Annotated in this window: 42 protein-coding genes and 3 pseudogenes (1 of these 45 running past the window's edge); 24 read left to right on the forward strand and 21 right to left on the reverse strand. The window is 72.7% G+C overall.

Going from position 1 to position 57671, the window contains the following annotated elements:
- Window positions 1-315 (reverse strand): annotated as a pseudogene (locus AB0J04_RS24530) (LLM class flavin-dependent oxidoreductase); the annotation flags it as partial.
- Between AB0J04_RS24530 and AB0J04_RS24535 the strand changes: the two are divergent.
- The 12 genes and pseudogenes from AB0J04_RS24535 to AB0J04_RS24590 all read left to right on the forward strand — a co-directional run.
- Window positions 308-484 (forward strand): annotated as a pseudogene (locus AB0J04_RS24535) (TetR family transcriptional regulator); the annotation flags it as partial. The pseudogenes AB0J04_RS24530 and AB0J04_RS24535 sit on opposite strands and share 8 nt — an antisense overlap.
- 95 nt (window positions 485-579) lie before the next feature.
- Window positions 580-1662, forward strand: a complete 1083-nt coding sequence (locus AB0J04_RS24540) for a LacI family DNA-binding transcriptional regulator (protein WP_363170688.1) — start codon at window positions 580-582, stop codon at window positions 1660-1662.
- 98 nt (window positions 1663-1760) lie between these two features.
- Window positions 1761-3077, forward strand: coding sequence for a sugar ABC transporter substrate-binding protein (locus AB0J04_RS24545; protein WP_363170689.1), 1317 nt, complete (start codon window positions 1761-1763; stop codon window positions 3075-3077).
- Window positions 3078-3095: 18 nt separating this feature from the next.
- Complete coding sequence (locus tag AB0J04_RS24550) at window positions 3096-4064, forward strand: sugar ABC transporter permease (RefSeq protein WP_363170724.1); 969 nt, start codon at window positions 3096-3098, stop codon at window positions 4062-4064.
- Entirely contained in the window at window positions 4061-4903 is an 843-nt protein-coding gene (locus tag AB0J04_RS24555) for a carbohydrate ABC transporter permease (protein WP_363170690.1), read from the forward strand. The genes AB0J04_RS24550 and AB0J04_RS24555 overlap by 4 nt, the downstream gene beginning before the upstream one ends.
- Window positions 4904-4950: 47 nt before the next feature.
- The gene (locus AB0J04_RS24560; protein ID WP_363170725.1) at window positions 4951-5931 is read left to right on the forward strand and encodes a hydroxyacid dehydrogenase; all 981 of its coding nucleotides are present in this window, start codon (window positions 4951-4953) and stop codon (window positions 5929-5931) included.
- A 46-nt stretch (window positions 5932-5977) separates the two neighbouring features.
- A complete protein-coding gene (locus AB0J04_RS24565) occupies window positions 5978-7933 on the forward strand; it encodes a DUF2264 domain-containing protein (RefSeq protein ID WP_363170691.1) in 1956 nt (651 codons plus the stop codon).
- On the forward strand, window positions 7930-8700 hold the full coding sequence (locus AB0J04_RS24570) for a TIM barrel protein (RefSeq protein ID WP_363170692.1): 771 nt from the start codon (window positions 7930-7932) through the stop codon (window positions 8698-8700). Before AB0J04_RS24565 ends, AB0J04_RS24570 begins: the two co-directional genes overlap by 4 nt.
- Window positions 8701-8797: 97 nt before the next feature.
- A complete protein-coding gene (locus tag AB0J04_RS24575) occupies window positions 8798-11167 on the forward strand; it encodes a Tat pathway signal sequence domain protein (protein ID WP_363170693.1) in 2370 nt (789 codons plus the stop codon).
- Between the two features lie 10 nt (window positions 11168-11177).
- Window positions 11178-11639, forward strand: a complete 462-nt coding sequence (locus AB0J04_RS24580; RefSeq protein ID WP_363170694.1) for a hypothetical protein — start codon at window positions 11178-11180, stop codon at window positions 11637-11639.
- 211 nt (window positions 11640-11850) lie between these two features.
- Complete coding sequence (locus tag AB0J04_RS24585) at window positions 11851-12651, forward strand: Tat pathway signal sequence domain protein (protein ID WP_363170695.1); 801 nt, start codon at window positions 11851-11853, stop codon at window positions 12649-12651.
- Window positions 12652-12747: 96 nt separating this feature from the next.
- Window positions 12748-13905, forward strand: coding sequence for an AI-2E family transporter (locus tag AB0J04_RS24590; protein ID WP_363170696.1), 1158 nt, complete (start codon window positions 12748-12750; stop codon window positions 13903-13905).
- An 82-nt stretch (window positions 13906-13987) separates the two neighbouring features.
- Here the strand turns inward: AB0J04_RS24590 and AB0J04_RS24595 are convergent, their stop codons facing one another.
- The 3 genes from AB0J04_RS24595 to AB0J04_RS24605 form a co-directional block, all read right to left on the reverse strand.
- Window positions 13988-14437 (reverse strand): hypothetical protein, encoded by a 450-nt coding sequence (locus AB0J04_RS24595; protein WP_363170697.1) that lies wholly within the window; start codon window positions 14435-14437, stop codon window positions 13988-13990.
- Between the two features lie 204 nt (window positions 14438-14641).
- Window positions 14642-16942, reverse strand: coding sequence for an N-acetylmuramoyl-L-alanine amidase (locus AB0J04_RS24600; RefSeq protein ID WP_363170726.1), 2301 nt, complete (start codon window positions 16940-16942; stop codon window positions 14642-14644).
- Between the two features lie 214 nt (window positions 16943-17156).
- Complete coding sequence (locus tag AB0J04_RS24605; protein WP_363170698.1) at window positions 17157-17999, reverse strand: class I SAM-dependent methyltransferase; 843 nt, start codon at window positions 17997-17999, stop codon at window positions 17157-17159.
- Between the two features lie 179 nt (window positions 18000-18178).
- On the opposite strand from AB0J04_RS24605, the gene AB0J04_RS24610 reads away from it, so the two are divergent.
- Window positions 18179-19090 carry an SGNH/GDSL hydrolase family protein gene (locus AB0J04_RS24610; protein ID WP_363170699.1) on the forward strand — a complete coding sequence of 304 codons (912 nt, stop codon included), beginning with the start codon at window positions 18179-18181 and terminating at the stop codon, window positions 19088-19090.
- A 10-nt stretch (window positions 19091-19100) separates the two neighbouring features.
- Here the strand turns inward: AB0J04_RS24610 and AB0J04_RS24615 are convergent, their stop codons facing one another.
- From AB0J04_RS24615 to AB0J04_RS24660, 10 genes are all read right to left on the reverse strand, one after another.
- On the reverse strand, window positions 19101-19958 hold the full coding sequence (locus AB0J04_RS24615; protein WP_363170700.1) for a DMT family transporter: 858 nt from the start codon (window positions 19956-19958) through the stop codon (window positions 19101-19103).
- A 63-nt stretch (window positions 19959-20021) separates the two neighbouring features.
- Entirely contained in the window at window positions 20022-21260 is a 1239-nt protein-coding gene (locus AB0J04_RS24620) for an SGNH/GDSL hydrolase family protein (RefSeq protein WP_363170701.1), read from the reverse strand.
- The gene (locus AB0J04_RS24625) at window positions 21257-23614 is read right to left on the reverse strand and encodes a glycoside hydrolase N-terminal domain-containing protein (RefSeq protein ID WP_363170702.1); all 2358 of its coding nucleotides are present in this window, start codon (window positions 23612-23614) and stop codon (window positions 21257-21259) included. The genes AB0J04_RS24620 and AB0J04_RS24625 overlap by 4 nt, the downstream gene beginning before the upstream one ends.
- Before the next feature lie 56 nt (window positions 23615-23670).
- Window positions 23671-25494 (reverse strand): carbohydrate-binding protein, encoded by a 1824-nt coding sequence (locus AB0J04_RS24630; protein WP_363170703.1) that lies wholly within the window; start codon window positions 25492-25494, stop codon window positions 23671-23673.
- Between the two features lie 49 nt (window positions 25495-25543).
- Complete coding sequence (locus tag AB0J04_RS24635; RefSeq protein WP_363170704.1) at window positions 25544-26725, reverse strand: ROK family transcriptional regulator; 1182 nt, start codon at window positions 26723-26725, stop codon at window positions 25544-25546.
- Window positions 26726-26821: 96 nt separating this feature from the next.
- Window positions 26822-27115 (reverse strand): hypothetical protein, encoded by a 294-nt coding sequence (locus AB0J04_RS24640; RefSeq protein ID WP_363170705.1) that lies wholly within the window; start codon window positions 27113-27115, stop codon window positions 26822-26824.
- A gap of 70 nt (window positions 27116-27185) precedes the next feature.
- Window positions 27186-27425 carry a hypothetical protein gene (locus AB0J04_RS24645; protein ID WP_363170706.1) on the reverse strand — a complete coding sequence of 80 codons (240 nt, stop codon included), beginning with the start codon at window positions 27423-27425 and terminating at the stop codon, window positions 27186-27188.
- Between the two features lie 165 nt (window positions 27426-27590).
- Window positions 27591-28256: an alpha/beta fold hydrolase gene (locus tag AB0J04_RS24650; protein ID WP_363170727.1), complete on the reverse strand. Its 666-nt coding sequence runs from the start codon at window positions 28254-28256 to the stop codon at window positions 27591-27593.
- A 56-nt stretch (window positions 28257-28312) separates the two neighbouring features.
- Window positions 28313-29068, reverse strand: coding sequence for an NUDIX domain-containing protein (locus AB0J04_RS24655; RefSeq protein WP_363170707.1), 756 nt, complete (start codon window positions 29066-29068; stop codon window positions 28313-28315).
- Entirely contained in the window at window positions 29065-30618 is a 1554-nt protein-coding gene (locus AB0J04_RS24660) for an alpha/beta hydrolase (RefSeq protein WP_363170708.1), read from the reverse strand. The genes AB0J04_RS24655 and AB0J04_RS24660 overlap by 4 nt, the downstream gene beginning before the upstream one ends.
- A gap of 204 nt (window positions 30619-30822) precedes the next feature.
- Here AB0J04_RS24660 and AB0J04_RS24665 point away from each other — a divergent pair, with 204 nt between their 5' ends.
- A complete protein-coding gene (locus tag AB0J04_RS24665; RefSeq protein WP_363170709.1) occupies window positions 30823-32955 on the forward strand; it encodes an FUSC family protein in 2133 nt (710 codons plus the stop codon).
- On the opposite strand, the gene gap is transcribed toward AB0J04_RS24665, so the two are convergent.
- Window positions 32949-33950 (reverse strand): type I glyceraldehyde-3-phosphate dehydrogenase, encoded by a 1002-nt coding sequence (gene gap, locus AB0J04_RS24670; protein WP_363170710.1) that lies wholly within the window; start codon window positions 33948-33950, stop codon window positions 32949-32951. The two genes, AB0J04_RS24665 and gap, sit on opposite strands and share 7 nt — an antisense overlap.
- A 110-nt stretch (window positions 33951-34060) precedes the next feature.
- Entirely contained in the window at window positions 34061-35017 is a 957-nt protein-coding gene (locus tag AB0J04_RS24675) for a helix-turn-helix domain-containing protein (protein WP_363170711.1), read from the reverse strand.
- 199 nt (window positions 35018-35216) lie between these two features.
- On the opposite strand from AB0J04_RS24675, the gene AB0J04_RS24680 reads away from it, so the two are divergent.
- Together AB0J04_RS24680 and AB0J04_RS24685 are read left to right on the forward strand one after the other, a co-directional pair.
- On the forward strand, window positions 35217-36386 hold the full coding sequence (locus AB0J04_RS24680; RefSeq protein ID WP_363170712.1) for a S1 family peptidase: 1170 nt from the start codon (window positions 35217-35219) through the stop codon (window positions 36384-36386).
- Window positions 36387-36507: 121 nt separating this feature from the next.
- On the forward strand, window positions 36508-37182 hold the full coding sequence (locus AB0J04_RS24685; protein WP_363170713.1) for a hypothetical protein: 675 nt from the start codon (window positions 36508-36510) through the stop codon (window positions 37180-37182).
- A 132-nt stretch (window positions 37183-37314) separates the two neighbouring features.
- Here the strand turns inward: AB0J04_RS24685 and AB0J04_RS24690 are convergent, their stop codons facing one another.
- The gene (locus tag AB0J04_RS24690; protein ID WP_363170714.1) at window positions 37315-38967 is read right to left on the reverse strand and encodes a sigma-70 family RNA polymerase sigma factor; all 1653 of its coding nucleotides are present in this window, start codon (window positions 38965-38967) and stop codon (window positions 37315-37317) included.
- Between the two features lie 227 nt (window positions 38968-39194).
- Here AB0J04_RS24690 and AB0J04_RS24695 point away from each other — a divergent pair, with 227 nt between their 5' ends.
- Window positions 39195-39833: a hypothetical protein gene (locus AB0J04_RS24695; protein WP_363170715.1), complete on the forward strand. Its 639-nt coding sequence runs from the start codon at window positions 39195-39197 to the stop codon at window positions 39831-39833.
- Between the two features lie 50 nt (window positions 39834-39883).
- Here the strand turns inward: AB0J04_RS24695 and AB0J04_RS24700 are convergent.
- Window positions 39884-40693: pseudogene (locus tag AB0J04_RS24700) on the reverse strand (alpha/beta hydrolase).
- Between the two features lie 208 nt (window positions 40694-40901).
- Here AB0J04_RS24700 and AB0J04_RS24705 point away from each other — a divergent pair.
- On the forward strand, window positions 40902-43991 hold the full coding sequence (locus AB0J04_RS24705; RefSeq protein WP_363170728.1) for a beta-N-acetylglucosaminidase domain-containing protein: 3090 nt from the start codon (window positions 40902-40904) through the stop codon (window positions 43989-43991).
- A gap of 7 nt (window positions 43992-43998) precedes the next feature.
- Here the strand turns inward: AB0J04_RS24705 and AB0J04_RS24710 are convergent, their stop codons facing one another.
- Window positions 43999-44805 (reverse strand): SIS domain-containing protein, encoded by an 807-nt coding sequence (locus AB0J04_RS24710; protein ID WP_363170716.1) that lies wholly within the window; start codon window positions 44803-44805, stop codon window positions 43999-44001.
- Window positions 44806-44975: 170 nt separating this feature from the next.
- Here AB0J04_RS24710 and AB0J04_RS24715 point away from each other — a divergent pair, with 170 nt between their 5' ends.
- The 6 genes from AB0J04_RS24715 to AB0J04_RS24740 all read left to right on the forward strand — a co-directional run bounded on the left by AB0J04_RS24715 (window position 44976) and on the right by AB0J04_RS24740 (window position 54609).
- Complete coding sequence (locus AB0J04_RS24715; RefSeq protein ID WP_363170717.1) at window positions 44976-45860, forward strand: MurR/RpiR family transcriptional regulator; 885 nt, start codon at window positions 44976-44978, stop codon at window positions 45858-45860.
- A 115-nt stretch (window positions 45861-45975) separates the two neighbouring features.
- Window positions 45976-50247, forward strand: coding sequence for an NEW3 domain-containing protein (locus AB0J04_RS24720; protein WP_363170718.1), 4272 nt, complete (start codon window positions 45976-45978; stop codon window positions 50245-50247).
- 322 nt (window positions 50248-50569) lie between these two features.
- Entirely contained in the window at window positions 50570-51190 is a 621-nt protein-coding gene (locus AB0J04_RS24725) for a peptidyl-prolyl cis-trans isomerase (RefSeq protein WP_363170729.1), read from the forward strand.
- Between the two features lie 148 nt (window positions 51191-51338).
- Window positions 51339-52712: an extracellular solute-binding protein gene (locus AB0J04_RS24730; RefSeq protein ID WP_363170719.1), complete on the forward strand. Its 1374-nt coding sequence runs from the start codon at window positions 51339-51341 to the stop codon at window positions 52710-52712.
- A 14-nt stretch (window positions 52713-52726) separates the two neighbouring features.
- On the forward strand, window positions 52727-53734 hold the full coding sequence (locus tag AB0J04_RS24735; RefSeq protein ID WP_363170730.1) for a sugar ABC transporter permease: 1008 nt from the start codon (window positions 52727-52729) through the stop codon (window positions 53732-53734).
- Window positions 53731-54609 (forward strand): carbohydrate ABC transporter permease, encoded by an 879-nt coding sequence (locus AB0J04_RS24740; RefSeq protein WP_363170720.1) that lies wholly within the window; start codon window positions 53731-53733, stop codon window positions 54607-54609. Before AB0J04_RS24735 ends, AB0J04_RS24740 begins: the two co-directional genes overlap by 4 nt.
- Here AB0J04_RS24740 and AB0J04_RS24745 read toward each other — a convergent pair.
- Both AB0J04_RS24745 and AB0J04_RS24750 read right to left on the reverse strand, forming a co-directional pair.
- Window positions 54599-56818 (reverse strand): glycoside hydrolase family 3 N-terminal domain-containing protein, encoded by a 2220-nt coding sequence (locus AB0J04_RS24745; RefSeq protein ID WP_363170721.1) that lies wholly within the window; start codon window positions 56816-56818, stop codon window positions 54599-54601. The genes AB0J04_RS24740 and AB0J04_RS24745 overlap by 11 nt on opposite strands.
- Window positions 56819-56823: 5 nt before the next feature.
- Window positions 56824-57671, reverse strand: the 3' portion of a protein-coding gene (locus AB0J04_RS24750; protein ID WP_363170722.1) for a BadF/BadG/BcrA/BcrD ATPase family protein. The gene runs 172 nt beyond the window's last position; the window shows 848 of its 1020 coding nt (coding positions 173-1020); its start codon lies beyond the right edge, outside the window; it ends in the stop codon at window positions 56824-56826.

Genomic DNA, 57671 nt, shown 5'->3' on the forward strand with positions numbered 1-57671 from the left:
CCGGGCGCGAGCCGACGCCGATGCCGAAGTCGAGGCGTCCGCCGGAGACGACGTCGACGGTGGCGGCGATCTTGGCCGGCATCGCCGGCGGCCGGAAGCGATTGCTGGTCACCATCACGCCGAGCCGCAGCCGTCGGGTGTGGGCGGCCAGGGCGGCGAGCAGTGTCCAGCCTTCGTAGGTCACGCCGTCGGGGTCGCCGCCGATCGGCATGAGGTGGTCGAACAGCCAGGCGTGCTCGATCTCCGCAGGGGCGTCGGCCTCGCGCAGACCCGCAGGAGGTCGTGGCAGTCGACCTGCGAGGGAGCGGTGTGCACCCAGCTCCTCGACGCCGCCGCCGCGGGCGAGATCCGCGCCGACCTCGACGCCTACCAACTGATGCGCGGGATCGGAAACCTCTGCATCGGCGCCGACAGCGACTACCGCTACGACGCACGCCGACTGGTCGCGTTCCTCGTCGCGGGCCTGCACACCGTGATCGATTGATCGCTATCATGGAACACATCGCGCGAAAGCGATCGTGCGAGCCGCCGGGTTGCCGTGCCGCCCCGGCGGACCACACGGACGGAAGCGGTGGGGACATGCGGGAGTCATCGCAGCAGCGGCAGGCCCGGATCGCGGAGATGGTGCGGGACCGCGGCATCGCGCGCATCACCGACCTCGCCGACGAACTCGGCGTCTCCGTCGTGACCATGCGGCGCGACGTCGAGGAACTGGCCCGGCGCGGCGAGGTGCGCCGCGGGCACGGGGTGGCGCGTTCACTGCGGCCGATGCCCGAGGAGACCGCCGCCGGGAGCGACGCGATCGCCATGGTCGTCCCGGAGAGCAACACCTATCTCACCGAGGCCGTGCAAGGCGCGCGGGAGGCCGCGGAGAAGGCCGGTCTGCGGCTGGCCCTGCACATCACCGCCGGGTACGGCGGGGCGGAGCGCGAAGCGGTGCGCCAGGCGCTGGACGCCGGGGCCCGCGGGCTGCTGCTGTCGCCGCACTGGCGTACGCGGGACGAGGCGGACGCGGACCAGTCGTGGCTGTCCGCCCTGGACGTCCCGGCCGTGCTGGTGGAGCGGCGCCCCGCCCGGACCAGCGCGAGCTACCCGCTGGACTGCGTGCGCACGGACCACGCGCACGGCGTGCACCTCGCCCTCGAGCACCTGACCGGCCTCGGGCACCGGCGGATCGTGCTGGCGGCGCGCGACGACAGCCCCACCGCGCGGACCATCCGCGCCGAGTTCGCCGAGCAGACCGCTGCCCGGGGACTGGCCGAAGGGTGCGGCACGATTCTCAGCTCGCCCACCGCGGGCCCCGACCCGCACGCCGCCGACCCGCGGGCGGTCGACCTGGCCGAGACGGTCGTCCGGAGCGGGGCCACCGCGGTGCTGATCCACAGCGACATGGACGCGCTGGTTCTGGTGCAGGGGCTCCAGGCGGCGGGGATCCGGGTCCCGGACCGGTGTTCGGTGGTCGCGTACAACGACGTGGTCGCCGACATGGGATCGGTCCCGCTGACCGCCGTCGCCCCGCCCAAGGCGGAGCTCGGCCGGACCGGAGTCGATCTGCTGCTGCGCCGGCTCGAGATGGCGCGCGGCGGGCTGCGCCCCGGCGCGACCCGGCACCTGGAGCTGCTGCCCGACCTGGTGGTCAGGGGATCCACCCAGCAGATTTGATTGTTTGACCGTTTCAGTTTCCTTTGTTCGATGTATTGACGTCTTTTTCATCAGACGATCAGGATGCCCGTATCCCCAGCCATCACGCGGGAGGGTCCATGCCTGGCCGACGACGCCCACGACGCCCACTCGTACTGACGATCCTCGCCCTGCTGCTCACCGCCTGCTCCACCCCCGGCGGCAGCGACACCGCCCAGGACGGCGGGCAGGTCCACCTCACCTTCTGGTCGGCGCTGCGCGGCACCCAGGAGGTCGTCGACGAGTACAACCGCAGCCAGGACAAGGTCAGGGTCGACTTCCAGCAGGTCCCCTCCGGCGCCCAGGGCGGCTATGCCAAGCTCAGCAACGCCGCCCGCGCCGGCAACGCCCCCGACGTCGCCACCATCGAGTACCCGCAGCTGCCCGGCTTCGCCATCGACGGCGTGCCGCGCGATCTCACCGGGCTGCTGCCCGACTCGGTGCGCCGCAAGATCCTCCCGCAGGCGCTGGACCTCACCACGCTCGACGGGCGCATCTACGCCGTGCCGGTGGACATCGAGCCGATGATGTTCTTCTACCGCAAGGACGTGTTCACGAAGTACGGCATCCCCGTCCCCAAGACCTGGGCGGAGTTCGAGAGTTCGGCCCGCAAGCTCAAGAAGGCCGAGCCCGGCTCGCGGATCGCGAGCTTCTTCACCAACGGCTCCCTGCACATGGCCGGGTTCGCCTGGCAGGCCGGCGCCCAGTGGTTCCGGACCGCCCAGGACACCTGGCGGATCTCCATGACCGACGCGCCGACCCGCAAGGTCGCCGCGTACTGGCAGCGCCTGGTGGACGAGGACCTGGTGCGCGTCGAGCCGGTGGACAGCCAGCAGTGGCGGGCGCATCTGCGCAGCGGGGAGACCGTCGGCTACACGGCGGGCGCCTGGGCGGCGGGCTCCCTGATGAACTCCACTCCCAGCGGAAAGGGCAAGTGGGCCATCGCGCCCCTCCCCCAGTGGGACCCGGACAAGCCGTCCCTGGGCACTCAGGGCGGCTCCACCTTCACCGTCACCAAGGACAGCCACCACCCGAAGGAGGCCCTGGACTTCATCACCTGGATGGTCACCAGCCCGGAAGCGCTGCGCGCGAAACTCTCCAGCGGCATCAGCAGCGCCTACCCGGCCGTGCCCGCCCTCGTTCCCGTCGCCCGCAAGGAGATGGACACCGCCTACTACGGCGGCCAGGACATCTTCGGCCTGTTCCAGCAGTCCGCCGGACTGATCTCGCCGCGCTGGCAGTGGGGGCCGCGGATGACCTCCACCATCACCTCCGTCGAGGACGGCTTCGCGAAGGCGGGCGCCGGCAGCGGCACCGTCGTCGGCGCGCTGCGCGAAGGACAGCGCAGAACACTGCCCGACCTCAAGAGCCTCGGCCTGTCGGTCACTACCCACTGAGGTGCACCCGTGAGCACAGTGATCTCTCCAGGGAAACCGCGCAAGCACACCGGGACGGCATCGCGGGCCGAGAGCCCGGCCCGCCCCCGCAAGGCCGGACGCCGGCAGCAGTTGTTCGCCTGCGTCACGCTCCTGGCCCCGTTCACGGCACTGCTCGTCGCCGTGTTCCTCGTGCCCGTCGGCTACGCCGTCGGCCTGAGCCTCTTCTCCGAGGACCACAAGGGCCTCGGCTTCGGCGGCGGCACGACCGTCTTCACCGGGCTGCGCAGCTATCTCGCGGTGCTGACCGACCCGAGCTTCCTGTCCGGGTTCGGGGTCATCGCCGTCTACTGCGTGATCTTCGTGCCGGTGATCGTGATCGGCGCTCTCGCACTGGCCCTGCTCCTCGACTCCGGGCTGATCCGGCTGCGGCGCACCGCGCAGACGCTGCTGTACCTGCCGCACGCCGTGCCCGGGATCATCGCCGCCGTCCTCTGGCTGTACCTCTACACCCCCGGCCTCAGCCCGGTCATCAGGCTCTTCGCCCGGGCCGACGTCACCGTCGACTTCCTGGGGCTGCACACCGTGCTCCCGTCGATCGTCAACATCGCCCTGTGGAGCGGCCTCGGCTACCACATGGTGATCTTCTACGCCGCTCTCCAGGCCCTGCCGAGCGAGGTGATCGAGGCGGCGCGGATCGACGGCGCCGGCGGCATCCGCACCGCGCTCCAGGTCAAGGTGCCCATCATCAAGGGGTCCGTCGTGATGGTGTGCATGTTCGCGCTGATCGGCGCGCTCCAGCTGTTCACCGAGCCCATGCTGATGAACCAGGCCACTCCGATGGTCAACTCCCGCTTCACGCCGAACATGTACATCTACGACGCGGCCTTCCGCCGCAACAACTACGGACTGGCCTCCGCGGCCTCCGTCATCCTCCTCGTCGTCACCTGCGCCCTGTCCTATGCCGTCACGCGCTGGGCGGGCCGCAGGGAACGGAGTCCGCGATGACCACCACCAGACTCACCAGCCGCACCGTGGCCAACACCGTCGTCCTCGTCGCGGCCCTGTACACGCTGCTGCCCAGCCTGTGGCTGCTGCTGGCCTCCACCAAGAACGCCGACGCGCTCTTCGGCAGCGACATCCTCTCCTTCGGCGACTTCTCGCTCTGGCACAACGTGAGCGACCTGTTCACCATGGAGGACGGCGTCTACGGCCGCTGGTATCTCAACAGCCTGCTGTACGCGGTGGTCGGCGCGTTCGTCGGCTCGCTGATCAGCGTCGCCGCCGGGTACGCCTTCGACAAGTACGAGTTCCCGCACAAGGAGAAGCTGTTCGGGCTCGTCCTCACCGGCGTGATGGTCCCGCCGACCGTACTGGCCCTGCCGCTCTACCTGGTGGCTTCCGGCGTCGGCCTGGTCAACACCTTCTGGGCGGTGTTCATACCGGTCCTGTTCAACCCCTTCGGCGTCTACCTGGCCCGTCTGCTGAGCAGCGGCTACGTGCCCGACGAGGTGCTGGAAGCCTCCCGCGTGGACGGCGCGGGCGAACTGCAGACGTACCTCCGCGTCAGTCTGCGCATGCTCGGCCCCGGCTTCGTCACCGTCTTCCTCTTCCAGCTCACCGCCATCTGGAACAACTTCTTCCTGCCGATGGTGATGCTCTCCGACCAGCACCTGTATCCGCTCAGCCTCGGCCTCTACACCTGGAACAGCTCCGCCACCGTCTCCCCCGAGTACTACCCGCTGGTCGTCGTCGGCTCGCTGCTCGCCGTCGTCCCGCTGATCGTCACCTTCATCGCTCTGCAGCGATACTGGAAGTCCGGCCTGACCGCAGGGAGCGTCAAGTGACCCACCTCGACGGCAGTTCCCGCCGCCGCCCGCGCGCCGTCCTCGCCATGGCGCAAAAGACCGCGCACCAGGTCCTCGACACAGACGTACGGGCCCGGCTGGCCGCCCTCACCGACCTCGACCCGCAGCTCGTCCTGGACGATCTGACCACCCCCGCCGCCCACCGCGCCCTCGCCGACGCCGAGTTGCTCATCACCGGCTGGGGCTGCCCTCCCGTCGACGCGGCGGCCTTGAAGGCCGCGCCCCGGCTGCGCGCGGTGGTGCACACCGCCGGAACCGTGCGCCACCACATCACGGCCGCGTGCTGGGAGCGCGGCCTGGCGGTGTCCTCCGCGGCGGCGGCCAACGCCGTGCCGGTCGCCGAGTACACCCTCGCCATGATCCTGCTCGCCAACAAACGCGTCCTCGACACCGCCCGCGTCTACCGCGCCGAGCGGAGCCGCGTCGACTGGAACGAACGCCACCCCGACGCGGGCAACTACCGCCGCACCGTGGGCATCCTCAGCGCCTCGATCATCGGACGCCGGGTCATCGACCTGCTGCGCCCGCACGATCTGACGGTGCTGCTCCACGACCCGTACGTCCCCGACGCCGAGGCGCGGAAGCTGGGAGCGCACCCGGTCCCGCTCACGGAGCTGTTCGCCCGCAGTGACGTCGTCAGCGTGCACACCCCGCTGCTGCCCGAGACCCGGGGCCTGGTCAGCCGCGTCATGCTGACCCGGCTGCGCAACGGCGGCACGCTGATCAACACCGCGCGCGGGGCCGTCGTCGACCAGGACGCCCTCACCGACGAGGTGGTGTCCGGGCGCCTGCACGCGGTCCTGGACGTCACCGAGCCGGAGGTGCTGCCCGCCGACTCACCGCTGTGGGACTGCCCGAACGTCCTGGTGACCCCGCACATCGCCGGCTCGAAGGGCGGCGAGCTGCGCCGCCTCGCGGACCTGGCGCTGGCCGAGGTGGAGGCGTACGTCCTCGGCCGCCCCTTCGCCCACCCCGTCCGGCCCGAAACCCTGGCCCGCCTCGCCTGAGAGCCTCCGCCCAGCCGCCGCAACGAACAGGAGCCGTGGCCCCGTCATGCCCCACCACCCCCTCGCCCTTCCCGCAGCGGACCGCGTCCTCAGCCCGCACACCGGCTACACCCGCGCCCACTGGGAGGCCGCCGCCGACGGTCTGCTGACCGCCGCGCTGCGCTACGCCGCCCCCGGCCACGCCCTGATCGACCTGCCCGGCCCGCCGTCCCGGTCCGGGGTGCGCTCCGACGGGCTGGAGGGCTTCGCCCGGACGTTCCTGCTCGCCGCGTTCCGCGCCGCCGGAGCCGCCGGCAAGGACCCGCACGGGTTCCTGGAGCGCTACACCGCCGGGCTGGCCCGCGGCACCCGCACCCCCGGCCGCGACGACGCCGAGTCCTGGCCGGAGATCGGCCACCACGGCGTCCAGGGCCAGCCCATGGTGGAATCCGCGTCCGTGGCACTGGCCCTGCGGCTGACCGCGCCCTGGACCTGGGACACGCTTGCGGCCGCCGATCAGGACCGCGTCGAGGCATGGCTGCGCGGCGCGCTGCGGCACACGCCCGCCCCCAACAACTGGTACCTCTTCCCGCTGACCGTCGCGGGTTTCCTGGAATCCGCGGGGCGCGGCGACGCCGAGACACATCGCGCGATCGAGCGCGGCCTCGGTCTGCTGGACGGCTGGTACCAGGGACAGGGCTGGTACTCCGACGGCGACGGCCGCGCCTTCGACCACTACAACGGCTGGGCCCTGCACTTCTACCCGCTGCTCCACGCCCACCTGGCCGGAGACCGGGCGCTGCTCGACCGACTCGGGCCGCGCCTACGGGAGTTCCTCGACGGCTTCGCCCTGCTCTTCGACGCGAACGGCGCCCCCGTCCACCACGGTCGCTCCCTCACCTACCGCTTCGCCGCCGGCGCCGCCGTGGCCCTCGGCGCCCTCACGAACACGACCCCTCACCCCCCGGGTGTCACACGCCGCGTCCTCAGCGGGGCGCTGCGGCACTTCCTGGACCGCGGCGCCCTGAGCGACGACGGACTCCTCGGCCTCGGCTGGTACGGCCCGCACGCAGCGACCCTCCAGCCCTACTCCGGCCCCGGCTCCCCCTACTGGGCGTCCAAGGGCTTCCTCGCCCTGCTGCTCCCGGCCGAGCACCCGGTGTGGACGGCCGCCGAGGAGAAGGCACCGGCCGAGGGACCCGACCGCGTGCTCGCCCTCCCCGCCCCCGGGCTGCTCATCCAGACCACGGGCGCGGACGGCCTGGCCCGGATGCACAACCACGGCAGCTGCAAGCTCGACTCCCGGCAGCCGGAACAGGCTCCCGGCAACCCGCTCTACTCCCGGCTCGCGTACTCCACCCGCACCGGGCCGACCGGCGCCGCCAACGCTCCCGACAACCACATCGCGCTGACGGCCCGCGGCACCCGCAGCGCCCGGGTGCGCATCGAGCCCCTGGCCGCCGGTCCCGACTGGCTCGCCTCCTGGCACCGGCCGGTCTTCCCCGAGGGCGGTCCGGTGCTCCCGTCGGCCCGGATCGAGAGCCTGACGCTGGTCCGCGGCAGGCTGGAGTTGCGCGTGCACCGCACGGTCTGCGTACCGGCGGGGACGCCGATCCACCACAGCGGCTGGGCAGTTGCCCTCCCGCCCGAGGCCGAGCTGTCAGGGGAGGCCGAGCTGCGGCTCGACGGCCCTGACGTGACAAGCCAGTTGCTCGGCCTGCACGGCTGGCAGACGCGACGCACGGTCCGCGCACCGCAGGGCACGGCCTACGGCCCCTGGGCCCTGGTCCCCGAACTCACCGCAACGGTAGGCGAGTCGGGTGCCGGCACGGTGTTCGTCGCGCTCGCCTCCCTCACGGGCGAACCGGCCCCGGCCGCCCTCGCCGGGCAGGCCGCCGCCGAGGCGGACGGTCTCGCGGTCACCGTCCGCTGGGCCGACGGAGCCCGCACGGTCGTCGACTTCGGCGCCCACGACACCCACGGCCCCGGCGGCCTCTCGGTGCGGGAGTCGGGGCCGTCATGACGCTTCGCCTGGGCCTGTGCTCCGTCACGCTGCGCCGTCTCGATGTGGCCGGCGTCCTCGCGGCCGCGGTGGACGCGGGCCTGGAGTGCGTCGAGTGGGGCGCCGACGTCCACGTACCGGCGGGCGAGGAGGCCGTGGCCGCCGACGTCCGCGCCGCCACCGAGGAAGCGGGGCTCACGGTCGCCTCGTACGGTTCGTACTACCGGGCCGGACACTCCGACCCCGGGGCCTTCGACGGCGTCCTGCGCTCGGCCGTGCTGCTCGGTGCGCCCCGTATCCGCGTCTGGGCGGGCGCGACGGGGACGGACGAGACGTCTCCCGACGCGCGGGCGGCCGTCGTCGGGGACACCCGTCGCGCGGCGGCGCTGGCGGCCGACGCGGGCGTCCGACTCGCCTACGAGTTCCACCGGAACACGCTCACGGACGGCGCCGACCGTGCGCTCCGGCTGCTGGACGAGATCGACCACCCCGGTGTCCGCACGTACTGGCAACCGCCGCTCGACGTGTCCGACGCGGACGCGCTCCGCGGCCTCGACGCCCTGATCGACCGCGTCGCCGCCGTGCACGCCTTCTCGTGGTGGCCCGGAACCACCCGCCGCCCGTTGTCCGCCCGCGGCGAGCTGTGGCGGTCGGCTCTGGCCCGCCTGCGCGCAGCCGGACGGCCGCTGGACGTCCTCCTGGAGTTCGTCCCGGACGACGACGAAAAGGCACTCGCCCGCGAGGTCCGGACCCTCCGATCCCTCCGGTCTCCCCGATCGCTTCGATAGATCGGATCTCTCCCGGTTCATTGACGTACATCACTCCCTTCCCTATGTTTCAGCGCGGGATTGCTCCGATGAATCGCTGAGCCTGCCTGGAGGCACCGTGTCCGTCCCCTCCGTGCCCGACCCGTCCAGACGTACTGTCCTCGTCACCGGATCCGCCCTGGGCGGCGCGCTGTTGGCCACCGGCCCGACGGCCACCCGGGCCGGCGCGGCCGACCGCGCCGAGACGGCCATCGCCCACGACGACCCCTGGCGGAGCGTCCTCGACGACGCCGACCTCGTCTGGCAGCGGATGCCGACGACCTGGTACGAGGGCCCGTTCCTCGGCAACGGCCTCCTCGGCTCCGGGATCTACGCGGAGCCCAGCGCCGCGCCGGGCACCGCGCCGACGGCCGTGCGCTTCAACGTCCAGCACTCCGAAGTACAGGACCACCGCCCCGAGTTCGGCTCCCTCTTCGGCCTGGCCCGGCTGCCGATCGGCTACTTCACCCTGGAGCCGGTGGGTGCGATCACCGGTCTGGACTGGCGACTCTCGCTGCACGACGCCGAGTTGACCGGCACGCTCACCACCGAGAAGGGCACCCTGTCGCTGCGCGCCCTGGTCCACAACGACCGCTCCCTCCTCGCCGTGGAGGTGACGCCGAGCGCGGGCGAGCGCGATTTCCGCTGGGTGTTCCACCCGGCGGACGCGATCAGTCCGCGAGCCGCGTTCAAGCCGCTGCCGGACGGCTACCGGGGCAACCCGCCCGCCCAGGTCGCCGACCACGGCGCGGTGACGGCCGCCGTTCAGCCGCTGCTGGCGGGCGGACAGCACGTCACCGCCTGGCGGGAGCGGACCAGGGGCCGGACGCGGACGCTCTACGCGCACGTCACCCACTCGTTCCCGCGGAGCACAGCCCTGGACCGAGCCCTGAAGGCGGTCCGCGCCGCTGCCCTGCTGCCCTACTCCGCCCTGGCCGTGAGCCACCGCGCCTGGTGGCACGCGTACTACCGCAAGAGCTTCCTTTCCGTCCCCGACGCCCGTATCCAGCGCTTCTACTGGATCCAGCTCTACAAGACCGCCTCCGCCGCCCGCCGCGACGCTCCGGTGATGGCGACGAGCGGCCCCTGGCTGGAACCCACGCCCTGGCCCAACACCTGGTGGAACCTCAACGCCCAGCTGGAGTACTGGCTCATCCACGGCTCCAACCATCTCGAACTCGACGCGATCACCCGGACGTTGAGCGAGTTCCGGAGCAACCTCGCGGCCGAGGTGCCGACGCCGTACCGCGCCGACTCGCTCGGCATCCCCCGCACCACCGACCCCCATCTCGTCAACGGCGCGGCCAGCGCCCTGATGGGGTACGGGGTCGGCATCCCCGGCCAGGACCCGCCGACCCCCGAAGTCGGCAATCTGACCTGGGCGTTGCACAACGTCTGGCTCAGCTACCGCCACACGATGGACCGGTCGATCCTGAGGGACGTCCTCTACCCCCTCCTCCGTGGGGCGATCAACTACTACCTGCACTTCCTGGAGCCCGGTCCGGACGGCAGACTGCATCTGCCCGCCACCTTCTCCCCCGAGTACGGCGGCGACTCACGCGACTGCAACTACGACCTGATGCTCCTGACCTGGGGCTGCCGCACGCTCCTCGAATCCGCGGAACTCCTCGGCGTCCGCGACCCGTTGGCCCCCCGGTGGCGTGAGGTGCTGGCGAAGCGCGCGCCCTATCCGACGGACGCGAACGGTTTCATGATCGGTGCGGACATCCCGTTCGCGAAGTCCCACCGCCACTACTCGCACCTGCTCGCCGTCTACCCGCTGTACGAGGTGACCGGCCGCACGCCTGACGAACGCGCCCTGATCGAGAGGTCGTTGGCGCACTGGGTGGGCTTCGAGGGGGCCCTCCAGGGCTACACGTTCACGGGCGCCGCCTCGATCTCCGCGCTGCTCGGCAAGGGCGAGGACGCGCTGCGGTACCTCGGCGAGCTCATGACCCGCTTCATCAAGCCCAACACCATGTACCAGGAGTCGGGCCCGGTCATCGAGACGCCCCTGTCGGCGGCCCAGTCCCTGCACGACATGGTCTGCCAGTCCTGGGGCGGCCTCATCAGGGTGTTCCCCGCGCTGCCGGCCGCCTGGACGGACCTCGCCGTGCACGACTTCCGCACGCAGGGCGCCTTCCTGCTGAGCGCCCGCCGCCGGGGCGGCGCCACCCGCTGGGTGCGGCTGGTCAGCGAGGCGGGCGCCGACTGCGTCGTACGGCACGGGATCCAGGGTCCGGTCGACGTGCGGGACGGGCGGGGCCGCTTCCTGCGGTGCTCCGACGCCGGCGACGGCGCGATCCATGTCCCCCTGCGCAAGGGCGAGTCGGCGCTGATCACCGCCGAGGGCGACCGGCCCGACCTGACCGTCGCGCCCGTACGCCCGAACGAGGACGCGCCCCGGTGGGGACTGCCCGGCAGCCGATCCGATCGGCGGGAGTCGTAGAGTGCCGCGCATGAAGGCCTTGATCGCCGCCGTCCGCGAGCAGGACGAAGCCGCCCGTTTCCTCGCCTGGCCAGGCGATTTCGACCTGGACCGAAGCGACCACGGAGAGGAGGTGCACCTCGCCTCGGGCGCCCGGCTGGAGGGCTTCGCGGGCGACGGCGCCGGGGGCACCTACTTCTTCTGCGGTGAGGGCGGCGAGGAACGTCCGATCCTGTTCGCCGACTCCGAAGGCGGCGCGTCGCTCATCGCCATGGGGCTGCCCGAACTCCTGCGGCTCCTGCTGGTGGTCCCGTGGTGGCGCGACTGCCGGACGTTCACCGCGCAGGAGAGCCAGGAACTCGCGGCCGAGTACCTGGCGGACATGCCGGACCTGGCGGCCCGACGCGACCGTGCCGCCGCGGCCCTCGGCCTGACCCTCCCCGGCGAGGCGGACGCCCTGGCCCGGCTGCGGGACGTGGCTGTCGCCGTCTGAGCGAAGTACATCCTCGTCTTCACCCCGCAGGACGAGCCCTACGCCCCCTGTTCACGAACTGACGTGCTGCGGAGATTGGCCGGAAACCGCTGCGCCCTCATCGGTCCGGACCATTGACCGTGCTCGGTCCGGCCGGGACTCTGTTCCACGCCCCTCAATCTGATGCATGAACCTTGTCCATGTATATGAACGAGAACGAGGTGAGTCAGTCATGAGCACATCCCGCAACGCATCACGCAGGACCCTGCTCGGCGCGGCGCTCGGCGGCGCGGCGGCGGCCACGGTCGGCGGCCTGCCCGGCACCGCGTACGCCGCCTCCTGGCAGCAGAAGTGGGCGCCGTCGGCGAGCAGCGCCGGCCTCGGCGCCTTCGAGACCGTCGAGGACGACCGCGCCGACTCCCACACATCGGGTCAGCCGCACATCTTCGCCACCGGGAACAACTGGCGCTTCAACATGCACATGGCCGACCGGGACACCTCCACCGACCGTCAGCGCCAGGAGGTCACCGGTCTGCGCAACGGCAGCGGCAGCAACTACCTCAAGTGGACCTCGGGTCAGACCTGGCGGGTCACGTACTCGATGTACATCCCCAGCTCCCTGAAGGCGACCACCACCTTCACGCACATCATGCAGATGAAGCAGCCCGGCACCGGCACCTCGCCGATCGTCGTGCAGTCGCTGCGCCGGGTGAACGGGGTGCAGACCATCGAGCTCAAGCTGTTCGAACAGGACATCCTCGTGGGCCGCACCGACCTGGCTCCCCTGCACGACAAATGGACCGACGTCGACTTCCAGATCAAGGTCGGCGACGGCTCGGCCGGCTCGGTGCGCTGGATCCTCAAGAGCGGCTCGACCACCGTCGTCGACGCCTCGAAGACCGGTGTCGACACCTTCCTCGCCGACCGGGTGCGCCCGAAGTGGGGCATCTACCGCTCCCTCGGCGACACCTCCGGGTCCTTGCAGGACTGCTACCTCCTGCTCACCAACCTGCGCGGCTACCAGCTCGTCTGAGGAGCCGGGACCGCGGACGGCCTCCCCGGCAGGCCTTCGGGGGAATCCGCGGCCGTCCGCGTGGGCGGCCGGGCCGCGGGTGGAACGAAGAGGGGCATGTCCCCCCACTCCGACCCGCCCGCGTCACCGCCCGGCCGGACCGGCGGTACGCAGACCGGCGGTACGCAGACCGGCCGTACGCAGGCCCGCGTGCCGCGCACGCTGCGGAGCGCCGCCGCGTACGCCTGGCGCATCCTCGTCGTCGGCGTCGTCGTGCAGGCCGCCTTCTCCGTACTGGGACAGTTCCATCGCATCGCCGTCGCCGTCTTCCTCGGTCTCGTCGTCACGGCCGTGCTGAAGCCCCTGGCCGACCTCCTCTCCCGTGTCCTGCCACGGGCGCTCGCGGTCGCGGTCTCGGTCGCCGCCGGCATCGTCCTCGTCCTCGGCGGCCTGGCCCTGGTGGGCGAGACCGTCGCCGGACAGCGGACCGGACTCGAGCGGGAGTTCGTCTCGGGCTTCGACCGGATCGAGCACCGGCTGGAGGAGCCGCCCTTCCGGCTGGAGCCGGGTGCGCTGGACGACGTCCAGTCCCGCATCGGCAGACTGCTCTCCAGCCACCGCTCCACCGTCATCAGCACCGCGCTCAGCGGCGCCGGCCGGCTCCTCGAGGTGCTGACCGTCCTCGCCCTCGCCTTGTTCTGCGCGGTCTTCTTCACCCACTCGGGCGACCGGCAGTGGCACTGGTTCTGCGAGCAGCTTCCGCCGCCGGCCCAGAGCCGGGTGGCCGTCGCGGGCCGGACCGCCTGGCGGACCTTCACCGGCTACACCCACGGCATCCTTCTGGTCGCCGCCATCAACGCGGTCCTCGTCGGGATCGCGCTGTCCCTGCTGGGCGTCCCGCTCGCGGTGCCGCTGGCGCTCCTGGAATTCACGGCCGCGTTCATCCCGCTGATCGGCTCGCCCATCGCCCTGTCGGTCGCGGCCGTCGTCGCCCTCGCGTCGAAGGGGGCGCTCACCGCCGCGGTGGTCGTGGCGCTGATCGTGATCATCGGTCAGATCGAGGGCCATCTGCTGCACCCGATCGTGATGAGCTGGGCCGTCCGGCTGCATCCGGTGGTGGTCGCCCTGTCGGTGACGGGCGGAGCGGTCGCGGCGGGCGTGATCGGGGCGGTCGTGGCCGTGCCCCTCGTCGCCGTGGTGTGGTCCGTCCGCCAGGCGCTGCGGCATCAGGACCGGACGGCGACGACCACGGATCCCGATCCCTCGGCCGGATAGTCGTGTGCGCGATGTCCGCCCCCGCTGCGGGACGTCCGCCCCCGCGTCGAAGCCCTCGATGTCGTCGGCGTCGAGTCGGCGCTCAGGTCTGGCCGCCCGCCGCCCCGTCCTCCGGGTCCGTCGCCGAAGCGGCCGGGGCTGCCGCGATACGGCGGTAGGCGGCGCGGGCGTCGAGGATCCGGGCCAGCGCCGTGCCGACGAGGGCCGCGGCGCACAGGCAGCTCAGCCAGAACGCGTCCCGGTCGCCGGCCCAGGTGAGGGTCCCGGCGGGTGGGACGGCGAACCCGTTGAGCATCAGCCAGCACAGGACGGCCGTGCCGGGCGCCGCGGTGAAACGGGCGCACAGGCCCAGTAAGGCCGCCAGCAGAGACAGCGCCGCCAGCGCGAACCCCGGCCGGTCCGTGCCCAGCAGCAAGTTGTGCAACGCCACCAGGATCAGGGCACCGCCGAAGGCCGTGCCCCACACCAGCGGGGTGGCGACCGGCTGCGGCACGGGCCGGGTACCCGGCCTCAGCGACACCCACTCGATCATGTTCCACGCCTCCTTCCGTTCCCCCGTGCCTGTGGACGTCGATCTCGGCAGATCGTGTCCAGTGTCGCCAACCGCACCGCTTTCGCGCGGCCGTTCTTCAACACGGGGTGGAGGCAGGCACGTTCCCGACGTCATCGATCATCGCGAAGAAGGGTGTCAAGACGGGTGTCGCCCACGCCTCGACGTCGACGACACCCATCGTGCCTACTTGATGTAGACGAGCCCGTCGGTGGTGACGGTCGGGCGGCCCGAGGTGCCCACGACGACGATCTTGACGGTGTGCTTCGCGCTGGTGGACCAGGTCTTCGTCCAGACCGCCTGCCGGTAGAGGGTGGTGGAGGACTTCAGGTCGACGGTCGCGACCTTGGCGCCGTCGACGTAGACGTACGCCTGGCCCGAGGTGGCGGCGCGGGAGACCACCCAGGCGGCGGAGCGGCCGGTGAAGGTCCAGGTGAGACTCGCGCCCTCGGTGGCGCTGGAGTACGACTTGCCGCCCAGGTAACTGGTCGAGGAGCGGGCGGTCCAGGCGCCGGACCTGGTCGCGGACGTCTCCTGGAGGATCGCCGGGGTGTAGGAGGCCGAGGAGGCACGGGAGTTGCCGGCGTAGTCGTAGGCCTGCATCGACCAGATGGCGGCGGCGCCGGGCTTGGCGGTGCGGCTGGAAGTGGTGACGGTCGGGCCGAAGGTGGCCGTGGCGGGGGCCAGCAGCCTCACCTCCCGCAGGGCCTTGTCGTCGACGGCCTTCCAGCCGAGGGTGACCGGGACGGCCGTGGCGGTGACGGCGCCGGTGCGCAGGGACAGCTTCGGGGCGGTCGTGAAGGTCGGGGCGGCGGTGTCGGCCACCACGGTCAACGCGGCGCTGGTCGTCGTCTTTCCGGACTGGTGGACGGCCCGTACGGCGACGGTGTGGCTGCCCGCGGCCAGGGTCGCGCTCGCCGAGGTGGCGGTGCCGGCGGCGGTGGCCGCGGTCTTGCCGTCGACCAGCAGCTCGGTCCTGGAGATGAGTGTGCCGGGCGTGGTGGTCGACCAGCGCACGGTGACGGCGCCCTTGGTGTAGTACGTCGAGCCGGACAGGGTCGCGCCGCTCACCGAGGCGACCTTCAGTCCCTGCACCGGGCCGGCCGCCCAGGCGCGGATGGTCGGCAGCTGGTCGTAGAGCAGGCCGCCGGGGCACAGGGTGTTGTAGCCGTCCCGGTGTCCGGAAATGCGCTGGAACGTGTACTTGGCGCCCGCGGTGAAGGCGGTGCCGGACAGGTTCTTCTGGGTGGCGCCCGCGGTGAGCTGGACGGTCCCGGCCGGGTCGGCGCCGTACTGGCCCAGCTTCCAGGCCGCCAGGCGGGCCACGGAGGCGAGGGCGGCGCTTGAGGCGCTGGTGGTGGTGTAGTCGCCGAGCACCGCGACGCCCGCGGACTCCCGGTTCCATCCGTAGGTGTGGGCGCCGAACACCGGCAGGTCGACGCCGCCCTTGCGGCCTTCGAAGATCGTGCCGCACTTGTCGACCAGGAAGTTGTAGCCCATGTCCTTCCAGCCGCTGACCTGCACGTGGTAGGCGTAGATGGCGCGCACGATCGACGCCGAGTCGGCGGCGCAGGAGTAGTCGTTGGCGCCGTCGGTGTGATGGACGAAGACGGCCTTGACGTCCGCGTTGTACTCCGGCGCCTCGGGGCTGATCGACTCGTCCGCGCCCCAGCCGGCCCGCGAGGTGATCGGCGGTTCGGGCACGGTGGACTTCGGCGGGACCGGCACGGTGGCCGTCGGGCTCGGGGTCGGGGTCGGTGTCGTGCTCGGCGTGGCGGACGGGGATCCCGAGTCCGTCGGCGTGGCCGAGGTCGTGGTGTCGGTCGGCTCCGCGGACGCGGTGGTCTGACTGTCCGTCGGGGTCGCTGTGGCGCTGTCGGTCGGAGCGGCGGAGTCGGTGGACTCGGCCGGCTCGGTGGCGGAGGTGTCGGTGGGGTCGGGGGTCTCGTCGGCGACGAACGCGGCCGGCTCGGTCGCGTCGCCGCCCGCCTTGGTCTCGGCGGCGGTCACCACGCCGGGATCGACCAGGTTGACCTCCATGCCCTGGGGCAGCGACGTGCTGGTGGTGCCGTCCTTGCGGACGACCTGTACCTGCACGCCGTCCGAGGGGCCGACCCACAGCGGCTCCGACGAGCCGCGCACCCCGGGCTCCGGACGGTCCAGCGGGTCGACGTCCACGTCCAGTTCGTGCCAGGCGCTCCATGCGCCGCTCGCCAGGCTGCGGGTGCGCACCTGCGCCGTGCCGTCGAGCCGCTTGGCGGCGCCCGTCCAGGAGACGCCGAGCATCGAGAACTGCGCGGTGCCCGTGCGCGCCAGCTCCCGCCGGTCGCCCGCGGTGCCCTTCAGTCCCATGTCGTACACCTTCACCGGCCGCTTGGACCGGCCGGAGGCCCCGGAATGGTCGGAGGGGCCGGCGACCGCGTAGGTCACCACACCGCCACCGCCCAGGACCACCGCGCCCAGCGTCAGCCATGCGCGCCGTTTCAGACTCAACGGTCTGTACGCGCGCGACGAACGACGACTCACGACGAATACCCCCAAAGAAGGCCGTGAAGGCCACAGAAGACAAGTCACTCGGGGCACACCCGTCACGCGGGCCGCCCACCGAGCACAGCGCTCCAGGCCTGAAGATCATCACAGCGGAAGCTGCCCGCGTGACGCAGATCACCGAAACGGTCGGGGGCTACAGGTTTCGCCCGGATCAGGCCTGTGGTTTCCGCCAGATCCTGATCTCGGTCGCCGGAAGTCGCTCCGCGAAGCCGCTCTCGGGTGCTGCCGCCTTCAGCAGCAGCGCGCGCAGTTCCCGCTCGAAGTCCGCCAGCCGGTCGCCGAACAGGTGCGGCGCGGAGTCGGATCGGGAGAACGCCCACGCGACGATCTCGTCCGCAGTGCGGTCGACGACGTCCCCGGCGGGCACCACGTGCCGCTCGACGGGCCCGAATCCCGCCCGGGAGATGACGAGGTCCTCCCGGTCCGGCGTGCCGTGCACGAGGGCGCCCTGCCCCGCTCTGCGCACCGGGCCCAGGTGACGGCGCACCAGATCGCGGATCCGGTCGTACGGGGGCTCGGGCGAGGGCAGCGGCCTCGGGTCGGCGGGCGCGTCCTTGAGGTCGCTGACGTGGACGAACGCGCCGCCCGGCGCCAGCATCTCCCGCACGGTGGCCGCGACCCGATCGCGATCCGTCCAGTGGAAGGACTGGGCGAACACCACGGCACTGAACTCGCCCAGCCCCGCCGGCAGGTCCTCGGCGCGGGCGGCCACCCACCGGGCGTTGGTCACCCCGCGCCGTGCGGCCTGTCGCTCGGCCTCGGCCAGCATGTCCTCGTCCGGGTCGACGCCGACCGCCTCGGCGACGAACCGCGCCATCGGGAGCAGCACGATGCCCGGGCCGCAGCCGACGTCGAGGAGTCTGCCCCGGCCGTCCAGTCCGAGGGCAGTCGCCAGCGTCTCGGCGAAGCGCGGGGCGTAGGGGAGCCGACCGCGCTCGTAATAGGCCGCGCTGCCCCGGAACAGGGTGCGGTCCCACTCCCATCCGTCAGGCATCTCAGTTCCACTCCACGAGTCGGCCCGGTCGCCGACGGTTTCGAGCCCTTGGTGAACCCGTACGCTCCCGGCTCTGGCCCCGGCGACCTACCCGGCGGTATACAAGCCCCGTCGAACGGTACAACAGGCGTACGTGACGGCGTCGTCGGTCGGGCGTCGGTCCAAGGGGGAGGAACGCGATGCAGAGCAACGTGGGCACGGGGAGCCGGGGCAACCGTCGCCGAAAGAGCGTCACCCTCCTGGCGGCGCTGGGGGGTTGCGCGCTCGTCGCCGCTTCGGCGGTGCCCGCCGCGGCGCACGGCGGGGGCCGTGGCGGCCAGTACGTCGCGCTCGGCGACTCCTACACGTCCGGACCCTTCATCCCCAAGCAGGTCGACGCCAACTGCGCGCGCTCCGACCACAATTACCCGTCGATCGTGGCCGGGCGGATACGGGTGAGCCAGTTCAAGGACGTCAGCTGCGGCGGGGCGACGACCGAGCAGATGTGGAAGCCGCAGGGGACCAACGGCCCCCAGCTCGACGCGGTGGGCCGCAACAGCGACATCGTGACCGTGCAGATCGGCGGCAACGACATCGGCTTCGGCGCCATCATCGGCACCTGCGTGCAGCTGGCCCCGACGGACCCGACCGGCAATCCGTGCCAGCGCCACTACGGCGCCTCCGGCGTCGACGAGCTCAGCGTCACCATCGCCAAGACCGCGCCCAAGATCGCGCGGGTGCTGGAGGCGGTGCACGACCGGGCCCCGCACGCCCGGGTGCTGCTCGTCGGCTATCCGGACCTGCTGCCCGACGACGGCAGCAGTTGTGCGCCGTCGGTGCCGTTCGCGACGCGGGACTTCCCCTACCTCCGGGACACCGGCAAGCGTCTCAACCTGATGCTCCGTCTGGTGGCCCGCTGGAACCACGCGGAGTATGTCGACACCTACGGTCCGACCATCGGCCACGACATGTGCAAGTCCCCGGCGGTGCGCTGGATCGAGCCGTTGCAGCCCGCCTCGCCGGCCGCTCCCGCGCACCCCAACGCCAAGGGCGAGGAGGCCATGGCGGGTGCGGTGCTGAAGCGCCTCACCCACGGGCGCGGCGGCCGCTGACCGTCCGGCTTCAGTGGACGACGCCGGCGAGGTTCGGCACCACACGGGTCAGCCGTAGTACGCCCCAGAGGATGAGGAGCACGCCGGTCGCCTCGGGCAGCAGCCACCAGCCCGTGCGGATCTGCTCGTCGAACAGCGCGACGCCCAGCAGGAGGCTCACCGCCGCGTCGCCGATGGTCAGCGCGGGCTGCGAGGCGGCCAGGGGGCCGGCCTGCAGCGCGTTCTCCAGCAGGAGGAGTGACGCGACTCCGGTGATCGCGAAGCCGTAGGTCTGCCAGGTGGTGAGAAAGGCGGGCAGGCCGTCGTCGGCGAGGCGGTCTGTCGCCGACTTCAGGAGAGCCGCCGTCAGGGCGTTGCCGACCGCCGCGGCCGACGCCAGCGCGGCGGCCCGGAACAACGGCGAGGACGCGGAGCACGCGAGGAGAACCGCCCCGGCCATCGCCGCCGAGCCGATGACCAGCACCGGGATCCACCGGTCCATGCCGGCCTGCAGCCGGTTGCCGGAGGGGGCCGCCGCGGCCAGGAGCAGGGCCAGTCCGGCCACCACTCCCCCGACCGCCCACCAGGCGTCGGCGGACAGCCGACGGTGCAGCAGGGGCACCGCCACCAGCAGGGCGAACGGAAGTTCGAGGATGAACACGGGCTGGACCAGCGCCATCGGTCCGTTGATCAGGGCCAGGGCCTGGAACAGCGCGGCGCCCATCACGCCGGCGATGCCGATCGCCCAGGCCGGCCGCCGCGCGAGGGCGAGCAGCAGCCGCACTCCGCCGCCCCGCGCCACCGTGGCCGCGGCCTTGCGCTGAAAGGCCGTGCCCACCGCGTTGCTGGCGGCGCCCAGGACGGCGAAGAGCAGGGCGAGCACGATCATGACTCCACCATGCCTCGCTTTCGCCGCGCCCTCAGCCTGAGCATGCGCCGCCCGGGCAGGCGATCAGGGACAGTCGAGCGCCGTGAGGTCCACCGCGTCGGCCATCGCCTGCATCCCCTTGTCGTTGGGGTGCAGATGGTCGCCGCCGTCGAAGAAGGGCAGGATCCGCTGCGGGTTGTAGGGGCTGCGCAGGATGCGGTCGAAGTCGGTGACGGCGTCGAACTCGCCGCTGGTGCGGATGAACGCGTTGACTTCCTGGCGTACGGTCTCGGCGGCCGGATCCCATTCCGACCAGCCCTCGAAGGGGGCGACCGTGGCGCCGACGACACACTTGCCCGCCGCGTGCACCCGGCGGAGGATCTCCCGGTAGCCGGCGATCAGCTCCTGGGCCGTCACTTCGGTGTGGGCCTTGATGTCGTTCACGCCCTCGAAGAGGAACACCGTGCGCACGCCCGGATGGGACAGCACGTCCCGCTCCAGGCGGTTCAGCGCGCTCTGGCCGGCTCCGTCGGCGAGGACCTTGTTGCCGGAGATCCCCTCGTTCGCCACCCCCTTGACCGCGGTGTTCGCCTGTTGCAGACGGCGGGCCAGGTAGTCGGGCCAGCGGCGGGCGAGGTCGGACGTGGACTGCCAGCCGTCCGTGATGGAGTCGCCGAGCGCGACCACCGCGCCCGTCGACGCGTTCGCGCGCACGGAGACGGCGTCGAGGTAGAACCACGAACCGGTCGTCGCGCCCCACCGATCGGCGCTCTCCTCGGCCGTGTGGTCGCCCTGGGCGAGGTACGACGTCTGCATGGCCATGCCGTGACCGCTCGCCGGGCCCGCCGCGTCCGGTGAGTGCAGGCTGACCGCCAGGTCGGTCGCGGCGGGCAGTCGGCCGGACAGCGGGTCGCTCAGCGCCGTGCCGCCGGCGGGGATCGTGACGGAGTCCGCGCCGCCGAAGCGCAGCCGCCGGTTGCTCCCGGGCACCAGTGCCGCGCCCTGCTGCCGCACTCCCGCGTAGACGCTGTCGAAGGTGACCGGACGGTCGCCGAAGGCGTTGGTCAGCCGGATCCGCAGGTCGCTGCCTCCGACGCTGGTGCGCACGACGAGCCGGTAGCCGCGGTCGGCGACGCCCTCCCCCACCCGGTCGGCGGACGCGCCCCAGGTGATGACGTCGTGCCGGGGCTCGGCCGCATGCGCCGGAGCCCCCTGAAGCACGGCGCCGGCGAACAAGGTGACGACGAACAGGGCGGCGACGAGCAGCCGCGCCGGGGAACGACCGGCCAGGGAGCGGCGGGCCGGGAAGCGGCGGGCCGTCATCGGGTGAAGCCCTTCAGCGTGACGGACCGCCCCGGCCGCACGTCCACCGTGCGGGAGGCTCCGGCGTACGTCACCGTCGTGGTCCGGCCGCCGACGCTGCGCAGCCGAAGCGAAGTGGGTATGCCGTCGCGCCAGCGCAGGTCGGCGACGAAACCGCCGCGGGCGGGCAGGCCGGTGACATGTCCGGCGGCGGCCCAGGCGTCGGGCAGGGCGGGCAGGAGTTCCAGGTGGCCGGGGCGGGAGTGGAGGAGCATCTCGGTCATCGCGGCGGGCGTGCCGAAGTTGGCGTCGATCTGGAAGATGCCCCGGCCCTGTTCGACCTCGTAGATGTCGAACAGGTTGAAGGCGGTGCCGTTGCCGCCGCCGGTCGACGGGCGCAGGTTGGTCACGACGAGTTCGTAGGCGTTCTCCGCGTTCTTCAGGCGGGCCCAGCACAGGGCGCGCCAGGCGTTCGCCCAGCCGAAGCTGTTCATGCCGCGCGCGGCGAGGAGGGCGGTGGCGCCGTCGACGATGTCCTTCGGGGTGGATCCGTCGGGGCGGATGCGGTCGCCGGGGAAGAGGCCGACCAGCGGGGAGAGATGGCGGTGGGTGGTCTCGCCGAGGTTGTCGGGGGACATCCACTCCTCCAGCCAGCCGGTCTCGGGGCTCACCTCCGGCAGGTGCAGCCGCTTGCGCAGGCCGGCGATCGTGTCGGCGTAGGCCGCGTCCTCGCCCAGTTCCGCGGCGGCCTCGCCGTAGTGGCCGAACAGCTCCCACACCAGTTCCTGGGCGTAGGTGATGCCCTGGGCGTCGAGCGGGCCGTGTTCGGGCGACCAGTCGCTGTCGGCGACGAGGACCTCTCGTCCGGAGCCGGGGAGGGTCGTCGGCAGCAGCCGCGCCTCCCAGAACTCGCAGGCGCCCTTCAACAGCGGGTAGATCCTGGCCAGATGGGTGCGCGAGCGGGTGAACTCGTAGTGTTCCCAGAGGGTGTTGGCCAGCCAGGCGTTGCCTGCGGGGTGCCACCACCAGCCCATGCCGCCGTGCGGGTTGGTGGAGATCGCGACGGTCCAACCGGCGTTCTTGCCGGTGGAGTTGCGATAGCGGTTGCGGGGATCGTTGAACAGGGAGCGCGTGAGTGCGGTCCAGGAGGGCAGTTGGGCGAGGCAGTAGTCGGTGAGGGCGTCGAAGCACTGGGACAGGCCCGTGCGGTCGGCCATCCAGTAGTTCATCTGGAGGTTGATGTCGGTGTGGTAATCGCCCATCCAGTCCGGGTCGTTGCCGTCGAGCCACAGTCCCTGGAGGTTGAGCGGGAGGCTGCCACGGGATCCGGAGATCATCAGATAGCGGCCGAACTGGAGGTAGGAGGCTTCGAGTTCGGGGTCGGGCGTCTTGTCGCGGGCGCGTGCGGTGAGGCGTTGCCAGGTGTCCAGGGAGCGCTGCTCGGCGGTCGACTCGCCGAGCGAGAGGTCGATTCGGCCGTAGAGGGCCCGGTAGTCGGCGACATGGGTGCGCAGCAGTGTGTCTGCGGGGTGGGCGGCGGCCGCGCGCACCTTCGTCCGGGCCAGTTTCTGAGGATCGAGGGACGGGTCGCGGTATTTCGCCTCGGCGTCGGGTGCGTAGTTCGTGCCGCCGCTCACCACCACCGTGAGGTCGGTGCAGCCCGTGAAGTCGATCCGGGCGCCGTGCACCCGGACCCGGCCGCCGCCGCCGTGCGCCGTGACGGCGGCCCCGTAGCGCAGGCCGTTCGGCAGGGCCGCGCCGAACGACTCCGCACCGGTGTCAGTCTCGCCGTGGGTGCCGTCCAGGGTCACGGATCCGGTGTAGCGGCCGCCACCGCTCTGGGTGAAGTGCAGGACGATCACGTCGTCGGGGCGGCTGGCGAAGAGCCGGCGCCGGTACGTCACCCCGGAGCGCACGTAGGTCGTCGTGAGCACGGCCTGGGAGAGGTCGAGGGTGCGGCGGTAGTCGTTGACGGCGGACAGGTCGTGGTCGGGGAGGTCCACGGTGAGGCGGGCGAGCAGGGTGAAGGAGCCGAAGTCGGCGCGGCCGTAAGGGAATTGGCCGTCGGCGTCCAGAGTGTCGTTGAGGCCGCCGGTCCACATGGCGGCGTCGGTGATGAGCAGGAGTTCGCGGCCCGGGTCGTTGCTCGCGAGGGCGCCGAGGCGGCCGTTGCCGACGGGCAGGCCCTGTTCGATCATGGAGTGGTCGTCGGCGGGGGCCTGCCACCACAGCCGGTGGCGCGGGTCGCTCCCCAACACTGTTGACGCGGACGGCCGTTGAGGTGCCGCGGTGGCGGTGAAGGTCGGGAGTGCGGCCAGGGCTCCGGTCGTCGCGGCGAGGGAGAGCAGGGTTCTTCTGCTGGGGCGGGGATTCATGACGGCTCCAGAAGTCTGAGAAGGGGCCCGGCGGCCGGCGCCGGGCCCCGAAGCGTTCAGGAGGACTTCGGTACGTCGATCCGGTCGATGTCCGGCGCGTAGCCCGAACCGCTGTCGAAGGTGATCGTGTTGGCGCCGGCCTTCAGCGTCACGGGCACGTGGACGATCGACACGGTCCCCCAGTCGCCGGTGGACGGGAACTTGTGGCGGGTGGCCCCGCCGCCGTTCGCCGAGACCTCCACCGAGCGGGCGTCGCCGCTGATGTAGGCGACCTTGACCTGATAGGTACCGGCCCTGCCGACCACGACGTCGTTCACGGTGAGCTTGCCGCCGAGGTAGAGGTTGCCGACCTTCTTGCCGTCGGAGCAGGCCGAACAGTCGGCGACGGAGGCGTTCCCGGCGAGGGTGTTCGCCGTGGCCTCGGCTTCGTGGCCGGTGTACGTCAGCGTGGTGCCGCGCGGGGCGACGGTGAACAGGCGGGAGCCGTGGGCGGGCAGCGCCTGGGTGATCCCGCTCTTGTGGGCGCCGAGGTTCTCGTGGTTCCACAGGTCGCGGACGGCCGCCTTGCCGGTGAAGCCGAGCGTCGTCCAGTCGGCGCTCACCGAGACGGGCGCGTCGGCCAGGTTGAACAGGGCGACGGTGTACGTGCCGTCGCGATTCTTCGCGGCCCACACCTGCTGGGGGTCGGACGGGGTGACCGGGTGCGCGGGCGGCGTGTCGCCCTGGTTGACGGCGATGACCTCGCGGTTGGTCAGCAGGGACAGGCCGTAGGAGTCCAGGCGGGTGAGGTCGTCGCCGGTGTAGAGCGGGGACTTGGCGATGGCCCAGAGGGTGGCGTAGGTCTGCCGCTCGGCCTTGGTCAGGCCGTCCATCGCGCCGTTGCCGACATCGAGGGAGTCGAGGTCGTTCCAGCCGCCGGAGCCGGCGTGCCGGGTCCAGGCCGGGGTGTCGTCGAAGCGGTCGTCGACGGAGTTCTCCCAGGAGACCAGGGTGTTGCAGTAGCACTCGACGTCGGTGTCGATGCGCCAGCCGTCGGTGTACTTCTGCCAGTCGGCGGCGTGTCCGATGTCGAGTGACCAGGACGCCTCCAGGTGGATCGGGCGGCCGGTCGCGGCGATCGCCTTCTGCCAGGCGGCGACGTCGGCGATGTTGTCGTAGTTGTCGCCGCTCTTGAACGAGCCGGGTCCGACGCCGTCGAGCTTGAGGAAGTCGTAGCCCCAGTCGGCGAACATCCGCGCCTGGGAGTCGATGTACTTCTGCGCGCAGGGGTCGGAGAAGTCGATCTTGTAGGCGCTGTCCCAGCCGTTGGTGGTGCGCAGGTCGGGGTGCACGATGTCGGCGGTGGTGCAGCCGTCGGCGTTCCAGATCGGGGCCTTGCCGTCGGCGTACGCCTCCTTCTCCAGGCCGACGGGCAGGTAGATGCCGGCCTTGAGGCCCTTGGCGTGCACGTGGTCGGCGACCGCCTTCATGCCCCGGGGGAAGCGCTGCGGGTCGGCCTTCTGACGGGCGTACTGGTCGAACTCCGGCTTCCAGGCCTTGTCGCGCCACCAGCCGGCGTCGATGTTGACGTATTCGTAGCCGTACTTCTTCAGCTTCGCGGCGAGGGCGTCGGCCTGCTTGAGCACGTTCGCCTCGGTCAAGTAGCTGTAGTCGCCGTCGGGGTTCAGACCCGGGTACTTGGAGGACTGCATGCTCCAGCTCGACCAGCCCATGTAGGGCTTCGCGGCAGCCACCGGCCGGATCGTCTCGGCCTGGGCCGCGGGGGCGACGGTCGCGGTGCCGACGGCGAGCGCCAGGACGACCACGGCTCTGACGGTGCTGACGGTTCGGACGGCTCTCAGGGCGCGTGCGGGCAGGGCGGAGTGCGAGGGTGACCGCATGGGTCGTACCTCCTGGGGGGGGTGGGGGTGACGGTGGGGGTTGTGGGGGTCAGACGGGGTCGGTGATGAAGGACTGGATGGCGGTGGCCGCGGCCCCCCGCGCCCACTCCTCGAAGGGCAGCGGGCGGGTCTGGACGTCGCACTGCGCGGCCGAGCCGAACGCGGCCGCGGCGAAGGCGCTGCGGATCTGCTCGGCGAACAGGTCGTAGGCGGCGAGGCCCTCGCCGGAGATGACCACCCGCTCCGGGCCGAGCAGGTTGGCGACGGTGGCGATGCCGCGGCCGATCGCCTCCCCCGCCCTGGCGTACGCCTCGCGCGCCTCGGGGTCGCCGCCGCGGGCGAGTTCGACGGCTTCGGCGGCGCCGGTGACCTCGACGCCGGTCCGCTCGCGGATCCGGGCGAGGATCGCCGGGTCCGCGGCGACGGCCTCGACACAGCCGCGGTTGCCGCAGTGGCACAGCGGCCCGTTCGGGTCGACGGTGACATGGCCGATCTCTCCGGCCACGCCGTGCGCCCCGGCGACCACCCGGCCGTGGACCACGAGACCGCAGCCGATGCCCGCGCCGACGGTCACCACGGCGAAGTCCGACAGGCCCACCCCGGCGCCGAACCACTGCTCGGCGACGGTGAGGGCCCGTACGTCGTTGTCGACGGTGACCGGCAGGCCGGTGACGGTGGAGGCGAGTTCGGCGAGCGGCACCTCGCGCCACTCCAGGAACGGCGAGTAGCGGACCACGCCCTCGGCCCGGTCCACGTCGCCCGCGGCGGCGATGCCGAGTCCCATGACGCGCACGCCGTAGTCGTCCGCCTCGGTCAGCAGTTCCCGGACGACCTCTGCGGCCGAGGCCAGGACGGCTTTCGGAGCACGGTCGGCGAGCGGCACGTGCCGGGCGAGCAGGATCCGGCAGCGCAGGTCCGTGAGCACGCCGAAGATCTCGTCGCCGGTGAGCTTGAGCCCGAGGAACAGGGCGCGGCCGCCGTCGACGCGCACCAGGTTCGCGGGCCGTCCGAGCGCGGGAGGCGCGTCCGGGTCCGCGTCCTCCACCAGGTATCCCGACTCGATCAGGGGCCGGACCGCCTTCGTGACGGCCGCCGCGGACAGACCGGCCCGACGAGCCAGTTCGAGCCGGGTGAGCGGCCCCTGGGACAGCGCGGTGGTGAAGATCTGCGAAGCGGCCGGCGTCCCGGCGGGGAACCTCTCGGCAAAGTGCGAGCGGGAGAGCGAGGGCATGGCCGGGAACTTATGGCCCTTATTTTCCGCTGTCAATGAAAGAAGCAGGAATTATCCGAGGAGCGACTGTGAGACCTGACTGCCTCTCAAAGGTGCTCAAGCCACGGAGAGTCGTCGTGCAATCGAAGGCTCGGGACGCCGGACCCGGTAGGTCGTCTTCGCCGGGTCCGTGACCGGCTCACCCAGGGTGATCCGGCCGGCCCGGTACAACTCGTCGCACTCGGCGGCGGACAGCGCGACATAGCAGCCTCCCCGGCCGCCGACGGCGTCCAACGGCCGCCAGTAGCCGTACACCCGCCGTCCACCGGCATGCTCGGTGACGAACACGGGCGTGCGCGGGTCGGAGACGATGCGCAGAACGTCGAGTGCCTGTGGCGAAGTCGATCTCACCCGCGCATCCTTCAGCACGGCACTGACAACGGGCCTCAGAGCCTGCGGGGGCGCATCCCCATGGGCGCGCTCAGCCGAAGAACCCCCGCGGCGCGGGCAGGCCGGGAGTGAAGGAGGACGGGGCGCTCATGACGCGGTCCAGGTCTCGCTTGATCCGCTCGGCCTCGCCGCGCACCTGGGCGGGGATGTCACCGCGTTCGGTGATGAGGCGGTGGTAGATCGGGGTGTCGTCGAAGACGGGGGTCACCGAGGTGGCTCTGCTTTCGTGGACGGTCGGGCGGGCCGACACGGCAGGACTTGCTTCGGACACGGCCGACGATCCGACGGGACGAATCGGCGCTTCCGTGACGCCGCTTGACGATTCGACAGCTCGATCGTGGCGACGACACCATCGTATTGTCCCTGATGCGGCGTGGTGCGGGTGACCAGGGGGCGCAGGGAAGCACGGGGCGGCCGGCCGGGACCGCGCCGGGCGCTACCACGACAGGGGGCCGTCGGCCGCGCAGGCCTGGCCGGCGAGTCCCTCGCGGACCGGTTCGGGGCGCAGGAGTTGGGCGAGGATCGCCACGGTGGCGCGGTGCCAGTCGCCGCCTCGCCGGAGCATCGCGTGATCGCCCCGACGGACGAGGACGAGACCGGCCTGCGCCGCCGTCCCCCGCGCCCGTCGGACGTAGTCCGCGGACTCCCCGGGATCGGTGACCCGGTCGCGGTCTCCGTGCAGGACGACGATCCGCGTGCCGCCGAGATGCGCCACGGGTTCGTCGGGCGGGCACCACGGGGCCAGCGCGAGCACTGCGCGCACGGCGGGGTCGGCCGCCGCCCGCAGCGCCGCTCGGCCGCCCATGGAGTGCCCGACCAGCGTCACGGGCACCTCGCCGGCCAGCCGTCGCAGCTCGTCGAGCGCCCGTGCGGTGTCGTGCACCGGGTCCGCCGTCGCGTTCCAGCCGCGATAGCGGTACCGCACCTCGGCGACGAGCACGTCCTGACGGTCCGTCGCGGCGACGGCCGCCCGAACGACGGGACGCATGCGCAGGGCGGCCGGATGCCAGGCCCGCGACGGCTGCCGGCCGTGTTCGCGGCCGCCGTGCAGGACCACGACCGCGGCGCCCGGTGCGGCCGTCGGCCGGTGCCGCACCACCAGCGCGGTTCCGGCCGCCTCGACGGCTCCTCGTTCGTGCAACTCCCCCGCCGCCTCTCTCACCTGGCCGTGTCCGTGTAGCGGCGGACAATGGGCTCCAGGTAGTCCACGTGCGGACCCGCCAGCCCGGCCAGCTCGGCCGGGGAGCTCACCAGGGTAATGCGGTCCAGTTCCGGGGTGCGCCCCGCGTTCCGTTCGGCGGCCGTCATGGCCTCGAACCCTTCGTGCAGCTCCGTCGCCGGACGGGGCGGTGCGAGATGGGCGAGGCCGATGCTCCGGTGCGCGCCCCGGGTGACCGCCCAGAGCGCCAGCTGCCGAGCCGGGAGGTCGACGCCGGTCTCCTCGACCAGCTCCCGCGCGGCATGACCGCGCAGGGCCGCCTCGTCGAGCTCCTCGCCGTCCTGCGGAGGCTCGACCGAGCCGCCCGGCAGCTGCCATCGACCCGGAGTGGACGTCGCCTGCGACATCCGAGCGATCAGCATCCTGCCGTCGTCCGTGGGCTGCACGACGTACACGAAAAGCGACGGCAGCCAGGCCCGGTTGCCGGGTACCCGGCGCAGCGCGAAGTGCCGGTAGGTGACCCGCGTCCAGGAGAGGACGAGCCGACGCGGCCCCTCCCAGGCCGCGCCCGCGCACGCCACCACGGGGCCGTCGAACAGGTCGGGGTTGGCCGCCATCGCCCGCTGCCAGGCACGGTCCCGCGCCGCCTCGTCCGCGGGCGACAGACGCGGCGGCGCGGCCTCCACCAGCCGAAGCCGGGGAACGTCGAAGAGATCGACCCCCGTGGGGGTCAGGGCTTTTCGGGCCTTCGTCACCGAGCCATCGTAGGAGCCGGCTGCAAGGGGTTGACGAGGCCGCCGGTCGGCGAGTCCCCCCGGGCGGTGGGCGCGGTCGGCCAGACGGCGGGGCAGTGGGCGCCCTTGCGGGGCGTCTTCAGGGTGAGCAGGTAGGCGTCGATGGCGTCGCGCGCGCAGGGGCTCAGCCAGTAGTCGCCGTGGCCGGCGCCGTCGTAGGTGAGGAGCACGGCCTCGTCGCCGATCTGGCGGGCGGCGTTGACGCCCCAGGAGTACGGGGTGGCGGCGTCGTAGCGGCTGTCGGTGAGCAGGATCGGCGGGGTGCCGTCGACCCGCAGCCGGTGCGGCGGGTTGGTCACCTCCGTCGGCCAGCCCTGGCAGCCGGTCATGTCGTTCCAGGCGAGGGAGCTGAACCGGGTGACGGGGGCGACGCCGGCGAGCCGGCGTTCGTAGCCGGCGAGGGCGGCGTACGACGGCACGTCGAAGTCGTGGTCCTGGCACAGCACCGGGAGGTACGCGAACTCCGTCGGCTCGCCGCGCTGCCGGAGCGAGCGTGCGTTCGCCTGGGGGTCCGGGGCGTCCAGATCGGCGAGGGTCTCGGCGAACCGGAGCCAGTCGACCGGGTTGTACAGGTAGGCGAAGGCAAGGTGCTGGAGGTGCTCGTCGGTGAAGACGTAGTCGCCGTCCACGACCAGCTCACCGGCGGCGGCGCGTCGGTAGAGCGAGTCGAACAGGGCGCGGGCGTCGCGGTCGTGGAGCGCGCAGGACGGCGTGCGGGCGCACCAGTCGGCGAACTGGCCGTACGTCTCCTCCATCGCGATCGCCCTGGTCTCCTGGAAGTCCCAGACGTCGAGGCTGTGGTCCATGTTGGAGTCGAGGGCCATCGCGCGGACCCGGTGCGGGTAGCGCTCGGCGTACTGCTGGCCGATGCCGGTGCCGTAGGAGACGCCGTAGTAGCTGATGCGCTCCTCGCCGAGGCCGACGCGGATCGCTTCCATGTCACGGACGACGCTCGCGGTGTCCATGTGGTCGACGAGCGGCCCGGTGAGCGCGCGGCAGCTCTCGCCGAGCGCCCGGTTGGCCTCGCGAAGGGCGGCGAAGGCGGCGTCGCCGTCGGGGTGGAGCAGCGGCTCCTGGGCGGCGATCAGGTCTTCGTCGCACTTCACCGGGTTGCTGAGGCCGACGCCTCGCGGGTCGAAGCCCACGATGTCGAACCGCTCCAGCAGTGCGGGCGAGAAGGACCGGGGCGCGCTGAACGCGAAGCCGACGCCGGAGCCGCCCGGGCCGCCGGGGTTGATCAGCAGCGAGCCGATCCGGTGCTCCGGATCGGTGGCCCGATGGCGGACGAGGGCCAGGTCGACGGTGGCGGAGTGCGGGCGCGTCCGGTCCCCGGGCACCTCGACGGTGGCGCACTCGAAGGCGCCCTCCCCATAGGGCGATTCACAGGCCTCCCACGCCAGGCGGCCGGCGGGCCGCGGCTCGGCCGAGGGAGCGGCGACGGCCGCCGTCCCGGCGAGCGACTGACCTAACAGTACGGATGCCAGCACGCTGACGAGGAGTCTGAGCGACATGACCTTCCTCCATGATCGGAAGTCCGAAGAAGGCTCACAGCATGGATGAACATCCCTGCAGAGCAAAGCATTTGATGTTGCGTCAGTGTTGTCGGCGGCGGCGACCCACAGCTCGCGTCAGGGCCGTCCGACTGCGTGATCACCCGACCCGCGCGACACTGAGGTTGCGGATGATCCAAGGGGCGCGCGTGGAGAGGAGCCCTGATGCCCAAGCGGCCGTCGCTCGCCGAATCCGTCGGGGCGGGCCGGCGTGCGGCGCGGGTCACGGTCGCCGCCGCGGCGGGGTTCTATCCGGCGGCTTATGTTCTCGATCAGCCGGTGACCGCGGTCTACGCCCTGTTCACGCCCATCACGTTCGGCGTCCTCTCGCCGGTGCCGGGATCCGGGCGGCGGCGCGCCGCGACGGTGCTGCGTGCCCTGCCGGCCGCCGCTGCCCTCACCGCCCTGGGCACCGCCCTCGCCGTGGGGACCTGGCCGGCCGTGGCGGGGATGCTGCTCGTCGGGTTCGGGCTGCGGTTCGGCGCGGTGTGCGGGCCGCGGCTGTCCGGCGCCGTCCCCGGGCTGCTGCTGTTCTACATCCTGGCCTGCTTCCCGCCCTTCGCGCCCCAGACGCTGCCGCAGCGGTTGACCGGGGTCGCGGTCGGCGGGGCGGCGCTCGTCCTGTGCGAGCTGGCGGTGGCCGCGGATCCCCCGGATCCGTCGTACCGCGACCGGATCGCCGACACGCTGGATCTCGCGGCCCGGGCGGCCGGATCCCTGCTGCGCGCCGGGGTCCCCGAGCCCGGGCTGGCCGGGCGGCTGCGGGCGGCGGGCCGGGGCCTGCGGTTCTCGCAGCAGCCTCCCGGCGCCCGTCCGACCGGCGCGGGGCGGACCGACCGGGCGCTCGCCGAGGCGGGTTCCGCGACCCGGCGCCTGGTGGACCAGCTGGCCGCCCTGACCGCGCTGCCCGCCGCACCGGCGGACATGGCCTCGCAGACCCTCCTGGGCGGCACGGCGGCGGCGTGCGCGGAGACGGCCGGCTCGCTGCGCCGGGCCCGCCCCGGGGCGGGCCCGGGGCTGATCGAGGAGATGATCGCCCAGTTCCTGGTCTCGCGCGACGCGCCGACGTCAAAGACGGCGGGAGGGCGCACCGATCGTCCGCACGAGGTGCTGCTGCGGCAGTCGACCGTGCTGACCGTCGCGGTGTCGGCGGTGACCGTGGGCACGGCGGTCGCGCTGGCGTTCGGCGGCCGTCAGCCGGTGCACGGTCTGCCCCGGGAGCAGTTCTGGTACGCCCGGACCCCGACGGTCCGTCTCTTCGGCATTCGCCTCGCCGGCAATCTCACACGGCGGTCCGTCGTCTTCCAGAACGCGCTGCGCACCGCGCTCGGTCTCGCGCTCGCCCGTCTGGTGGCGGGCTCGCTGGACCTCTCGCACGGCTTCTGGGTGCTGCTGACCGTGCTGACCCTGGGACGTACCACGGCGCTCGCCGCCTGGTCCGCCGTCCGCGCGGCCGTCGTCGGCACGCTCGCCGGTGCGCTGGCCGCCGGGCTGCTCCTCATCGGGGCGGGCGACGCCACCGAGGTGTACGCGTGGCTGCTCGTCCCGATGATGCTTCTCGCGTTCACCATGGGGCCCCTGGAGGGACCGGCCTGGGCGCAGGGGCTGTTCACCCTGGTCGTGTCCGTGGCGTTCGCCCAGATCGAGCCCGTGACCTGGCGGCTCGCGGAGATGCGGGTCGTCGATGTGCTGACCGGGAGCGCGGTCGGGCTGCTGTGCGGTGTGCTCGCCTGGCCCTTCGGGGCACGCGCCGAGACGCGGCGCAGCATGGCGGCGCTGCTGCGGGACGCCGCGCCCCTGATCCGGGCCTCCCTCGGGGCCGCGACCGGCTACGCCCCCGAGGGAGGCGCCGACGCCGATCAGGCGCTGCGGCTGACCCGGCACCGGCTGCGCATGGCGGAGGGCTCGTACGCGCAGTACCGCACCGAGCCCGCCGTGCCCGTCCCCGGGACCGAGCTCGACTGTCTCGCCGTGCTGAACTTCGGCGCGCGCGTCCTGGTGGGCGCCTACTGGCTGCCCCGGACGGCACATGCGCACGAGCTGCCCGCCGCCGCCCGGGACTGGGTCCGGGACGTCGGCGAGGCGGTGGAGGCGGCCGCCGTCCGGGCGGCGGACCTCCCCCCGGACGGCCTGCGGATCCGGCTGACGCCGCCGCCGTCCCTCACGTCCCGGGCGTCGCCGCCGGTCCGGTCGCTCCTGAGCGACATCGAGGTGTGGCTCGACGCGCTCGCGGCGGACCTGCGGGCGGCCTGCACCGGCCACCGGACAGGCCCGCCCGCGGCGCTGTCCGGTCAGTGACCGGCGAGCAGTTCGAGCGTGTCGATCACCCGGTTGGAGAAGCCCCACTCGTTGTCGTACCAGGCGACCACCTTGATGTGGCGGCCTTCGACGCGGGTGAGGGCCGAGTCGAAGATCGACGAGGCCGGGTTGCCGGTGATGTCGGAGGACACCAGCGGGTCCTCCGAGTACTCGAGGACGCCGGCGAGCGGGCCCTCGGCGGCGGTGCGGTACGCGGCGAGCACGTCCTCGCGGGTCACGTCGCGGGCGACGGTGGTGTTGAGCTCGACGATCGAGCCCACCGGGACGGGCACCCGGATCGAGTCGCCCGACAGCTTGCCCTCCAGGTTCGGCAGCACGAGGCCGATGGCCTTGGCGGCGCCCGTCGTGGTCGGCACGATGTTGACGCCGGCGGCGCGGGCGCGGCGCGGGTCGCGGTGCGGACCGTCCTGGAGGTTCTGCTCCTGCGTGTAGGCGTGCACCGTCGTCATGAACCCGTGCTCGATGCCGGCGAGGTCGTCGAGGACGGCGGCCAGCGGCGCGAGCGCGTTGGTGGTGCACGAGGCGTTCGAGACGATCGTGTGCAGCTCGGCGTCGTAGGCGTCGGTGTTGACCCCGTACGCGAGCGTGACGTCGGCGCCGTCCGAGGGCGCGCTGACGAGCACCTTCTTCGCGCCCGCGTCGAGGTGGGCGCGGGCCGCCTTGGCGGAGGTGAACCGGCCGGTCGCCTCCAGCACGATGTCGACCTCGAGCTCGGCCCACGGCAGCTGCGCCGGCTCACGCTCGGCGAGCACCTTGATGCGGTGGCCGTCGACGACGAGAGTGTCGCCGTCCTCGACGCTGACCGGTCGGCCCAGTCGGCCGGACGTCGAGTCGAAGGCGAGCAGCTGCGCGAGGGCGGTGGGCTCGGTGAGGTCGTTGACGGCGACGATCTCGAGGTCGCTGTCGCGTTCGAGGAGCGCGCGCAGCACGTTGCGTCCGATGCGGCCGAATCCGTTGACGGCGATGCGAGTCATGAGTGGTGTCCCTTCGGTTTCGCCACCAGCCTCGCGTGCGCCGCGCTCCCGTGGCCACGGCGTGAGCGCCATGGTTCGCAAGGATCCCGCCACGCCGGCGGGCGGTCCGGTCACTCGCCCCGGGTGAAGGTGCGCCGGTACTCGGTCGGCGTGGTGCCGAGGATCTGCTGGAAGTGCAGCCGCAGATTCGCCCCGGTGCCGAGTCCGACGTCGCCCGCGATCTGCTCGACGCCGCGTCCGGAGCGTTCGAGCAGCTCACGGGCCGCGTCCAGGCGAGCGCGCATGACCCACTGCATCGGCGTGTATCCGGTGTCCTCGACGAAGCGCCGCGAGAAGGTGCGCTCGGAGACCGCCGCGTGCCGGGCGAGGGCCTCCAGGGTGAGGGGTTCGTGGAGCCGGTGCAGGGCCCACTCCCGGGTGGCGGCGAACCGCTCGCCGAGCGGCTCCGGCACGCTGCGGGGCACGTACTGCGCCTGACCGCCGCTGCGGTAGGGGGCCGCGACCAGGCGGCGGGCCGCGTGGTTGGAGGCGGCCACGCCGAGGTCGCGGCGCAGGATGTGCAGGCACAGGTCGATGCCGGAGGCGGCGCCGGCCGAGGTCAGCACGCTGCCCTCGTCGACGAACAGGACGTTCTCGTCGACCTGGACGAGGGGATGTTTCGCCGCCAGCGCCCGGGTGTAGTGCCAGTGCGTGGTGGCGCGTCTGCCGTCGAGCAGACCGGTGGCGGCGAGTGCGAAGGCGCCGGTCGAGATGGCGGCCAGCCGGGCGCCTCGGGCATGGGCGGCGAGCAGCGCGTCGACGACCACCCGCGGCGGGTCCTCCCGGTCGGGGAAGCGGTAGCCGGGGATGAAGACGACGTCGGCCCATTCGAGCGCCTCGGGGCCGTGGGCGACGTGGTACGACAGCCCGTCGCCGCCGGCCACCAGGCCGGGTGCGGCCCCGCACACCCGCACCTCGTAGGGCATGCTCGCGCGGGTCGTGAAGACCTGCGCGGGGATGCCGACATCGAGCGGCTTCGCCCCTTCGAGCACGAGGACGGCGACACGTCGGAGGCGGGAGGACGACACCCGCACCAGGGTACGGGGGGCCGGAGCCCGGCTTCGTCAGGCCTGAACAGCAGCGCCGTCGCGGCCCGGAAACCCGGCCCGGCATTGGCATAGACCTGACACCACGGACGGGCTAAGCTCTGCCGCGCCACACCTGAGAGCGCTCTCACGGATCCGCTGTTCCACCCCCACCTCCCTGGAACGACGAAGGGCAACTCCCATGAGACGCACAAGACTCAAGCACGTCTGCCTGGCCGCGCTTCTGACGCTCGCCGCCCTCGGCGGCACGAACACGCTCCCCGCGGCGGCGGCCGGAACGACCGGATCGACGGCCGCAACCGCCGCCGCACCCGCCTCCCCCGGGTTGCTCCAGGCCATGCGGCAGGAGTTCGGGCTCACCGAGGAACAGGCCGTGGCCCGGCTCGAGGCCGAACAGGCCGCCACCGCGCTCGAACCGAGCGCGCGCCGCACGGCCGGGGCCGCGTACGCGGGGTCCTGGTTCGACGCCGCCGAGGGTCGCCTGACCGTGGCCGTCACCGCGCGGGCTTCGCAGGCCACACGTGCGGCGATCCGCGCCGACGGAGCCGGTGTCCGGGTCGTCGAGCACAGCGCACGGGCGCTGGACGCGGCGAAGTCGCGCATCGACCGGCTCTCCGCGCCCTCCGCGGTGGGGAGTTGGCACGTCGACCCGGTGGCGAACACGGTCGTGGTCACCGTCGTCCGCGACCGACGCTCGGACAACGATGTCCAGCGGTTCCTGGCGCAGGCCCGCGCCGCCGGTCCCGTCACCGTCGAGACGGTCGCCGCGGCCCCGCGAACCTTCGCGGCGGGCACGGTCGGCGGCGACCCCTACTACACGGGCAACTTCCGCTGCTCCATCGGCTTCTCGGTGTACGGCGGGTTCGTGACCGCAGGTCACTGCGGTCAGGCCGGCGCGGGCGTGCGGGGCTGGGACGGCTCGTACATCGGCAACTTCCAGGGCTCCTCGTTCCCCGACAACGACTACGCCTGGGTCAACGTGGGCAGCGGCTGGTGGACGGTGCCGGTCGTGCTCGGCTGGGGGACGATCCCCGACCGGCTGGTGCGCGGCTCGGCCGAGGCGCCCGTCGGCTCGTCCGTCTGCCGGTCCGGGTCGACGACGCACTGGCACTGCGGCACGGTCCTCGCGAAGAACGAGACCGTCAACTACAGCGAGGGCGCGGTGCATCAGATGACGAAGACGAGCGTCTGCGCCGAAGGCGGCGACTCCGGCGGCTCGTTCATCAGCGGCGACCAGGCCCAGGGCGTGACCTCCGGCGGCTGGGGCAACTGCAGCGGCGGCGGCGAGACCTGGTTCCAGCCGGTGAACGAGATCCTCAACCGCTACGGCCTCACCCTGCACACCTACTGACCGCACCCCTCTCCCCACACGCGGGGGTCGTTTCCCGTGGTCGACGACCTGCGGGCATACACGAGTTGAACACTTCGTGCGACGCCCGCCGAGGCGTTCGACGCTCCCTACGCTGACGCGCGTGCGAGATCATCGGCAGACGGGCGACAACCGTCACAGCAGTGCCCGCGAGCGGTCCCCGCTGGCGACGCGTGCCCCCTGGACGGCAGGTCGCGGCAGTGGGCCCAACCCGCTGCTGGGGCTTCAGCAGTCCGCGGGCAACGCGGCCACCGTCGCGGCGCTGAACGGGGCGGGCCCCTCCACCGCCGGCCGCCGGAACCCGCCGATGCTGGACGCCATCGCGGAGGTGGACGACAGCCCCCTCGAACTCCCGCCGTATCTGCGGCACATGGAGGCGGGAGGGCTGTCGACGGCCTATGCGCTCACCGGCCACGAGTTCGTCACCACCACCCTGGCCGAGCAGATCGGCCGCCGGGACGACGTCGTCGCCGAGATCGGCGCGGAGCTGGCCGGGCGACCCGAGTCGTTCTACGGGCGCGGCCGGGCCTTCGCCGTCACCGGGCCGCGGGGCACCGACCGCTACGACGTCAGTTCGAGTCGGTGCTGGTGCAGTTCACGCTCGACATGCGGGTGGTGGCGCGGGTGGCCGACCGGGTGTCGGGACGGGGATCGACGGCCGTGCAGGACGTCACCCTGCCCGAACCGGTCGTCGTCCGCATGCCCGCCCCCGCGGTGCGCCGCCTGCTGGCCGACGCGGCGAACGCCGGACGCCTGCGGGACCCGGACGGCCGTCTGACAGCGGGTGCCTGACGGAACGTCACGAACGCGTGAGCCGGACGGTGTCCGCAGCCGAACCCGCGCGTCACCGCGGACGATGCGCCATGCCCACGTCACCCCTGCGACCAGGAGGCCGGCGTCGGCTGTCGGATCACAGCTTGGTGCCGAAGTTCTGGGTCCACCACGGGCCGCCGTCGCCGTCGTGGATCCCCACGCCGATGTTCTTGAAGTCGCAGTTGAGGATGTTCGCGCGGTGGCCCTCGCTGTTCATCCAGGACGTCATCACCGACTCGGCGGTCTGCTGCCCCTTGGCGATGTTCTCGCCGTACGTGGACCAGCGGTAGCCGGCGGCCGTGACGCGTTGGCCGGGGTCGACGCCGTCGGGGTCGATGTGGTCGAAGAAGTCGCGGGCGGCCATGTCGTCGGAGTGCCCCTGGGCCGCTTTGCGCAGCAGGGCGTCCGCCGTGAGGGCGCCGCAGCCCGCCGTCGCCCGCTCCTTGTTGACCAGCGCGATCACCTGGCTCTCCCGATCGGACGAACCCGACTGTGCGACCGGTGTCTTCGAGGCGGACCGCTTCGGCGCGGACGTTTTCGACGGCGCCGACGCCGAAACGGTCCTGCTCTTGCCGGGACTCGGCGAAGGGCTCGCACTCGGCGACTTCGACGCCGACGCGGACACCGTCGGGGAAGGCGAGGGCGACGGCGAGCTCGCGCGGCCGGCGTCCGGTGTGGGGTTGTCGGAGACGGTCTCGTCGCTCGCCGGCCGCACCGCGGCGCTGTCCTCGGTCCCGCCCTCCGGCTGCATGCCGAAGTAGGAGAAGCCGCCGCCGGCCACACAGGCCGCCACGACCGCGCCGCCGACCGCCCGCCGGCGCGTGCGCCGCCTGCGCCGGGCCGCGGTGCGGGAGGCGGTCCGCTCGCCCGCGGCGCTGCGGTGCCCCGACCGCACGGACACGCCGAGGTCGCCGTCCCCGCCGACCGGGGACTCCGCGGCGGCCAGAGCGACGGTGTCGGCGGCGGAGCGCGTGTTCGCCAGGAGCGCGGAGGACGCCGAGACCAGGGCCAGGCCGGCCAGCAGGCCTTCGGCCGGGACCAGTCCGCTCCACAGGCCCGAACAGCGGGCGCAACCGCGCGCGTGCCGGGCTATGCGCTTGCGCCACAACGCCGAGGGCCGGCCGTCCCAGCCCGCGAGCGCGCCGCGCAGTTCCTGGCACGGCGGCTGTGCGTCCAGCGCCCGCACGACCACGCGTGCCGCCTCCAGTTGCGCCTTCATCCGCTGCACGCGGACCGCGGTGTGCTCCGGCGACAGCGTCATGGCGGCGGCCGTCTCCGCCCGGGTCAGCTCACCCGCGCACTCCAGCCACCACAGGGACAGCAGCCCCCGGTCGTCGGGCTCCAGCCAGCGCGTGGCGCGCGCGGTCTCCTGCCGCTGGCCGGACAGCTGGAGCTGCACGATGGTCAGGTCCACGAAGTCCGCGCCCGGATCGGCCACCGCGTCGGCCTCCTCCACCCCGCCGTGGACGGGCTGTCGGCGGTTCCAGTGCGCGCGGACCTGGTTCATGGCGACGGCCACCAGCCAGGAGCGGAAGCTCTCGGGCTCCCGCAGCGAGCCCAGTGAGTCGAGGGCGCGCAGCATGGTGTCCTGGACGACGTCGTCCACGTCGACCGAGCCGTTCAACGCCCGGCCCACGATGTTGTAGACCAGCGGAAGGTACACGCTGACGAGCGCGTCCTGTGCCGCGTGATCGCCCGCTCGGGCGGCGGTCACCAGCGCCGCCGCCTCCACCGTGTGCCGTTCGCTCATTGCTGCTTCCCTGTCCTCGACCCCGAACGATGCTGTCCGTCATTTCGGGGATCTCCGCGGGACCACCGGATAACAGTTCTTCGTGAAGTTGTGCGAGGAGAGGTTGGCGGCTGCTGTGCCACCTGTGCAATGGGAGAAGTCACATCCCGCGCGGGGCGCATGATTTTTCTGCATGAACATGCCGCTATGGGAAACTGGGCGCATCGTCAGTGACGGGGGGGGCACCGGTGAGCAAGCGACAGGTACGCAAGATGCTGCGCCAGATGGCGAGCGGGGAGCCCGTTCGGGTCACCAGCGCCATGGCGTCCATGAAGAAACTCACCCGACTCGCCTTCATCGCGCAGCAGTTCGGGTACGAGTACGCGGACGTCACGCAGGGCGGCGGGCCGCAGGGCAACGGCTATGTGATGCTCATCGTGCCCGACCCCGGCCCACAGGCCAGGGCGCGGGCAGAGCAGAACCGGGCGCGCTACCCGAACGCCGCCGACGGGGGCGCGCTGCCGCCCTTCGTCCCCGAGGCCCTCGACCTCCTCAAGGCCCGCATGGCATTCGACCTCTCCACCAGGTACACCGAGAAGCAGCTGATCGCGATCGGCGGCACCGGCTTCACCGTGATGGCCGCGGCCTTCGCCTTCCGATTCGCCGCACACACCACCGCCCTGGTCGTCGCAGGCGTCGTCTGGGCCGTGCTGATGGCCCTCATGCCCGTCGGCCTCGTCGTCGGCCGGCGCTACCGGGCCAAGAACGCCGCCCTGCTGGAGGCCGCCGGTTTCACATCGGTGACCGACCTGGCCGGGCGGCTCCGTTACGTTCCACCGGGCGGTCGACTCCCCGGGCACGGGAACCCGTTCGCCGTGGAGGCATAGGCCCCGCGGAGCGGGCCGGTCGGTGGCCGCTCATCCCCCGGTCGGCCCGTTCATCGGAGGAAGTCGACGAGGGCGGCCGTGAGTTCGGCGGGCGCGTCCTCCTGGACGAGATGGCCCGCGCCGGCGATCGGCTCCAGTCGCGCACCCGGAATGCGGTCGGCGAGCTCGCGTCCCTTCACCGCGGGGATCCACACGTCGTCCTCGCCCCAGCACACCAGCGTCGGGACGTCGATCTCGCCGTACCGGTCCTGTACCTCGTCGGTGCAGCGCTGATCGGCCTGGGCGATCCGGCGGTAGAAAGCCCCCTGGCCGGGGTCGCCGAGCCAGGGCTCGACCAGCCGGTCGAGGACGGCGGGGTGCAGTCCGGGGCTGCTGGCCGAACTCACGTACTCGCGCACCAGGGCGCGGTGCAGCGCGGGCGGCAGCCGCTCGAAGACCTCGGGGCGTTCGCCGACGAGCCGGAAGAACGGGGAGCCCCACGGCGCGAGCGCGACCGGGTCGACCAGGGCGAGGGCGCGGTAGCGGGCGCCGTGCAGCAGATGCGCCCGCAAGGAGACCGCACCCCCGAAGTCATGGGCGACCACCGCGGGTTCGGGAAGCTCCCAGTGAGCCGGCAGCTCGGTGAAGATCCCTGCCTGGGCGGCCGGCGACACATCCTGGCCGGCGTACTTCTCCGAGGCTCCGTAGCCGGGCATGTCCCACACGTACACCTGATGGCGGCGGGAGAGCGAGCGGGCGACGGCGCGCCAGACCTAGGAGGAGAAGGGCGTGCCGTGAAGGAGGACGACCGGATCCCGGCCGGGCTGCCCCAGGCGGTCCCGGCGCACCTCGCCGGAGGAACTGCGGAACGTCTTCGTCAGCTGCCATTCGCTCGCGGATGCCGTACCTCCCGGTCCTGGTGCTCACCACCGTCAAGGGCGCAACCGCCGGGCACGGCACGCGCATTCCCCGCCGTCGGGCCCACACCGCCCTCTTGAATGCTCGATTCAGCATCTCTAGCCTCTTCTGGTGACTTCATTCACCCAAGCTCTCGCTCGCCGCCCCGAACCTCCCCGCAGACCCCGGCGCCTGCGTCGGGCCCTGCTCCTCGCCCTCGGCCTGACGCTCCCCTCGCTGCCGTCGGCCGCCGCCGCACCGGTCCAGCCGCCCGCCGCCACCGTTCCCCAGGTGTGGCCGACGCCCCGGCACATCGAGGCCGACGGTCGTCGACTCGCCGTCCCCGACCGGGTGGTCGAGGTCGTCGGACCGGACACCGACCCCGCCGCCCGCCGGGTCGTGGAGGCCGCGCTGCGGGCCGCCGGGGCCGACCGGATCGTCACCGTCCCCGCGGGCGAGCACCCGCCCGCGGCCGGACTCACCGTCTTCGTCGGCGGTCCGGGCGAAAACCCGGCCACCGGGCGGGCGTTGCGGGAACTGGGCGTCAAGTCGCCCGCCGGGCTGCCGTCGGAGGGGTACGTCCTGGCCTCCGGCCGACACGCCGGACGCGCCCTGCTCGCCCTCTCCGGCGTCGACGCCACCGGCACCTTCTACGCCGCCCAGACCCTCCGCCAGCTCCTCACCGGCCCGCGCCTGCCCGAGGTGACGGTCCGCGACTGGCCGACGGCCCGGCTGCGCGGGGTCGTCGAGGGCTTCTACGGCACGCCGTGGACACACGCCGAGCGGCTCGGCCAACTCGACTTCTACGGCCGCACCAAACAGAACGTGTACGTCTACTCCCCCAAGGACGACGCCTACCTGCGCGAGCGGTGGCGCGACGAGTACCCCGCCGCCGAACTGGGCAGGCTGCGCGAACTCGTCGACCGGGCGGCCGCGAACCACGTCCGCTTCACCTACGCCCTCTCCCCCGGCCTGTCGGTCTGCTACTCCTCGGACACCGACATCACCGCGCTGGTCCGCAAGTTCGCCTCGCTGTACGACATCGGCGTGCGCTCCTTCGCGATCCCGCTGGACGACATCAGCTACACGAAGTGGAACTGCCCCGCCGACGAGGAGAGGTTCGGCAGCGGGGGCGGGGCGGCCGGAGCGGCGCAGGCCCATCTGCTGAACCAGGTGTGGCAGGAGTTCTCCGCCGGCCGCACCGGGCTCCAGCCGCTGGAGATGGTCCCCACCGAGTACTCCGACCTCGCCGACACCCCCTACAAGAAGGCGCTCCGCGAGCAGTTGGACCCCGACGTCGTCGTCGAGTGGACCGGCGTCGGCGTGATCGCGCCCACCGTCACCGCCGCGCAACTGCGCCAGGCCCGCACGGTCTACGGGCACCCGATCCTGCTCTGGGACAACTACCCCGTCAACGACTACGTCACCAGCCGACTGCTGCTCGGCCCCTACACCGGCCGCGAGGCGGACGTGGCACGGGAGGCCGTCGGCGTCACCGCCAACCCGATGGTCCAGGGCGAGGCGAGCAGGCTCGCGCTGTTCACCTCGGCGGCCTACCTGTGGAACCCGGACGGCTACGACCCCCGGGCGGCCTTCCTCGCCTCGGTCGACGACCTCGCCGGAACGGCGAAGGCCGCGAAATGGCTGCGGATCTTCGCCGAGAACAACTACTCCTCCCAGCTGGACCCCACCGAGTCCCCGACGCTGACCCGGCTCATCGCCGCCTTCCGCACGGCGTACGAACAAGGCCGCGGCCTCGACCGGGCGGCTGCCGCACTGCGGTCCTACTTCACCGACATGGCCGCCACGCCCGCGCAGTTGCGCGCCCGCCTCGCCGGCCCCGGCTTCCTGACCGAGACTTCGGCCTGGCTGGACAAGCTCGGCTCCTACGGCGCGGCCGGGCTGACGGCCGTGGATCTGCTCCTCGCCGACAAGCGGGGCGACACCGAGGCCGTGTCGACGTACTGGAACCGGCTGCGCGGCGAGCGCAAGGCGCTGGACGCGATTGCGCAGCAGGTGTCGCCGGGCGTGATGGACCAGTTCCTCTACACGGCGATGATCCAGAACGCCCCCGACCCCGGCGTGGATCCGTCCTTCTCGCCCGGCTCGCTGGCCCTGAAGCCGGGCGCGAGCGCGACGGTCACCCTCACCCTCGCCGACCACCGGTCCACCGCCGCCCGGTCCGTCGAGTGGAAGGCCACCGTGCCCGCCGGCGTCACGGCGTCCCCGGACGGCGGCACGGTCACCGTCCCGGCGGGCGGCAGCGCCTCCGCCGCTGTCACCTTCACGGCCTCCTCGGACGCCTCGGCGGGCGTCCGCTCGGTCGTGGTCTCGGGCGGCGCGGGGGTGCTCACCCGGGCGATCCCCGTCCAGGTGACCGACGGCGCGGGAAGCCCGCGGGCGCTGACGGCCGACTTCAGCGGGGCGTCGGTCAGTTCGATCGACCTCGTGTCCGGCACGAGCGCCGAGATCAAGGTGGGCGCCAACCCGGGCGAGGTCGTCGTCAGCGCCGACGGGCGCACCGCGTACGCGGCGAACCAGGGGTCGAACACGGTCAGTGTGATCGACGTGCCGAGCGGGACGGTCACCGGCACGGTCGCGGTGGGCCGGGTCCCCGCCGGGCTCGCCCTCACCCCCGACGGCGGCACGCTGTGGGTGGCCGACTACACGGACGGCACCGTGCAGCCCGTCGACACCGGCACGCTGACGGCGGGTGCGGCCGTCGCCGTCGGCTCGGGTCCGGAGAACATGGCGGTCACGCCCGACGGGGACACCCTGTACGTGGCGAACATCCACGACGCCACGGTCACCCCGGTCGACCTGGCGACCCGCACGGCCGGGGCGGCGATCCCCGTGGGTCCGTCCCCGTTCAACGTGGTCGCGTCTCCCGACGGTCGGACCGTGTACGTGTCGAACTCGGGTGGTTCGACGGTCACGCCGATCGACACGGCCACGAACGACACCGGGCCGACGTTCCTCGTCGCCGGCCAGGCCTACGGCCTCGCGCTCTCCCCGGACGGCCGGACCCTGTGGGTCAGCCCCAGCACGGGGGACACGGTCACGCCGGTCGACACGGTGACCGGCGCCCCGGGGACGCCGGTCACGGTGGGCCGTTCGGCCTTCGACGTGGCTCCGGACTGGAACGGCGCCACGATCTACGTCACCACGGCGGACGGCAACAGACTGATCCCGGTCGACACGGCGTCCGGCGCCACCGGGCCCCCGCTGCCGACCGGCGCCTACCCGCTCGCCGTCGCGCTCACCCCCGTACCGGTGCCGTAGGTCGGTCTCAGCTCGCGGTGCGCCGGATCCGTCCGGCGTACCGCCGCTCCAGTTCCAGGTTGCCCTCGAAGCCGCCGGGCACGTTGGCGGAGACATAGACCGGAGGACGGTCGCCGGAGGCGAGCAACTGCGCGGCCGTCTCCGCGACCGTCATCTGGACCAGCAGCACCCCGGTCAGCGTGGACAGCGCGCAGACCGCGCCCCCGGCCGGGAGGTCGAGGAGCGCGTCGCCGCGAGGGGCCTTGTTGTCGAGGACGACGTCCGCGAGGTCGGCGAGCTTCTTGCCGCTCGGGTGCGTGGCCGCCACGGACCGGGTGTGGGCCAGCGAGGTGATGGCCAGCAGCCGGTGCCCCCGCTCCTTGGCGTGCAGGGCCATCTCGACGATGACGTTGTTGACGCCCGAGTTGGAGATGACGACGAACAGGTCCTGCGGGCGGGGCTCGGCGAGCTCGTACAGGCGCAGCGCGATGCCGGGCTCGCGTTCCAGCAGCGGGTTGTCGAGGCCGCTGGGGTCGTCGCCGCCGAAGAGGACCAGGTCGGCCATCTGGAGGCGGTTGGTGGGCACCAGCCCGCCCGCGCGGCCGGCGAGTTCGAGGACCATGGCCTGGGAGTGGCCGGTGCCGAAGGCGTGCAGGACGCCGTCCTCGCGGATGCAGTCGGCGACCAGCGCGGCGGCGGCTCTCACGTCGGCGCGCGCGGACTCGGTGAGGTCGTTCAGGACGGCCAGGCTCTCGCGGGCGAAGCGGTCGGCGCTCACCGGCTCGGTCCCGGACCCGGACCCGGTCACGGACTCGTCATCGGACTCGACAGACACCTGGAACTCCCCACTGGTGGATTGAACCACCCCATACACACCTACCGGTGAATCAATAAATCACAGTGGCGGCGGCGCGGGCAATGGCCCAGCTCGCCCCGGGCGCAGCGGGCGAATTCCGGTCGTGGTATTCAGACGTGCCTCTAACGGGTGGCTGATACCTTCTGTGCATGCCCTCGACCGATGTCACCACTCTCATCCGCACCGAGCTGCCCCGGCTGGCCGGCTCGCTGCGGAAGGTCGGCGAGCTGATCCTGGAGGATCCGGCCGCCGTCACCCACTGCTCGGCCGCGGAGCTGGGCCGCCGCACCGGCACCTCCCAGGCCACCGTGACCCGGTTCTGCCGGGCCATCGGCCTCGACTCCTACCAGCACCTGCTGATCGAACTGGCCCAGGAGCGCGGCCGCGGCGAGGCCTCCGACTGGGGCAGCGCCGAGATCGGCCCGGACATCTCCCCCGACGACAGCCTGGAGCGGGTCGTCCAGGTCGTGGGCACCGCCGATCTGCGGGCCATCCAGCAGACCATCGACCGGATCGACCTGGACGCGATCGAGCGCGCGGCCCAGGCCGTGGCCCGCGCCCGGCGCACAGACGTCTACGGGGTCGGCGGCAGCGGGGCGGTGGCCCAGGAGACCGAGACCCGGCTGTTCCGCATCGGGTGCGCGGTGCGCGGCTGGACGGAGGTGCACGGGGCCACCACCTCCGCCGCCCTGCTCACCCCGGCCGACGTGGCGATCGGCATCTCCCACTCCGGGGCCACCCGGGAGACGATCGAGCCGTTCGAGCTGGCCAAGGAGCGTGGCGCGACCACCATCGCGCTCACCGCCGACTCGCGCTCGCCGCTGGCCCGCTCCGCCGATGTGCGGCTCATCTCCTCTTCCTCGGAGACCAGCTTCCGCACCGGCAGCATCGGCGCCCGACACTCCGCGCTGATGCTCATCGACTGCCTCTACGTACGGGTCGGACAGCTCTCCTACCAGCGGGCGAGCGCCTCCCTGGCGCTGACGGACCACATCGCCGGGGCGCATGCGGTGAAGACCCGGCGGACCCGCTGAACCGAGCGGCACACACCCGGCATGCATGGTTGAGCCAACCAATGCCGCAAGAGATGGTTGATTGAACCACCCCACGGTGCCAGGATGGGGCTCCCCGCGCATTCCGAGGAGCCCCATGCGTGTCATGTCTGTCGAGTCGACCGAGCTCTTCACCGGCACGGAGGACCAGCCGCGTCAGGTGGTCGCCGTCGACGTCGAGCACGATCCCGGCCGACCGGTCCGGCTGACCGTGGCAGGACCGGGCGTGCACAGCGTCGGGGAGACCGTGGTCACCGTCGGCGAGGACGGCACCGTACACGCCGAGATATCCGTGGCCGCCGACGGCCTCGCCCCGGGCGAGCGCCGCGAGATCACCGTCACCGCCGAGGACGGCGCTCTGCTGGCCCGGCACACGGCCGAGTTCACCGCCGCCGAGCCCGGCTGGACCATGTTCATGGTCAGCCACTTCCACTACGACCCCGTCTGGTGGAACACCCAGGCCGCCTACACCGAGACCTGGGACGTCGCCGACGACCCCGCCCGCACGGGCCTGGCCGCACGCACCTTCGACTCGCGCGGCCAGAGCGGCATGAGCCTGGTCCGGGCCCACTGCGACCTGGCCCGGCGCGACCCCGCCTACACCTTCGTGCTCGCCGAGGTCGACTACCTCAAGCCCTACTGGGACGCCTTCCCCGAGGAGCGGTCCTTCCTGCGCCAGCTGATCCGCACCGGCCGGGTGGAGATCATGGGCGGCACCTACAACGAGCCCAACACCAACCTCACCGGCGCCGAGGCGACCGTCCGCAACGCGCTGTACGGCGACGGCTTCCAGCGCGGGATCATCGGAGCCGCGCCGGAGACCGCCTGGCAGTTGGACGCGTTCGGGCACGACCCGCAGTTCCCGGGGCTGATGGCGGACGCCGGCATCACCTCCAGCTCCTGGGCGCGCGGCCCCTTCCACCAGTGGGGGCCGACCCTGTCGGTGTTCGGCGAGGAGCCACGCGACCCCCGACGCATGCAGTTCCCCGCCGAGTTCAGCTGGATCGCCCCCTCCGGGCGCGGGCTGCTGACCGCCTACATGGTCAACCACTACGGCGCCGGCTGGGCCATCGACAACGCGCCCGCGCTGCCCGAGGCGGAGGCCGCCGCGCTCAAGCTCTTCCAGGGGCTGAAGAAGGTCGCGCTCACCCGCAACGTCCTGCTGCCGGTCGGCGGCGACTACGCCCCGCCGTGCCGCTGGGTGATGGGCATCCACCGCGACTGGAACGAGCGGTACGTGTGGCCGCGGTTCGTCAGCGGCATCCCCCGGGACTTCTTCGCCGCCGTCCGGGACGAGCTGGAGCGGGAGGGGCGCGTCGCGTCCCCGCAGACCCGGGACATGAACCCGGTGTACACCGGCAAGGACGTCTCCTACATCGACACCAAGCAGGCCCAGCGGTACGGCGAGACGCTGCTCGCCGACGCCGAGGCCTGGGCGACCCTCGCCTCGCTCGTCACCGGACGTCCCTATCCCGACGCAGCCCTCGACAAGGCCTGGCGGCAGCTGATCTACGGCGCCCACCACGACGCCATCACCGGCTCGGAGTCGGACCAGGTGTACATCGACCTGCTCACCGGCTGGCGGGAGCTGTACGACCTGGCCGAGACCGTGCACGCCGACGCGACCGACGCGCTGGCCCGCCAGGTGGTCGAGCTGCCCGGCGGCGCGCCCGACCTGGTCGTCTTCAACTCCGCGACCTGGCGGCGACGGGACGTGCTGACCGTCGACGACCCGGGCCTGGTCCCGCTGGACCTCACCGGCCTGCCGCTGCCCGCGGTCCGCGAGGACGGCGAACTGCGGGTCGTCGTACCCGACGTGCCCGGCATGGGCCTCAAGGCGCTCTCCCTCGCCGAGGGCCGCGTGCCCGGCTGGACCGCGAGCGAGGGAACCACCATCCGCAACGAGTTCTACGAGGTGACCGTCGACCCCGCGCGCGGCGGCGGCGTCAGCAGCCTGCGCGCCCGCACCGCAGGCGACGGCGACCGGGAGCTGCTGCGCCCCGGGGACATCGGCAACGAACTGGTCGTGCAGGAGGAGTACCCGAGGCACCCCCGCTTCGGCGAGGGCCCCTGGCACCTCACCCCGACCGGCACCACCGCCGCCCGCAGCCGGGACGTCACCGCTGACATCGATGTCGAGCACTCCCCGGCCGGCTCCCGCATCACCGTCCGCGCCGACCTCGGCCTGTTCCGCTACACCCAGCGGCTCACCCTGTGGGAGGGCGTCGACCGGCTGGACGTGACGACCACCGTGGACGGCTACGACGGCGCCGACCGGCTGATCCGGGTGCGCTGGCCCTCGGACGTGCGCGGCGGACTGCCGGTGCACGAGGTCGCGGACGCGGTGATCGGGCGCGGCTTCGGATTCGTGGAGGTGGACAGCGAGCAGTTCCCGTGGACTTTGGACAACCCGGCCAACACCTGGTTCGGGCTGGGCTCCACCGCCCGGGTCGCCGTCCACGACGGCGCCGGCGCGCTGCTCGGACACCGCTCCATCGGCGTCGCCGAGCTGGTGTTCGCCGACTGGGACTCCGCGGGCGACCTGGGCACGTCACTCGCCGCGGCCCTGGTACGGACGGGCGTCACGGCGACCTCGACCATCGCGGGCGGCCCGCGCTACGGCGACCTGGAGGTCGACTCCAACCTGCCCGACATCCGGATCGCCGTCGGCGGCCCGGAGCGCAACCCGGTGGTCGCCGAGGCCCTCGGCTGGGACCCGGCGGCCGCCCGCGAGCTGCGCCGCCAACTGGCCGAGGACGGCCTCGCCACCGTGTGGGTGGCGCCCCGCGCCTCCCTGCGCGAGGAGTGGGCGCCCGGCGCCGACCTGCGCGATCTGGAGCGGCTGCCGCTGCTCGTGGTGGCGGGCGCGGGCGCGCAGGACGACGCGAAGGCCGTCGACGCGCTGATCGCCGACCTGGACGACGCGACCGTACGGGCCACGGCGGCCGGCGGCGGCGAGGCGCTGCCGCCGGGCGACGCCTGGGACGGCCGGGGCTTCGCGGTCCTCAACCGGGGCACCCCGGGCTGTGTTGTCACCTCCTCCGGCGACCTCTACATGTCCCTCATGCGCTCGTGCACGGGCTGGCCCTCGGGCATCTGGGTCGACCCGCCCCGGCGCACCGCCCCGGACGGCTCCGCGTTCCAGCTGCAGCGCTGGTCGCACACCTTCGAGTACGCGGTCGTCGCGGGCGAGGGCGACTGGCGCGACCTGGGCTGGCCGCGCGCCGGGCATGCCTTCAACCATCCGCTGACCGCACGGCGGCGGGAGCCCCGCGACACACCGGTCGGCCTGCCGAGGTCCACGGCCCTGCTGACGCTGCGGCCCGAGGGCCGGGTGCTGCTGGACGCGCTGAAGCCGGCCGGCTCCCCGCTGGCCCGGGGCGGCACCACGCCGGCGGACCCCGCACGCGGGGTCGCCGTCCGGGCGCACGAGGTGGACGGCCGGCCGGTCCGGGCGCGGCTGACCGGCCCGACCGGGTGGGCCGAGGGCGTTCGGGCGGACGTGCTGGAACGGCCCGGTGAGCCGCTGGCCCCCGACGCGGACGGCGCGTTGGAGCTGGATCTGACGGGCTTCGAGGTGGCCACCGTGCTGGCCTCGCCGCTCGACGGACGGCCGGTCGAGGGCGCCGGGGTGGCCGCGCACGAGCCGGCCCAGCCCGTGTACACGCGGTACTGGCTGCACAACTCCGGCCCCGCGCCCCGGGGGAACCTGCCCGTGGCCGTCTACCTGTCGCCGGGCGTGCTCACCGCCGACGGTCCGGTCACCGCGACCGTGCGCGTCTCCTCCGAGCTCACCGACGCGCCCGTGTCGGGCACGGTGACCGTGGACGTGCCGTGCGGCTGGAGCGCCGAGCCCGCCGAACTGCCGTACGCGCTCGGCCCGGGCGGCTTCACGCTCACCGAGGTCACCGTCGTCCCGCCGCCGGACGCCGTGCCCGGCCGCCACCGGCTGGCCGCGCGGCTGACGTACGGCGGCCAGACCTACGAGGACGTCGTGGCCGTGGACGTGCCCGGCGGGGCCGAGGAGGGCGGACCCGACGGGCGGACCGGGCCGAGCCTGGTGATGGACCTGGGCGTCGACCGCGTCCGGGTGCGCCGGGGTGAGCGGGTGCGGGTGCCGGTGAGCCTGCGCAACACCACCCGGGGGCCGGTGAGCGGCACGCTGTGGGCGCTGTCGTCCTGGGGCACCTGGGCCGGTGTCGGACCGGGCTGCCAGGGATTCGTCGTGGCGGCCGGGGAGAGCACGGTGTGCGAGGTGGAGGTGGACGGGTCGGCGCTGCCGCCGGGGTCGTACTGGCTGATGACGAAGGCCGGCTGGCACGGCTGCGTGGCCTACTCGGAGGCGGTCGTCCTGGAGGTCACGCCATGAGCAGACCGACGCCGACCGACGACCGGACGCCGGCCCCCGGCCGACACACCCTCCCGGTTCCCGCCCCGGAACCGGATCCGGGGCACAGCACCCGACCGCACACGGACCAGCACACGCACACAGACACGGCCGCAGCGGAGGCGACGCGATGAGCAGACCGACCGCGACCGGCGACAGGGCCGTGCCCCCGGAGCACCGGGGCGCACCGTCAAAGACCGCGCCCGCTCGAAGCCCGCACGCCCCTCCGGAGCCCCTGGCGCCGACGCCGCACGCGCACGACCGGGCCGGCGGCCACGGTGTGGGCGGGCGTGCGGTGGCCGCGGTGGTGGCCGCGGTGGTGGGCGCGGACGAGGTGCCGGCGGCGCGGGTGGACGCCCTGCTGGCGGCCGTCCCGGCCCGGGACCGGGAGACCCGGCCGGAGGCCCTCGCACGGGCCGAGCGGCAGCGCAGACGCTGGGCCACGCAGGTCGTGGTGACCGACGAACTCGCCCGCCGGGCCTGCGCGGAGCGCGGTCTCGCACCGCCGGCCGAGGTGTCCCCGGCGCGGGTCCTCGCCGTGTCCGGGACCGACGTCGCCGACCTGGGCAGCATCGTCGCGGTGGCGCTCGCCCACTCCCCCGCCGCGCGCGTCCTGCTGCGGGCGCTGGAGGCCGAGCAGAAGGTCCCGGAGCAGGCCGTGCGGGACTACTACGACCGCAATCGCGACCGCTTCCTCACCCGGGAGGCGCTGCGGCTCGGCGCCGACCCCTACGGCGAGCTGGGGCCCGCCGACGTCCTGCCGTACCCGGACGTCCGCGACGAGGTGGTGCGGGAGCTGCGGCGGGCGAGGGGCCGGCAGGCCTTCTTCGCGTGGCTGGACCGGGCCCGGGCCGAGGTGGCGTACGCGCCCGGGCACGAGCACCCGGGCGACCCGTCCCACCCCGACCACGAGCACCGGCACTGACGCCGTGGCGGTGGCGGCCGCTGACGCGCCGGTAACCGCCCGGAACCGAAAAGCAACACGGCAAGCCATTGACCTCCGATGAATTCTGGTCCACCTTTTCATCAATCGGAGTCCAAGTTGGTGATTTGAACCAGCAACAGGAGGCACCATGCGCGCGAGCAGACTGACCGGAACCGTGGCGGGCGTCATAGCCCTGGCCCTCACCGCCGCCGGCTGCGGCCTGTCGGGCGGCGGCTCCGACAGCGGGGACTCCACAGCCGGCGGCTGCAAGGTCGACCAGGGCAACGTCGGTTCCGGGAAGCTCACGGGGGACGTCAAGGGCCAGATCACCTTCCAGACGACCAATCTGAAGAAAGACTTCGGGGATTTCTTCAACGGAGTGATCAAGGCGTTCGAGAAGGCCCACCCCGACGCCTCGGTCAAGTGGATCGACGACCCCGGCGACAACACCTTCACCCAGCGCACGGTCGCCGACGCCCAGGCCTGCACCCTGCCGGACGTCCTCAACCTCAACGCCGAGACGGCGACCTCCCTCACCAAGGCGGGCTATCTGCTCAACCTGGGCGTGAAGGACCCCGACGCGGCGAAGCCGTTCGTGCCGGCGTTCTGGAACTCCAGCACCTTCAAGGACGCCTCGGGCGTGCCGGCGCACACCGTGTTCCCCTGGTACACCGGCGGCATCCTGCTGACGTACAACACCGAGCTGCTGAAGCAGGCCGGCGTCGACCCGGCGAAGCCGCCGACGACCTTGTTCGGTCTGTTCGCCGACTACGAGAAGATCGCCAAGGCGGCCGACGGCAAGTACTACGCCACGATGGCCAACCCGATCTGGCGGATCCCGGCCGACTTCGACCAGATGGACATCCAGACGCTGTCCGCCGACGGCAAGACCGCCGTCTTCGGCGACGACCCGAGGACCACGCAGTGGGTCGCCTGGATGGCGAAGCTGTACAAGGAAGGCGCGATGCCGAAGGACTCGCTGTCCTCCAGCAACGACCCCTCCACGCTGTACAGCCAGGGCAAGGTCGCCTACGGCTCGACGAACCCGAGTTTCGTGCGCTTCGTGCAGCAGAACAGCCCGTCGGTCTACGCCAAGACCGGCGTCGGCCAGCAGCCGTACGACAAGCTCGGCCATGTCACCGCCGCCCCGCAGTACATCGGGGTCGCCTCGACCAGCAAGAACGCCCCCGCCGCCCTGGCGTTCGGGAAGTTCCTCACCAACGCCGAGAACCAGACGGCCTGGTGCAAGGACCCGAAGGTGGTGATCTTCCCGACGACCACGACCTCCCTGAACGACCCGTTCTTCCAGAACGTCACCGGGAACGACCCGTTCTCCGAGGCCCGCAAACTGGTCGCCGAGCAGCTGAAGACCACCACCGCGTACCAGACCAGCCTCTCCCCGGCCGTGCAGAACGCGATCGTGGCCCAGGTGCAGCTGGCCATGCAGGGCAAGAAGAGCCCCGAACAGGCCGTCAAGGACGCCCAGGACAAGGCGAACGAGCTGCTGAAGCAGGCAGGCTGATCGTGGCGACCCAGATGGCGAAGCCGGCGTCCGGGCCCACCGCGGAGCGCACCGTCTCCGCGCCGGGCCCGGCCCCGTCCCGCGTACGCCGCCTCGGCCGGGCGCTGCTGCCCGGCCCCGCTCCCGGCGCCAACGGAGCGGCCCTGTACCGCCGTTGGTGGCTGCCGTGGCTGTGGACCGCCCCCGCGGTCTTCTGCGCGGTGGTGTTCGGCGTCTTCCCCTTCTTCAACACGCTGCTGCTGTCCTTCACGAACGCCAAGCCGCTCGGCGGGGCCGCGTCCTTCGTGGGCCTGGACAACTACAGCCGGATGCTGGGCGACGACGACTTCTGGCTCGCCACCCGCAACAGCGTGCTGTACGCGGTGATCGTCGTGCCGCTGATGGTGTTCCTGCCGCTGATGCTGGCCGTCCTGGTGGAGAAGAACCTGCCCGGCATCGGATTCTTCCGGTCGGCCTTCTACACGCCGGTGCTCGCCTCCAGCGTGGTCGTGGGTCTGAGCTGGCAGTGGCTGCTGGCCGACGACGGCCTGGTCAACACCTGGCTGGAGAAGTCCCATCTGATCAAGGACGCCATCCCGTTCCTGTCCGACTCCTGGCTGATCCTGCTGTCCGCGATGGGTCTCACGCTGTGGAAGGGGCTCGGCTGGTACATGGTCTTCTACCTGGCCGCGCTGGGGAACGTGCCGAAGGAACTGCACGAGGCGGCCTCCATGGACGGCGCCGGCGCGGTCCGCCGCTTCTGGCACATCACCGTGCCCGGCGTACGGCAGGCCATGATGCTGGTCGGCACGCTCACCGGCATCGGCTCGCTGCGGGTGTTCACCGAGATCTACATGCTGGGCAGCTCCACCGGCGGCCCCGGCGGCGCCGACCGCACCCTGCCCTTCTACATCCGTGACGTCGGCCTGGACCCGCTGACCGGCAACGCCGGCTACGGCTCGGCGGTCAGCGTGGCGCTGTTCGTGCTGACGCTGGGCCTGACCCTGCTGGCGCAGCGCCTGACGAAGGAGGACGAGTCATGACGACCGCCGTGGAGAAGCGCCGACGCCTGCTGCCGCGCTGGCGGGACTACGGCCGCCCCGGCGAACTGGTCGTCCGCTATCTGCTGCTGCTGTTCGTCCTGGGCCTCACCGTCGGCCCCCTGGTCTGGCAGCTCCTGGCATCGTTGAAGAGCACCGGCGAGGACGTCTTCGGGGCGAACGCCTCCCTGCTGCCGCAGCATCCGACGCTGCGCGCCTACCGGCAGGTCTTCGAACAGGTGCCGGTGGCCACGTACATCAGGAACAGCGTGATCGTGGTCGTGCTGTCGATCACCAGCCAGCTGGTGTTCTCGACCACGGCCGGCTACATGCTCTCCAAGCCCAGCTGGAAGGGCCGCAGGGCGGTCTGGGTGGTGCTGATCGCCTCGATGATGTTCCCCTTCGAGTCGATCATGGTGTCGCTGTTCCTGAGCATCCGCGACCTGGGGCTGGTCGACAACCTGGTGGGCGTGTGGCTGCCCGGGTTCGTCGGCGCCATCAACGTCATGCTGATGCGCGGTGCGTTCCTGGCGGTGCCGCGCGAGATCGAGGACTCGGCGATGCTCGACGGAGCGGGCGAGTGGCAGCGGTTCCGGTACCTCTATCTGCCGTCCGCGTGGGGCGCGATCCTGGTGGTCGTCATCAACACCTTCATCAGCGCCTGGGACGACTTCCTCTGGCCGCTGATCGTGCTGCGCTCCGAGGAGCACATGACGCTGACGCTGGGACTGTCCCGGCTGCAGAGCTCGTCGTTCGGCTACGACCAGCGGGTGGTCATGGCCGGGTCGGTGATCTCCGTCGTCCCGGTGCTGGTGCTGTTCGTGATCACGCAGCGGTGGTTCTACAAGGGCGTGTCGTCCGGAGCCGTCAAGCTCTGAGGTCCAGGACGACGGGCACGACCGTCAGTGCGGCCCGGGCCGACTCCGCGACACGGATCTCGACGGAGTCGGCCCCGGCCGCTCGTCCGTCGTCGAGAGTCAGGGCGACCGTACGGCGCTCTCCGGGAGCGAGGCGGACCGTGTCGAACGCGCACAGTTCGAGGGTGCGCGGCCATACCGGGGTGACCAACCGCCGCACATAGACCTGTACGACCGAACTCCCGTACCGCTCCCCTGTGTTGGTGACCTCCACCTCGACCGTGCGTCCCGTCGACCGTGGCTCGCCGTAGGCGAAGCTCGTGTACGACAGCCCGTGCCCGAAGGAGTACTGCGGCTCGGCGCTGTCGTCCACATAGCCGCCGTACTCGGTGTCCTTGTGGTTGTAGTAGACGGGTAGCTGGGCCGCCGAACGGGGCACGGAGACGGACAGCCGGCCCGCCGGTTCCGTGAGCCCGAGCAGCGCCTCGGCGATCGCCTCGCCGCCCCAGGGGCCCGGGTACCAGGCGGTGAGCAGCGCGCCGGCCGTGTCCGGCACGACGTGCGGGCGGCCCTGGATCAGGACGACCGCCGTGGGCGTGCCCGTCGCGACGACGGCGTTCAGGAGCGCGTACTGCGCGCCGCCGAGCCGCAGTCCGGCCAGGTCGGCGCCCTCGCCGCAGGTCATCTCGGAGACCGCGGTCAGGGCCGCGCCGTTGGCGTCGAACTCGGTCTCGGGCGTCCGGGCGCTGCTGCCGCCCAGCACCAGCACGGCCAGATCGCAGGCGGCGGCCGCGGCGACCGCCTCGGGAACGCCGGAGCGGTCGTCGCCGGTGAGGGCGCAGCCGCGCGCGTGGCGGACCTCGACGCCGGGCGGAGCGAGCCTGCGCAGACCGTCGAGGACGCTGACGCCGGTGCCGGGACGCTGGGGCGCGGTGTAGTCGCCGAGCTGGTGGGCGGTGGTGGCGGCGTGCGGGCCGAGGACGGCGACCCGGCGCACCGCCGGGCCGACGGGGAGGACGCGCTCGCGGTTGTGCAGGAGGGTGACGCAGGCCCGGGCGAGGTCGGTGCTCAGCGCGCGTCCGCCGTCGGGCATCGGCGTCCGCCGGCTGTACGGGTGCTCGAAGAGGCCGAGGCGGAACTTCAGCCGCAGGACGCGGCCGACGGCGGTGTCGACGGTCTCCTCGCTCACCAGGCCCCGCTCGACCGCCTCCGCGAGGTGGGTGAAGCCCTCGTCCCACAGGCTGAGGTCGACCCCGGCGTCGAGCGCGAGCGCACCAGCGGAGACCTTGTCGCCGGTGATCCGGGCCAGCCGGTCCACGGCGAGGCCGTCGGCCATCACCAGCCCCTCGAAGCCCCAGCTGTCCCGGAGCAGTCCGGTGAGCAGGGCGCGGTTGCCGGAGCAGGGCAGGCCGCCGACCTCGTTGTAGGCGGCCATCAGGGCGGCGGCCCCGGCGCGCACGCCGGCTCGGGCGGCGGGCAGGTGGATCTCGTGCAGTTCGCGCGGGCCCAGCTCGGACTCGGCGGAGTTGCGGCCGCCGACGGTGGCGCCCTGGCCGGCGAAGTGCTTGAGGACGACGGCGGCCTTGTCGGCGGCGAAGTACTCGCCCGGCGGCCCCTGCATGCCGTGCACCAGTGCCTGAGTGAGCCGGGCCGCGAGGTACGGGTCCTCGCCGTAGCACTCCTCGGTGCGCCCCCAGCGCGGGTCGCGGGCGATGTCCAGCGCGGAGACGAGGGCGACGTGGCCGCCCCGGGCGCGGAGTTCGGCGGCGGCGTGGGCGGCGGCCCGCCGGTGGAGGGCCGGGTCCCAGGTGGCGCCCACGGCCAGGCCGACCGGGAGGACCGTGCCGTCGAGGGCCATGTGGCCGTGCGGCACCTCCTCGACGAACAGGGCGGGGATGCGCAGCCGGCTGCGCTCCAGGACATGGCGCTGGACCAGGTCGGCGAGGTCGGCGCTGTCCTCGGCGCCCGGCCCGTGGCCGTGGCCGACGCCGGACCAGGCGTCGGCGCGCATCAGCCCGTACAGAGCGCCGAGCCCTTCGAACCGCTCGGTCTCGGCGTACAGGGCCTCGGTGAGCTCGAAGTCGCCGGCCGGGGTGCGGCGGTAGGCGTCCCAGCCGTACATCCGCTGGTTGAGCTGGCCGACCTTCTCGCGCAGGGTCATCCGGGCGAGGAGATCGGCGACGCGGGTGTCGAGAGCGGCGGCCGGGTCGAGGTACGGGTGCAGGGGCATCGGCGTCAGCTTCCGGCGCCGTGGGCGAGGCGGGCCAGGGCCACTGCCCCGGGGGCGCCGTCGGACACCGGGGTGACGGTGAGCGAGAAGCGGGCCAGGTGTTCGGCCAGGGGGGACAACAGGGGGCCGTCGGGGGCGAGCAGGCCGCCGGTGACGACCAGGGGTTCGCCCGGCCGGGGCCCCAGTGCCGTCACCGTCTCGGCGAGCAGCCGGGCGGCCTCGCCCAGGATCTCCCCCGCCACGGCGTCCTTCTCCTCGGCCGCCGCCACGACCAGCGGGGCGTGGTCGGCGAGCCGTACCGGCGGCCGGTCCATCACCGCGGGCAGCAGATGCGCCCGGTAGGCGGTGCGCAGGGTCGCGCTCCAGGCGACGGCGTCGGCGGCGCCGTAGCCCGCCGGGGGCAGGACTCCCGGCGGCAGCCCGAGTTCCCGGCCCACCGCGCGGACCAGGACGGTGGGCGCGCCCCGGCCGTCGGCCGCCCGCAGGGCCGAGCGCACGGCCGAGCGGCCGATCCAGAAGCCGCTGCCGTCGTCCCCCAGGAGCCAGCCGTCGCCGCCGGAGGTGGCGGCCGGCGCCCGGGTGTCCATCCGGGCCGCGACCGCGCCGGTGCCGGCCACCAGGAGCAGACCGTCGGCGGGGTGCCCCGGGGCGGCGGCGAAGGCGACCTCGATGTCGCTGTGCACCTCGGCCTCGGTGTCGATGCCCAGCCGGGCGAGCGCCGCGGCCAGGGCGATGTGGGCGCGCACCCGGCCGGGCTCGTCCGCGCCCTGACCCTGATGGCCGGCGCCGGCGAAACCGCCCGCCACCGCGACCACCCGGCCGCGCAGGGGTGCGGGCACGGCGGCCGCGAGCG

The sequence above is a fragment of the Streptomyces sp. NPDC050263 genome (assembly GCF_040655955.1).
GTDB lineage: Bacteria > Actinomycetota > Actinomycetes > Streptomycetales > Streptomycetaceae > Streptomyces.

Excerpts from the sequence above, each read along its gene's own strand:
- AB0J04_RS24540 (WP_363170688.1), top strand. The coding sequence starts at position 580 with ATGCGGGAGTCATCGCAGCAGCGGCAGGCCCGGATCGCGGAGATGGTG.
- AB0J04_RS24545 (WP_363170689.1), top strand. The coding sequence starts at position 1,761 with ATGCCTGGCCGACGACGCCCACGACGCCCACTCGTACTGACGATCCTC.
- AB0J04_RS24555 (WP_363170690.1), top strand. The coding sequence starts at position 4,061 with ATGACCACCACCAGACTCACCAGCCGCACCGTGGCCAACACCGTCGTC.
- AB0J04_RS24560 (WP_363170725.1), top strand. The coding sequence starts at position 4,951 with ATGGCGCAAAAGACCGCGCACCAGGTCCTCGACACAGACGTACGGGCC.
- AB0J04_RS24565 (WP_363170691.1), top strand. The coding sequence starts at position 5,978 with ATGCCCCACCACCCCCTCGCCCTTCCCGCAGCGGACCGCGTCCTCAGC.
- AB0J04_RS24570 (WP_363170692.1), top strand. The coding sequence starts at position 7,930 with ATGACGCTTCGCCTGGGCCTGTGCTCCGTCACGCTGCGCCGTCTCGAT.
- AB0J04_RS24580 (WP_363170694.1), top strand. The coding sequence starts at position 11,178 with ATGAAGGCCTTGATCGCCGCCGTCCGCGAGCAGGACGAAGCCGCCCGT.
- AB0J04_RS24585 (WP_363170695.1), top strand. The coding sequence starts at position 11,851 with ATGAGCACATCCCGCAACGCATCACGCAGGACCCTGCTCGGCGCGGCG.
- AB0J04_RS24590 (WP_363170696.1), top strand. The coding sequence starts at position 12,748 with ATGTCCCCCCACTCCGACCCGCCCGCGTCACCGCCCGGCCGGACCGGC.
- AB0J04_RS24595 (WP_363170697.1), bottom strand. The coding sequence starts at position 14,437 with ATGATCGAGTGGGTGTCGCTGAGGCCGGGTACCCGGCCCGTGCCGCAG.
- AB0J04_RS24605 (WP_363170698.1), bottom strand. The coding sequence starts at position 17,999 with ATGCCTGACGGATGGGAGTGGGACCGCACCCTGTTCCGGGGCAGCGCG.
- AB0J04_RS24610 (WP_363170699.1), top strand. The coding sequence starts at position 18,179 with ATGCAGAGCAACGTGGGCACGGGGAGCCGGGGCAACCGTCGCCGAAAG.
- AB0J04_RS24615 (WP_363170700.1), bottom strand. The coding sequence starts at position 19,958 with ATGATCGTGCTCGCCCTGCTCTTCGCCGTCCTGGGCGCCGCCAGCAAC.
- AB0J04_RS24620 (WP_363170701.1), bottom strand. The coding sequence starts at position 21,260 with ATGACGGCCCGCCGCTTCCCGGCCCGCCGCTCCCTGGCCGGTCGTTCC.
- AB0J04_RS24625 (WP_363170702.1), bottom strand. The coding sequence starts at position 23,614 with ATGAATCCCCGCCCCAGCAGAAGAACCCTGCTCTCCCTCGCCGCGACG.
- AB0J04_RS24630 (WP_363170703.1), bottom strand. The coding sequence starts at position 25,494 with ATGCGGTCACCCTCGCACTCCGCCCTGCCCGCACGCGCCCTGAGAGCC.
- AB0J04_RS24635 (WP_363170704.1), bottom strand. The coding sequence starts at position 26,725 with ATGCCCTCGCTCTCCCGCTCGCACTTTGCCGAGAGGTTCCCCGCCGGG.
- AB0J04_RS24660 (WP_363170708.1), bottom strand. The coding sequence starts at position 30,618 with ATGTCGCTCAGACTCCTCGTCAGCGTGCTGGCATCCGTACTGTTAGGT.
- AB0J04_RS24665 (WP_363170709.1), top strand. The coding sequence starts at position 30,823 with ATGCCCAAGCGGCCGTCGCTCGCCGAATCCGTCGGGGCGGGCCGGCGT.
- gap (WP_363170710.1), bottom strand. The coding sequence starts at position 33,950 with ATGACTCGCATCGCCGTCAACGGATTCGGCCGCATCGGACGCAACGTG.
- AB0J04_RS24680 (WP_363170712.1), top strand. The coding sequence starts at position 35,217 with ATGAGACGCACAAGACTCAAGCACGTCTGCCTGGCCGCGCTTCTGACG.
- AB0J04_RS24690 (WP_363170714.1), bottom strand. The coding sequence starts at position 38,967 with ATGAGCGAACGGCACACGGTGGAGGCGGCGGCGCTGGTGACCGCCGCC.
- AB0J04_RS24715 (WP_363170717.1), top strand. The coding sequence starts at position 44,976 with ATGCCCTCGACCGATGTCACCACTCTCATCCGCACCGAGCTGCCCCGG.
- AB0J04_RS24720 (WP_363170718.1), top strand. The coding sequence starts at position 45,976 with ATGCGTGTCATGTCTGTCGAGTCGACCGAGCTCTTCACCGGCACGGAG.
- AB0J04_RS24730 (WP_363170719.1), top strand. The coding sequence starts at position 51,339 with ATGCGCGCGAGCAGACTGACCGGAACCGTGGCGGGCGTCATAGCCCTG.
- AB0J04_RS24735 (WP_363170730.1), top strand. The coding sequence starts at position 52,727 with ATGGCGAAGCCGGCGTCCGGGCCCACCGCGGAGCGCACCGTCTCCGCG.
- AB0J04_RS24740 (WP_363170720.1), top strand. The coding sequence starts at position 53,731 with ATGACGACCGCCGTGGAGAAGCGCCGACGCCTGCTGCCGCGCTGGCGG.
- AB0J04_RS24745 (WP_363170721.1), bottom strand. The coding sequence starts at position 56,818 with ATGCCCCTGCACCCGTACCTCGACCCGGCCGCCGCTCTCGACACCCGC.